Annotated in this window: 54 protein-coding genes and 8 pseudogenes (1 of these 62 cut by a window edge); 38 read left to right on the top strand and 24 right to left on the bottom strand. The window is 68.4% G+C overall.

Annotated elements, in window-relative coordinates:
- Window positions 1-442: 442 nt before the first annotated feature.
- Window positions 443-1,426 (bottom strand): NADPH:quinone reductase, encoded by a 984-nt coding sequence (locus QF032_RS39070; protein WP_307059852.1) that lies wholly within the window; start codon window positions 1,424-1,426, stop codon window positions 443-445.
- Window positions 1,427-1,446: 20 nt separating this feature from the next.
- Entirely contained in the window at window positions 1,447-2,034 is a 588-nt protein-coding gene (locus QF032_RS39065; protein WP_307059850.1) for a PadR family transcriptional regulator, read from the bottom strand.
- Between the two features lie 33 nt (window positions 2,035-2,067).
- Between QF032_RS39065 and QF032_RS39060 the strand changes: the two genes are divergently transcribed.
- Window positions 2,068-2,553 carry an ester cyclase gene (locus tag QF032_RS39060; RefSeq protein WP_307059848.1) on the top strand — a complete coding sequence of 162 codons (486 nt, stop codon included), beginning with the start codon at window positions 2,068-2,070 and terminating at the stop codon, window positions 2,551-2,553.
- A 972-nt stretch (window positions 2,554-3,525) separates the two neighbouring features.
- Here QF032_RS39060 and QF032_RS39055 read toward each other — a convergent pair.
- Entirely contained in the window at window positions 3,526-3,690 is a 165-nt protein-coding gene (locus tag QF032_RS39055; protein WP_307059846.1) for a hypothetical protein, read from the bottom strand.
- 484 nt (window positions 3,691-4,174) lie between these two features.
- Between QF032_RS39055 and QF032_RS39050 the strand changes: the two genes are divergently transcribed.
- From QF032_RS39050 to QF032_RS39035, 4 genes and pseudogenes are all read left to right on the top strand, one after another.
- Complete coding sequence (locus QF032_RS39050) at window positions 4,175-4,558, top strand: hypothetical protein (RefSeq protein WP_307059844.1); 384 nt, start codon at window positions 4,175-4,177, stop codon at window positions 4,556-4,558.
- A 22-nt stretch (window positions 4,559-4,580) separates the two neighbouring features.
- A pseudogene (locus QF032_RS39045) lies at window positions 4,581-4,796 on the top strand (LexA family protein); the annotation flags it as partial.
- A gap of 392 nt (window positions 4,797-5,188) precedes the next feature.
- Window positions 5,189-5,698, top strand: coding sequence for a hypothetical protein (locus QF032_RS39040; RefSeq protein WP_307059842.1), 510 nt, complete (start codon window positions 5,189-5,191; stop codon window positions 5,696-5,698).
- 133 nt (window positions 5,699-5,831) lie between these two features.
- On the top strand, window positions 5,832-6,299 hold the full coding sequence (locus QF032_RS39035) for a hypothetical protein (RefSeq protein ID WP_307059839.1): 468 nt from the start codon (window positions 5,832-5,834) through the stop codon (window positions 6,297-6,299).
- Window positions 6,300-6,517: 218 nt separating this feature from the next.
- On the opposite strand, the gene QF032_RS39030 is transcribed toward QF032_RS39035, so the two are convergent.
- On the bottom strand, window positions 6,518-6,658 hold the full coding sequence (locus QF032_RS39030; RefSeq protein WP_307059837.1) for a hypothetical protein: 141 nt from the start codon (window positions 6,656-6,658) through the stop codon (window positions 6,518-6,520).
- A 242-nt stretch (window positions 6,659-6,900) separates the two neighbouring features.
- On the opposite strand from QF032_RS39030, the gene QF032_RS39025 reads away from it, so the two are divergent.
- A complete protein-coding gene (locus QF032_RS39025; protein WP_307049455.1) occupies window positions 6,901-7,044 on the top strand; it encodes a hypothetical protein in 144 nt (47 codons plus the stop codon).
- Window positions 7,045-7,164: 120 nt separating this feature from the next.
- Here QF032_RS39025 and pdxR read toward each other — a convergent pair whose 3' ends face one another.
- Window positions 7,165-8,586: a MocR-like pyridoxine biosynthesis transcription factor PdxR gene (gene pdxR / locus QF032_RS39020; RefSeq protein ID WP_307059836.1), complete on the bottom strand. Its 1,422-nt coding sequence runs from the start codon at window positions 8,584-8,586 to the stop codon at window positions 7,165-7,167.
- A 98-nt stretch (window positions 8,587-8,684) separates the two neighbouring features.
- Here pdxR and QF032_RS39015 point away from each other — a divergent pair, with 98 nt between their 5' ends.
- The 3 genes from QF032_RS39015 to QF032_RS40805 all read left to right on the top strand — a co-directional run bounded on the left by QF032_RS39015 (window position 8,685) and on the right by QF032_RS40805 (window position 10,397).
- Window positions 8,685-8,993 carry a putative quinol monooxygenase gene (locus QF032_RS39015; RefSeq protein ID WP_307049451.1) on the top strand — a complete coding sequence of 103 codons (309 nt, stop codon included), beginning with the start codon at window positions 8,685-8,687 and terminating at the stop codon, window positions 8,991-8,993.
- Window positions 8,994-9,768: 775 nt separating this feature from the next.
- Window positions 9,769-10,074 carry a hypothetical protein gene (locus QF032_RS39010; RefSeq protein ID WP_307059834.1) on the top strand — a complete coding sequence of 102 codons (306 nt, stop codon included), beginning with the start codon at window positions 9,769-9,771 and terminating at the stop codon, window positions 10,072-10,074.
- Window positions 10,050-10,397 (top strand): cytochrome P450, encoded by a 348-nt coding sequence (locus QF032_RS40805; protein ID WP_373430444.1) that lies wholly within the window; start codon window positions 10,050-10,052, stop codon window positions 10,395-10,397. The genes QF032_RS39010 and QF032_RS40805 overlap by 25 nt, the downstream gene beginning before the upstream one ends.
- Window positions 10,398-10,781: 384 nt before the next feature.
- Here the strand turns inward: QF032_RS40805 and QF032_RS39005 are convergent, their stop codons facing one another.
- Entirely contained in the window at window positions 10,782-11,372 is a 591-nt protein-coding gene (locus QF032_RS39005) for a TetR/AcrR family transcriptional regulator (RefSeq protein ID WP_307049445.1), read from the bottom strand.
- 324 nt (window positions 11,373-11,696) lie between these two features.
- Between QF032_RS39005 and QF032_RS39000 the strand changes: the two genes are divergently transcribed.
- From QF032_RS39000 to QF032_RS38990, 3 genes are all read left to right on the top strand, one after another.
- Window positions 11,697-12,353: a CatB-related O-acetyltransferase gene (locus QF032_RS39000; RefSeq protein WP_307059831.1), complete on the top strand. Its 657-nt coding sequence runs from the start codon at window positions 11,697-11,699 to the stop codon at window positions 12,351-12,353.
- The gene (locus tag QF032_RS38995) at window positions 12,350-13,249 is read left to right on the top strand and encodes a Vgb family protein (protein WP_444875859.1); all 900 of its coding nucleotides are present in this window, start codon (window positions 12,350-12,352) and stop codon (window positions 13,247-13,249) included. Before QF032_RS39000 ends, QF032_RS38995 begins: the two co-directional genes overlap by 4 nt.
- A 67-nt stretch (window positions 13,250-13,316) precedes the next feature.
- Window positions 13,317-13,664: a YciI family protein gene (locus QF032_RS38990; RefSeq protein WP_307059827.1), complete on the top strand. Its 348-nt coding sequence runs from the start codon at window positions 13,317-13,319 to the stop codon at window positions 13,662-13,664.
- Window positions 13,665-14,041: 377 nt separating this feature from the next.
- Here the strand turns inward: QF032_RS38990 and QF032_RS38985 are convergent.
- Window positions 14,042-14,427: pseudogene (locus tag QF032_RS38985) on the bottom strand (transposase); the annotation flags it as partial.
- Between the two features lie 109 nt (window positions 14,428-14,536).
- Between QF032_RS38985 and QF032_RS38980 the strand changes: the two are divergent.
- The gene (locus QF032_RS38980) at window positions 14,537-14,941 is read left to right on the top strand and encodes a type II toxin-antitoxin system PemK/MazF family toxin (protein WP_283968348.1); all 405 of its coding nucleotides are present in this window, start codon (window positions 14,537-14,539) and stop codon (window positions 14,939-14,941) included.
- A 107-nt stretch (window positions 14,942-15,048) separates the two neighbouring features.
- Here the strand turns inward: QF032_RS38980 and QF032_RS38975 are convergent, their stop codons facing one another.
- On the bottom strand, window positions 15,049-15,204 hold the full coding sequence (locus QF032_RS38975) for a hypothetical protein (RefSeq protein WP_307059824.1): 156 nt from the start codon (window positions 15,202-15,204) through the stop codon (window positions 15,049-15,051).
- 241 nt (window positions 15,205-15,445) lie between these two features.
- Here QF032_RS38975 and QF032_RS38970 point away from each other — a divergent pair, with 241 nt between their 5' ends.
- Entirely contained in the window at window positions 15,446-15,580 is a 135-nt protein-coding gene (locus QF032_RS38970; RefSeq protein WP_307059822.1) for a hypothetical protein, read from the top strand.
- 324 nt (window positions 15,581-15,904) lie between these two features.
- Here the strand turns inward: QF032_RS38970 and QF032_RS38965 are convergent, their stop codons facing one another.
- A complete protein-coding gene (locus QF032_RS38965) occupies window positions 15,905-16,627 on the bottom strand; it encodes a Type 1 glutamine amidotransferase-like domain-containing protein (protein ID WP_307059820.1) in 723 nt (240 codons plus the stop codon).
- Window positions 16,628-16,807: 180 nt separating this feature from the next.
- Here QF032_RS38965 and QF032_RS38960 point away from each other — a divergent pair, with 180 nt between their 5' ends.
- Window positions 16,808-17,170 (top strand): hypothetical protein, encoded by a 363-nt coding sequence (locus QF032_RS38960; RefSeq protein ID WP_307059818.1) that lies wholly within the window; start codon window positions 16,808-16,810, stop codon window positions 17,168-17,170.
- A 49-nt stretch (window positions 17,171-17,219) separates the two neighbouring features.
- Here the strand turns inward: QF032_RS38960 and istB are convergent.
- A pseudogene (gene istB / locus QF032_RS38955) lies at window positions 17,220-18,003 on the bottom strand (IS21-like element helper ATPase IstB).
- On the opposite strand from istB, the gene QF032_RS40800 reads away from it, so the two are divergent.
- From QF032_RS40800 to QF032_RS38940, 3 genes and pseudogenes are all read left to right on the top strand, one after another.
- Entirely contained in the window at window positions 17,945-18,403 is a 459-nt protein-coding gene (locus QF032_RS40800; RefSeq protein WP_373430443.1) for a transposase, read from the top strand. The pseudogene istB and the gene QF032_RS40800 overlap by 59 nt on opposite strands.
- Window positions 18,354-19,772, top strand: coding sequence for an IS30 family transposase (locus tag QF032_RS38945; RefSeq protein WP_444875867.1), 1,419 nt, complete (start codon window positions 18,354-18,356; stop codon window positions 19,770-19,772). Before QF032_RS40800 ends, QF032_RS38945 begins: the two co-directional genes overlap by 50 nt.
- Window positions 19,773-19,851: 79 nt before the next feature.
- Window positions 19,852-20,109: pseudogene (locus QF032_RS38940) on the top strand (integrase core domain-containing protein); the annotation flags it as partial.
- 1,328 nt (window positions 20,110-21,437) lie between these two features.
- On the opposite strand, the gene QF032_RS38935 reads toward QF032_RS38940, so the two are convergent.
- The gene (locus QF032_RS38935; RefSeq protein ID WP_307059810.1) at window positions 21,438-21,755 is read right to left on the bottom strand and encodes a hypothetical protein; all 318 of its coding nucleotides are present in this window, start codon (window positions 21,753-21,755) and stop codon (window positions 21,438-21,440) included.
- Window positions 21,756-22,236: 481 nt separating this feature from the next.
- Here QF032_RS38935 and QF032_RS38930 point away from each other — a divergent pair, with 481 nt between their 5' ends.
- From QF032_RS38930 to QF032_RS38920, 3 genes are all read left to right on the top strand, one after another.
- Window positions 22,237-22,557, top strand: coding sequence for a hypothetical protein (locus QF032_RS38930; protein ID WP_307059809.1), 321 nt, complete (start codon window positions 22,237-22,239; stop codon window positions 22,555-22,557).
- Between the two features lie 90 nt (window positions 22,558-22,647).
- Window positions 22,648-23,370, top strand: coding sequence for a peptidoglycan recognition protein family protein (locus QF032_RS38925; RefSeq protein WP_307059807.1), 723 nt, complete (start codon window positions 22,648-22,650; stop codon window positions 23,368-23,370).
- 209 nt (window positions 23,371-23,579) lie between these two features.
- Window positions 23,580-24,388, top strand: a protein-coding gene (locus QF032_RS38920) for an IS5 family transposase (protein WP_307059806.1) whose coding sequence is annotated in 2 segments (ribosomal slippage) — window positions 23,580-23,927 and window positions 23,930-24,388 — 807 coding nt in all. Because the reading frame shifts where the segments join, the coding sequence is not laid out codon by codon here.
- A 36-nt stretch (window positions 24,389-24,424) separates the two neighbouring features.
- Here QF032_RS38920 and QF032_RS38915 read toward each other — a convergent pair.
- The gene (locus QF032_RS38915; protein ID WP_307049413.1) at window positions 24,425-24,913 is read right to left on the bottom strand and encodes a DUF3885 domain-containing protein; all 489 of its coding nucleotides are present in this window, start codon (window positions 24,911-24,913) and stop codon (window positions 24,425-24,427) included.
- Between QF032_RS38915 and QF032_RS38910 the strand changes: the two are divergent.
- A pseudogene (locus QF032_RS38910) lies at window positions 24,891-25,046 on the top strand (IS5 family transposase); the annotation flags it as partial. The gene QF032_RS38915 and the pseudogene QF032_RS38910 sit on opposite strands and share 23 nt — an antisense overlap.
- A gap of 87 nt (window positions 25,047-25,133) precedes the next feature.
- Here the strand turns inward: QF032_RS38910 and QF032_RS38905 are convergent.
- Both QF032_RS38905 and QF032_RS38900 read right to left on the bottom strand, forming a co-directional pair.
- Complete coding sequence (locus QF032_RS38905; protein WP_307049411.1) at window positions 25,134-25,352, bottom strand: hypothetical protein; 219 nt, start codon at window positions 25,350-25,352, stop codon at window positions 25,134-25,136.
- Window positions 25,353-25,753: 401 nt separating this feature from the next.
- Window positions 25,754-25,843, bottom strand: a pseudogene (locus QF032_RS38900) (IS5/IS1182 family transposase); the annotation flags it as partial.
- 283 nt (window positions 25,844-26,126) lie between these two features.
- Here QF032_RS38900 and QF032_RS38895 point away from each other — a divergent pair.
- Complete coding sequence (locus QF032_RS38895; protein ID WP_307059804.1) at window positions 26,127-29,297, top strand: NACHT domain-containing protein; 3,171 nt, start codon at window positions 26,127-26,129, stop codon at window positions 29,295-29,297.
- 566 nt (window positions 29,298-29,863) lie between these two features.
- Here the strand turns inward: QF032_RS38895 and QF032_RS38890 are convergent.
- From QF032_RS38890 to QF032_RS38875, 4 genes and pseudogenes are all read right to left on the bottom strand, one after another.
- A pseudogene (locus QF032_RS38890) lies at window positions 29,864-29,974 on the bottom strand (DUF6308 family protein); the annotation flags it as partial.
- A gap of 113 nt (window positions 29,975-30,087) precedes the next feature.
- Complete coding sequence (locus tag QF032_RS38885; RefSeq protein ID WP_307049407.1) at window positions 30,088-30,297, bottom strand: DUF6308 family protein; 210 nt, start codon at window positions 30,295-30,297, stop codon at window positions 30,088-30,090.
- 293 nt (window positions 30,298-30,590) lie between these two features.
- The gene (locus QF032_RS38880; protein ID WP_307059802.1) at window positions 30,591-30,860 is read right to left on the bottom strand and encodes a hypothetical protein; all 270 of its coding nucleotides are present in this window, start codon (window positions 30,858-30,860) and stop codon (window positions 30,591-30,593) included.
- A 70-nt stretch (window positions 30,861-30,930) separates the two neighbouring features.
- Window positions 30,931-31,407 (bottom strand): hypothetical protein, encoded by a 477-nt coding sequence (locus QF032_RS38875; RefSeq protein ID WP_373430442.1) that lies wholly within the window; start codon window positions 31,405-31,407, stop codon window positions 30,931-30,933.
- Window positions 31,408-32,213: 806 nt separating this feature from the next.
- Between QF032_RS38875 and QF032_RS38870 the strand changes: the two genes are divergently transcribed.
- The 9 genes and pseudogenes from QF032_RS38870 to QF032_RS38830 all read left to right on the top strand — a co-directional run bounded on the left by QF032_RS38870 (window position 32,214) and on the right by QF032_RS38830 (window position 42,107).
- Entirely contained in the window at window positions 32,214-32,576 is a 363-nt protein-coding gene (locus tag QF032_RS38870; protein ID WP_307059800.1) for a hypothetical protein, read from the top strand.
- A 416-nt stretch (window positions 32,577-32,992) separates the two neighbouring features.
- A complete protein-coding gene (locus QF032_RS38865; protein ID WP_307059798.1) occupies window positions 32,993-33,895 on the top strand; it encodes a trypsin-like serine peptidase in 903 nt (300 codons plus the stop codon).
- A gap of 882 nt (window positions 33,896-34,777) precedes the next feature.
- Window positions 34,778-37,102, top strand: coding sequence for a molybdopterin-dependent oxidoreductase (locus tag QF032_RS38860; RefSeq protein WP_307059796.1), 2,325 nt, complete (start codon window positions 34,778-34,780; stop codon window positions 37,100-37,102).
- Window positions 37,103-37,243: 141 nt separating this feature from the next.
- A complete protein-coding gene (locus QF032_RS38855) occupies window positions 37,244-37,795 on the top strand; it encodes an EF-hand domain-containing protein (RefSeq protein ID WP_307059794.1) in 552 nt (183 codons plus the stop codon).
- Window positions 37,796-38,280: 485 nt separating this feature from the next.
- Entirely contained in the window at window positions 38,281-38,880 is a 600-nt protein-coding gene (locus QF032_RS38850) for a tellurite resistance TerB family protein (RefSeq protein WP_307059793.1), read from the top strand.
- A 727-nt stretch (window positions 38,881-39,607) separates the two neighbouring features.
- Window positions 39,608-40,546, top strand: a complete 939-nt coding sequence (locus tag QF032_RS38845) for an aldo/keto reductase (protein ID WP_307059791.1) — start codon at window positions 39,608-39,610, stop codon at window positions 40,544-40,546.
- 19 nt (window positions 40,547-40,565) lie between these two features.
- On the top strand, window positions 40,566-40,913 hold the full coding sequence (locus QF032_RS38840) for a MerR family transcriptional regulator (RefSeq protein WP_307049388.1): 348 nt from the start codon (window positions 40,566-40,568) through the stop codon (window positions 40,911-40,913).
- 102 nt (window positions 40,914-41,015) lie between these two features.
- Window positions 41,016-41,322, top strand: a pseudogene (locus QF032_RS38835) (transposase family protein); the annotation flags it as partial.
- A gap of 146 nt (window positions 41,323-41,468) precedes the next feature.
- The gene (locus QF032_RS38830; RefSeq protein WP_307049386.1) at window positions 41,469-42,107 is read left to right on the top strand and encodes an MBL fold metallo-hydrolase; all 639 of its coding nucleotides are present in this window, start codon (window positions 41,469-41,471) and stop codon (window positions 42,105-42,107) included.
- Window positions 42,108-42,479: 372 nt separating this feature from the next.
- Here QF032_RS38830 and sigJ read toward each other — a convergent pair whose 3' ends face one another.
- A complete protein-coding gene (sigJ, locus tag QF032_RS38825) occupies window positions 42,480-43,427 on the bottom strand; it encodes an RNA polymerase sigma factor SigJ (protein WP_307059789.1) in 948 nt (315 codons plus the stop codon).
- A gap of 169 nt (window positions 43,428-43,596) precedes the next feature.
- Between sigJ and QF032_RS38820 the strand changes: the two genes are divergently transcribed.
- Window positions 43,597-44,586: an NAD(P)H-dependent oxidoreductase gene (locus QF032_RS38820; protein WP_307059787.1), complete on the top strand. Its 990-nt coding sequence runs from the start codon at window positions 43,597-43,599 to the stop codon at window positions 44,584-44,586.
- Window positions 44,587-45,148: 562 nt separating this feature from the next.
- Here QF032_RS38820 and QF032_RS38815 read toward each other — a convergent pair.
- Together QF032_RS38815 and QF032_RS38810 are read right to left on the bottom strand one after the other, a co-directional pair.
- On the bottom strand, window positions 45,149-45,478 hold the full coding sequence (locus QF032_RS38815; protein ID WP_307049382.1) for a hypothetical protein: 330 nt from the start codon (window positions 45,476-45,478) through the stop codon (window positions 45,149-45,151).
- 1,021 nt (window positions 45,479-46,499) lie between these two features.
- A complete protein-coding gene (locus QF032_RS38810; RefSeq protein ID WP_373430441.1) occupies window positions 46,500-46,760 on the bottom strand; it encodes a helix-turn-helix domain-containing protein in 261 nt (86 codons plus the stop codon).
- A gap of 88 nt (window positions 46,761-46,848) precedes the next feature.
- On the opposite strand from QF032_RS38810, the gene QF032_RS38805 reads away from it, so the two are divergent.
- Together QF032_RS38805 and QF032_RS38800 are read left to right on the top strand one after the other, a co-directional pair.
- The gene (locus QF032_RS38805; protein ID WP_307059785.1) at window positions 46,849-48,702 is read left to right on the top strand and encodes a peroxidase family protein; all 1,854 of its coding nucleotides are present in this window, start codon (window positions 46,849-46,851) and stop codon (window positions 48,700-48,702) included.
- A gap of 406 nt (window positions 48,703-49,108) precedes the next feature.
- Entirely contained in the window at window positions 49,109-49,933 is an 825-nt protein-coding gene (locus tag QF032_RS38800; protein ID WP_307059783.1) for a hypothetical protein, read from the top strand.
- Here the strand turns inward: QF032_RS38800 and QF032_RS38795 are convergent.
- Window positions 49,869-50,795 (bottom strand): hypothetical protein, encoded by a 927-nt coding sequence (locus QF032_RS38795; protein WP_307059782.1) that lies wholly within the window; start codon window positions 50,793-50,795, stop codon window positions 49,869-49,871. The genes QF032_RS38800 and QF032_RS38795 overlap by 65 nt on opposite strands.
- A gap of 116 nt (window positions 50,796-50,911) precedes the next feature.
- Between QF032_RS38795 and QF032_RS38790 the strand changes: the two genes are divergently transcribed.
- The 3 genes from QF032_RS38790 (at window position 50,912) to QF032_RS38780 (ending at window position 55,861) form a co-directional block, all read left to right on the top strand.
- The gene (locus QF032_RS38790) at window positions 50,912-52,330 is read left to right on the top strand and encodes an IS30 family transposase (RefSeq protein WP_444875865.1); all 1,419 of its coding nucleotides are present in this window, start codon (window positions 50,912-50,914) and stop codon (window positions 52,328-52,330) included.
- Entirely contained in the window at window positions 52,314-53,705 is a 1,392-nt protein-coding gene (locus QF032_RS38785; RefSeq protein WP_307059780.1) for a 2OG-Fe(II) oxygenase, read from the top strand. The genes QF032_RS38790 and QF032_RS38785 overlap by 17 nt, the downstream gene beginning before the upstream one ends.
- 74 nt (window positions 53,706-53,779) lie before the next feature.
- Window positions 53,780-55,861: a sulfotransferase gene (locus QF032_RS38780; RefSeq protein ID WP_307059778.1), complete on the top strand. Its 2,082-nt coding sequence runs from the start codon at window positions 53,780-53,782 to the stop codon at window positions 55,859-55,861.
- Between the two features lie 5 nt (window positions 55,862-55,866).
- Here the strand turns inward: QF032_RS38780 and QF032_RS38775 are convergent, their stop codons facing one another.
- A complete protein-coding gene (locus QF032_RS38775) occupies window positions 55,867-56,703 on the bottom strand; it encodes an aspartyl/asparaginyl beta-hydroxylase domain-containing protein (RefSeq protein ID WP_307049368.1) in 837 nt (278 codons plus the stop codon).
- On the bottom strand, window positions 56,700-57,108 hold the 3' portion of the coding sequence (locus QF032_RS38770) for a polysaccharide pyruvyl transferase family protein (protein WP_307049366.1). Its footprint extends 356 nt past the window's final position; 409 of the gene's 765 nt are visible here — the last part of the coding sequence; its start codon lies beyond the right edge, outside the window; its stop codon occupies window positions 56,700-56,702. The genes QF032_RS38775 and QF032_RS38770 overlap by 4 nt, the downstream gene beginning before the upstream one ends.

Genomic DNA, 57,108 nt, shown 5'->3' with positions numbered 1-57,108 from the left:
CCAGCGGGCAGCCGCCGCGTAGCGCCAGCCGCGTGCGACAGCGACCTCATGAAATCGCCGCAGAGAACCCCCGGCTTCCGGTAGCTGGTGACAGAAAGGCTGCTGAATGAGCGTCTGTGACAAGTCCGATGCCTCGCTTGTGACAGCCAGGCTGCTTCGACCGCTCCCATTCACCAGCTCAGCCGGTCCCGATGGTGACAACTCCTGAGCTTCGGCTCATCGCTTGAGCCAAAGATCGACGCCGTGATCGCCGGGCTCACATTTCCGTCCAGCAACGGCCCCACTGAGGGCGTCAACACCAAGGCCAAATGAATCGCGCGCCAGATGCACGGACGAGCAGGCTTCACCCTGCTCCGGCACCGCATCCTCCTCGGATAACAGCACGCTCCGTCACCACCGAATGCGAGACAGGGCCGCTCGTTTGACAGACCCCGAGTCTGCGCTATCGGGGGATGGTGAGCAGGATGCGGCCGTGGCCACCGCCGGCGTCGACGTGGTCGTGGGCCTTGGCGATGTCTTCCAGCGGGTGACGGTCGCCGACGGCGACGGTGAGGGCGCCGACGGCGGCTGCGGAGGTGAGGTCGCGGGCGGCCTGGCGCTTGGCCTCGGCTGGGAAGTCGTCGCTGCCGAGCAGCCGCAGGGTGACGTTGTTGAACAGCAGCGGCCAGAAGGGGATCTCGGTGCGGTCCGTGCGGGTGGCGTAGGCGGCGATGACGGCGTTGTTGGCGGCGACGGCATTGTCGAGATCGGCGTTGTCGGACAGCGCGACCTCGATGATCCGGTCGACACCCCGCGGCGCGTACGAGCGGATGGCCGCGGCGGGGTCGCCGGTGTCCAGGGCGACGGCGTGGGAGACGACGGCCGGGTCGACGCGGTCGAGGTCCGCGGTTCGGCGGACGGTGGCGATCACGGTGGCGCCGGCCCAGTGGGTGAGCTGGGCGGCCAGGGAGCCGACGCCGCCGAGAACTCCGTGGACCAGGACCAGTTGGCCGTCGACCGGGCCGTCGGCGAAGACGGTGCGGTGGGCGGTGATGCCGGGGATGCCGAGGCTCGCGCCCAGCTCATCACTCAGATGATCTGGCAGAGGTACGGCTTGGTGGTCAGGTACGACGGTGGACTGGGCGGCCGTGCCGAAGGGGCGGTAGGACTGGGCGCCGTATACCCAGACCCGCTGTCCGACGCGGCGGGCGTCGACTTGGGCGCCCACGGCGTCGATGACTCCGGCGCCGTCGCTGTGCGGGATCACCCGCGGGAAGGGCATGGACGAGCCGAGCCAGCCGCGCCGTTTCTTGGTGTCGCCGGGGTTGACGCCCGAGACGGTGACGCGGACGCGGACCTCGCCGGGGCCGGGGACGGGATCAGGGAGTTCACCGACGTGCAGGACATCGGCGGCGGGGCCCTGGTCGTCATACCAGGAAGCAAGCATGGGGGTACCTCCGTGGACAGTCAGCTCGCGGGAGCGGCGGGCGCGGCGGGCGCATGCGGATCGCTGTCGGTGCATGCGGCGTCGAATACGGGCAGTTCCTCCCCGAGGGCCTCGCGCAGCCAGGTCCGTTCGGCGCGGCTGGTGGCGCGGGCGGTGAGCAGCATGCCCCGCCGGTAGGGGTCGGCGACCTCCTCGGCACGCAGGGGCCGCTCATTGTCGTAGAAGAAACTCGCCGGTTCCTCCAGGAACTCCAGCCGTCTGCGCAGCACCGCGTGCCGTTCGGCCACGTCGGGCAGGTGGGAGAGGAATGCCAGGACAACGTAGAACCGGGTGAAGTCGGTGATCTCGTGGTCGGCGGGCTTGCGCAGGCGCTGAAGCATCTCGGCCCGCCCGGCCGCGGTCACGCTGAGCACGTACCGGGCCGCCCCCGCGGCCGGGTGGGCGCGCCGCTCGATCAAGCCCGCCCTGGTCAGACGATTGATCGCCGGATACAGGCTGCCGTCACTGACCGGCCGCGTATAGCCGGTCAGCTGTGAGATGCGGCGGCGCAGCTCGTGTCCAGGCAGGGGTCCCTCGGCGAGGAAGCCGAGTATCGCGAGTTCCAGCATGAGTCCATCTTCGCACGCGGACATCGATTCGATGTGAACATCGATTCGATGTTACGCTCGCAAGTACCCGCCCAAACGTCTCTGGAGAGGCACAGCAAGATGCCATCGCAGTCCACCGAGTCAGTGATGAACCGTTTCGTCGAGTTCATCAACACGGGCAACGAGGATCTCGCCCGCGAGGTCATTTCTCCGGACGCGGTGTTCCACGCGCCAAGCCACCCGGAACCCCTGCGGGGGCCCGATGGGTACTTGGAAGTCCTCGGGATGATGCGCAGTGCCTTCCCCGACGTCCAGTGGACGCTGGAGGAGAAGGTCACCGAAGGCGACACCGTGGCCGCGCGGTTCACCATGCGGGGAACCCACGACGGTGAGTTCTTCGGGGTCCCGGCGAGCGGCAACAAGATCTCGGTGCAGGCCATGAACTTCTACTACCTGGCCGAAGGCCGGATCGTCGGCGAACGGGGCCAGCCCGATCTCCTCGGGGTGATGCAGCAGATCGGTGCCGTACCGGCGCCGTGAACCTCGTAGCGCCGGGTGAGCATTTTGCCGCGCGGGATTGCCGCTGCCGGGAGGGGACCGTACGGCGCGGTGGCAGAGGGCGAAGGCCCGCACCGGAGCGCGGGCGTCCGTCGCGGGTTCACCGCAAGAGGCCGGTCTTCTTCTTGATCCGGCATTGTCGCGCAGACAGCGCCCGTTGGGGCGAGAGCTTTACACCTTGTCACCGCTGACGTGACCGAGCCGGTTACGGAACTGCTCGTTCTACGGCGAATACTGCAAGCCTCGAATACCGACAGTCCACCAGTGGGTCCGCAAGACGAGCGAGGCGATCGTCGGCGCCATCACCGGCTCTCTGGCCGTTCCCCGCACGCTGCTGCTCGGCAGGTACGACGACGGAGGACGCTTTTCAGTACGTCGGCCGCACCACCACCCTCGCCCGGGCGGCAGGTGCGGCCGCCGCCGGTCTGCTCGCTCGAGGGCGGCGCGGTCATCCGTGGACAGGCTGATCGTTCTCCGCCGGGTGGGGCAGCCGGGTGACGCTGAACGTCACGCCGGTGGAGCCCGAGCTGGTCGTGGAAGTCGACGTCGACGTCGCTCGCGACGCCTCCGGCCAGTGGCGACATCTCACACGCTGGCACTGTGCGCGCCCCGACCTCCCCCCTGTCGACGTTCCCCGCATGACGTCCCCGCGGCGCTGACGGCGGCTGGGCGCGATGGCCCCGCCGACGCGCAACCGGGTGAGCGCGCCCCGATCCCCGGCTGCGTCCGCGCCGCCCATCCCGTCCTCCCTCATCCTCAACTCCAGACAGGGCATGGTCGAAGGGGTCGCAACGGGGATGTCAGCGGCCCGACCACGCCGTACCCCCGCGGTGACCTGGGCGGACTCCAAGGCTCTGTGAGATACCGGCGCAACACCTACCGCAACACTTCACGCAACTTCTACCGCAACACGGACGGGGCCTTATGAGGTGAAGCGGCGGCCGGGCGGGCTGGTCACCGTGTCGCCCTGCGATCGGCGCCCACGATCTGGAGTTGGTCGCCGGTCGCGCGCACGACCAGGTCCAGGGCGAGCCGCAGTTCGCGTCCCTCCTCCGACACGGCACGGTCGGACCCGTGTTCGGGGCGATGGTCTGGCGTGGAGGGCTCTTGGGCGGTCACAGACCTCCGATCACCTTGGGGTTGGCATAGGCGCCCGGCCGATGCACGAGGAACAGGGTGTTGAGCGGCGACCTCCTGCTTCGTGGAGAGCGTGAGGCGACCGCCGTCGAGGCAGTCCTGGCACAGCGAGCGCGGCAGCACTCTGAATGCACCCAATCCGGCGAGCAGGCCGACACCAAGGCGCTGGTCATGCTACCGAGCGAGATCGTTGCTGAACGAATTTGAGCGCCGTTGCGGGCTACACCTCGAGGTAGGGGCATCCTGCCTGGCCCGTGACCGAATGGCTCCTGGATTTCGACCTCGATGGCGGCACCTGGGCACGTCGTGAGCGCGGTACTTGGCGAAACCCGCCAATTGAAGTGTTCAGTCACAGGTGCGCTTCCGCCGTGGATGGCATCGGGTCGATCGAACTGACACCGGCCTGCGCCTGCCGAAGGCGTCTGTGCCCTTACCCGGCCGCCGACCTGGCGGGCAGACTGCGCTCATGCAGCTGCCCGCCGGAGCCGTTACCGCCACCGTGCTGATCGAGGTCGTACGGATCTCCGCCCTTCCCGCCAGACGGGACGTCCCGTACCCCGGCACGGCGGTGGCCCACTGGGCCGGGAGCGAGGCCGACGTGGCCCTGGCCTTGATCGAAAGCCTGCCCGGCAGTGAACAGCACCGCTGTGGTTTCTCGCCGGGCTGGAGCGTCCGGGCCTACGACGACTCTCTCGATCTGGCGCTGTTCGAGGCGGCGTTCTGCTTCACCTGCCACGAGGTCCGCATGCAGGGAACGGCGGTGCCGCCCACTCTGGCCACTCAGTTCTTCGACCCTGGCGCCTTGCCGGCCCGGACCCTGCTGTCTCTCTTCCGCAAGGAAGCTTCGTAGCCGACCTACTGGATGAGCGCCACGACGGAAACCCAGGGCGCCGCCGACCAGCCCGCCGGCACCGCGGGCAAGCCCGCCAGCCGCGTCATACGTCCCGCTCGTCGGCCGGATCGCCGCCGAGGAATCGGTCGAGGACGTGTTCCCCCTCCCCCGCCAGCTCGTCGGCGACGGTGAGCTGTTTGTGCTGGAGGTCGTCGGTGACTTGATGATCGAGGCCGCGATAGGCGGTGACCTCTGGCCTTGTGCAGTCGGCCCGCGAACCCGGCCGTCCCGCCGCACACGAGCCACCCAGGCAGGGGCCGCAGGCTGGCTGTGGGGCGCGTGTGGGGCTGGCACTGAGCAGGAGCAGGAGCAGGCGACGGCATCGAGGGTGTGGCGTGGCAGCGGGGGTGTTGCGGACCGTGCCGCTGGCCGGGGAGCTGACCGCATCGTTGGTCAGCCGTGTGGCGGCCCGCTACGGCCTCCCGACCGGCGGTGTGCTGCGGCTGTGGACGTGCCGCAACTCCCCCGCCCGGCACGGCGGCGGTGCGTGGGCGGACGTGGCGGTCGTCCTCAACGGGGCCGGGCGGCGGGTGCTCGCCGAGCTGTGCTCTGGCCGCGCCTGCTGCGGCCGCCGTCTCCTCCGCACGGTTGATCTGCCCCAAGGACACCTGGGCCTTCCTCGTCGAACAGAGCCTGCGGCACGCCCACTTCCGGCTGCCTGACCGCATCACCGACACCGACGACGGACAGATCGACACCCGTCTGTCCAGCCGCTCCCTGCTGGTCACCACCCCGCACATCCTCGACCAGCCCGCCACAGACGACCTGGCCGCCTGGGCTCTGGCCCACGCCATCAACCAGCGCACCCGGGAAGCCGTCACCGCCGCCTCCAGCGCCCCAGAAGGCCGGTCCGGGGACACCCACCGACGTCACCACCATCGTCCTGGACGACCGCCCCTCCCCCAGCCAGGCCTGAACACCGCCGAACCCGGCGACCGGGAGGAGAGGACAGGGACAGGGACATTTCCCGGCTGCTCCTTCGAGTCACGGCTTGCCAGGGGTCGGTACCGGCCGGACCGGCGCTCGTTTGCCTTGCAGCGGCCTCACGCACTGCGGGCCGGCGCCGACCCGCAGGGACCTCGACGCCGCGGCCGGTGAACGGAAGGCAGTCGGGATGGAGGCAGTCCTGCCCGTGGTACCTGTTACGGGTGAGACGACGTGGTCGTTCCTGCAGCGGGTGGCGGCCGCCTACCGGCTGCAGGCCGGCGATCTGACGGCATGGTGACGCTGGATGAATCCGGTGCGGCACCGACACGGCGGGCGCCCGGACGGCGAGGTACTGCTCGACAGGGCGCCGCAGGAGCAGTTGGCCGGGTGGTGCCGCGTGCCGGCCGGCCGACTGGCGCGGGCGCTCCCGTCCTGGACGGCCGGGCCACTCCCCGCCCCTGCGACAGACGGGACGCGGGACAAGAAAGGCAAGACGGCTGCGAAGGATGCGCCGGATCTATCGGTGGACACCGGGTATCCGCACCGCATGTATCTCTCGAAACCGGTGAAGGCTCTCTTACTCGGCGTCGGCGTCTATGCGCTGCTCGTGTTGATGTTCCGATACGGGCGCGGCGGCATGGCCTGGGACAAGTCGCTACTGGTTGCCCTGGTCGCAGCGCCGGTGGCGCTGTTTTGGGGATGGGTGCGGGACCACTGGAACGACCGGGCCCGAGAGGCCGGCGCGAGGTGGCGGCGAAAGAGGCAGAACTGATCCGCACACGGCCGACCCGGATTCGGGTGTCGGGGCAGTCTGCGGGACGCCAGGCGGAGCACCGCCACGGCGTCCGGTGCCAGCAGGTATCGATCAGCTGCATGGCAGCGTCGATGGCGGCGAGCCGAGCCTCCAGCCCGAGCGTCACGGGCCACCGCCGGGGCGGCGGGTACGGCGGACTGCGGCGGTGCGGGTGGAGGCGGTCATCGGGGCTCCGGTCAGGCCGTGGCGATCAGGTCCGCCAGGACGTCCCTGAGGCGGGTGACGGCGGGGCCGAGGTCAGTGGAGGCGAGGGTGAAGCCGAACACGGTGCAGGCCGGGGCGGGGGCGGTGGTGGCCGTGCCGCGCCAGACACTCACCACACCCACCCAGGAAAAACAGCCCTGACCAGCACAACCACACACCGGGCCTTTTCGCGCTACCGATGCCTCCAACGAGCCCAGCCCCTCTCCACACACGACACATAACTCCAGCTCACACGCACTGGCCTCACCACCCAAACCGCTGCCCCAGCCTCTCAGCGAACCAACAACACACCAGGCCAGCCGCCGTCCCGTACACCAACAAGCCCCCCTCCAAGCGTCAGGTCGGCGCCCGGGACATGGAACGGTCATCTCGGGACTCTGCGCCGGTTGGGTGGGCGCTCCCGGATCCGGCCGCGCACGTCATCAGCGACTCGCTCACCCTCGCGGCCTTCGTCACGCACTACATCGGCATCTCGACGGCGGCGTACCAGCACGGGTGATCCCCGACCTACCGCCCGAGGTCGCCACGTCGGTCGGTCGCGGACGGGCTACCCGCCAACAGCCGCGAAGACTGAGCCAGTGCGCTGGCGCGGGACTTCTGCTCACGGCGGGCCTTCTGCTCAGGGTCGAAGGTCGAGGAGGACCTCCGCGAGCTGCTCGGCCGCCCACTGCGCGCGGGTCGGGGTGAGGCGGCCGTAACCGATGACCAGGGCCGGCGCGTGGCGCCGGGTGGCATATCCGGAAAGGGCCATGGCGGCGATGCCGCGGCCTGCGAGGTGTTCGGCGACCATGTGGTCGTGGAGTCCGGGGGGCAGCGGAACCAGCAGATGCAGACCCGCGGCGATGCCGTGGACCGGGCCGCAGTCGCGGATGACGGCGTGACTGCCCAGCGCAGTCACGAGGGCGTCGCGGCGGGCCCGGTAAACCTTGCGCACACGGCGTAGGTGCCTGTCGTAGCCGCCGGTGTCAGCGAGCCTGGCGAAGGTGAGCTGATCCAGGGTGCTGGGGCCGGCGCCTGCGGAATCGAGAGCGTCAAGCAGCGGTTGGCGCAACGCCGGTGGCGGGACCATCCAGCCCAGCCGCAGTCCTGGATGCAGGGTCTTGCTGACCGAGCCCAGGTAGACCACACGGCTACGGTCGAGGCCGGCCAGGGCGCCAATGGGTCTGCGGTCGTAGCGGAACTCGGCGTCGTAATCGTCTTCGATGATCACGGAGGTGCGCTGCGTGGCCCAGGCGAGCAGAGCCAATCGGCGTGTGGGCGACAGGGCCGTGCCTGTGGGGAACTGATGGGCCGGCGCGCACAGCACCGCCTGGGCGCCTGTTCGACGCAGCGCCTCGACGTCGAGGCCCTCGGCGTCCACGGCGACCGGCTCGGTGGGCAGGCCGGCGGCGACCGCGACCTGGTGCAGACGAGGCCAGCCGGGATCCTCGACGGCCAGGTGCGGCACTCCTCGCGCGGCCAGGACCCGCGCCACGAGGGAGACCCCATGGGAGGTACCGCACGTGATGAGTACCTCGTCAGCCTCGACGGTCAGTCCGCGCACCCGGCTCAGATAGGCGGCGACGACCTCCCGCAACCGCCACGCTCCTGCCGGCGGCGGGAAGAGCGACGGTTCCCATTCGACGGTGGTGAGGACGTGCTGCAGGGACCGGGTCCACGCGGGTGCGGGGAAAGCCGCCACATCCGGGGCGCCCGGCCGAAGGTCGGCCACCACCGGCGGCGCGGCAGGAGCTCGCCCGGTCTCTGGTGTCCGGTCCGGGTCGCGCGTGGCGGGATGGGTCGTGACGCGCGTGCCGGAGCCCTGCCGCGTCTGCAGTTGCCCCTCGGCGGCGAGCTGGGTGTACGCCTCGTTGACGACCCACCGGGAGCAGCCGAGTTCGGCGGCCAGCACGCGGCTCGGGGGCAACAGGTGGCCCGGTGCCAGGCGGCCCGCCACGATCGCGGCCCTGATCCCACTCGTCAGGCGCTCGTACAGCGACCCGCCGTCCTCGGACAGTTCGATGAGGAGGCCGCTGGCTCGATTGGTCCGGTGAATACCCACAAAAGAGGACTGTATAGCCGGACCATTCTTCTTTACCGTCGTCCTACGGAGTTGGTGGCAACAGGCCGCCGCGCCACGAACAGGAACACCCATCCCTGATGACGAACATCGAATCCGCCGCATTGACAGTCGTCGCCCAGTTGCGAGCCAAGCCCGGCAAGGAGCAGGTTCTGAGCCAGGCGCTCACTGCGCTCGTGGCGCCCACGTCGCGTGAGCCGGGCTGCGTCACCTACGACCTGCACGTCGGTGTGGACGACCCCGCCTCGTTCTGTCTCTACGAGATCTGGCGCAGCCGCGACGAGCACGCCGCCAACCTCCAGACCGCCCACCTGCAGGACTTCGTGGCCCGGCTGGACGATCTCCTCGACGGCGAGCTTCGGGTCACCCTTCTACGCCACATCGCCTGAATCCGTTCGCTCGACAAGCCTCGCCCTGCCCTGGAGGCAGGCCGGGCAGAAGCTCAAAACGCGGTATGTCCGCCTACGCGACGCCCTCATCCAGTCTGACGTAGTGCGATGCCGGGCGGCGGCGACCTCCGACTCGCTGCCGCTCGGCACGGTTTCCTCGGCGACCGCCCTCGGCCGGGCCTGCGTGATCCCGACCGCCGTGCCGGCCGTGGCGGCCGCGGTGCCTCCGGTGAAGAGGGCCGCCCCTGTCGCCATCACGGGGGGATTCCGATAGGGGCGCCGATGATCGTGAGGGTCAGAAGCAGTCCGAAGACCATCATGGCGATGCGCCAGCACGCCCCGAAGGCCGACGCCGCCCACCGTTGCACCGGCCACTACGCCGGTCACGCCCACACTCACGCCCACGCCCACGGCCGTCGCGCCGTCGGCGCGTTAAAAACCGGGCTGCCATCGCCGTCGCAGCACAGCGCATGGCGAATGCCTGCCCTGTGGGAAGGTTGTTCCGCCTACTCCCCTTTCTGGACACAGCCGTCGCCGAAGCCAACGTCAAAGCGTGCCTCAGTGTCGATGATCCTCGCCTTCTGAACACCTGGGTCAAGCCCGTCGCTCGGCTCCGCCAGACCACCGTCCGCCCTGCGGTGATGGCCTCCGCAGTGGGCAGGCTGCCCTGGTGGCCTGCGGGACACAGGGCTTGGACTGCCTGCCTTCATCTGGTGCGCGAGGAAATTGCCGGCGACGCCGCACTGGCACGATTCACAACGATGTCCTGGGCATATTGCTGGCTTCCGACAGCGAACTACTGACCGACGCGGTGCTGTGCGACCAGATCGCCTTTTACCTGCTGGCTGCCCAGGCTCCCGCCCTGGTAGCGGCCTGGGTCATCGAGCGCGCCACGCGCACACCGCACGTGTGGCAACGGCTGGTCGATGAGGCATCCGGACGGGATGACAGCGCTCCCTATACAGACGCAGTCATCCGGGAAGCACTGCGTTTGCGACCGCCGGTCACAGCCATCCCCTGGCTGCTGCGCAGCCAGGCGACATCGGCGGATACCACGTGCCGGCCGGGACATCCGCCGTAGCGAGCCCATGGGATCTGCACCGAAACCCCGATCTGTACCCAGATCCGGAGGAGTTCCGTCCCGAACGGTTCCTGGGGAACCGGCCTCCTCGCGGCGCCTGGCTGCCTTTCGGTACTGGCACGCACGCCTGCATCGGCGGTCAACTGGCCTTCCTGCAAGTCACCGTGCTGGTGTACAGACTCATCCGACGTGGGCAACTCCTGCCGGCGACGCGACAGGACGAGGGAATCGGCCACCGCGCCAGCACGGAGCCCTACCCCTCCCAGGGCTGCCGGGTCGCCCTGCGCCCTGTTCGAGGGCGCCATCCGCAGGGCGCTCGATGAATCTGGCTTCGGTCACGTGAAATGGTTCTGGCTCAGCTGTGACGCCGCCACGCTGAGTGACGGCTCGTCGTCTCCGGGCGGTACGCCAAGCCGCCTGTAAATGACCTGTGGACAAGGTCGTTGGGCCGACAGTTCGGGGCCGTGGAAGAGGTCGTGCTCCGGCTGAAGGAGCTCTTGTTCCCGTCGATCGCAGACGTCGCGGTGCTGTCGGTGGACGTGGATATCGAGATAGTGCGCGTCGCCACGCACCGCACCGCACTACGGACGGTGCCCCGTGCCCGGTTTGTGGGGTCTGGTCGAACCTGGCCGTAGTGACCTGATCCCGGAATCGCTCGGTTCCCGCCCTGCCCTGTCCGCTCACGTGACCACTGGCGCGCGGCCGCCTCACCGCGTCGATTGCGGCGGATCGAACGCGCGCAGGGCGTGGTCGATGAGCGTCTCGAGTTGCTGGGGGTCGGGCATGCCGAGGTGGAAGACGAGTCGGTGGTACACAGGGCCGTAGATCAGGTCCAAGGCGACGTCCAGGTCGGCGTCGGGGGCCAGTTGCCCTTCGAGCTGGGCTTTGCGCAGGCGGGATTTAAATGTGGTGATACGGGGACGGATGAGGCGTTCCCGCAGATCGTGGGCCAGTTCGCGGTCCTGTAGGGCTTCGGCGATGAGCCCGGTGACGGCAGAGTTCTCCGGCGAGGTGAGCAGGTCGATGACGGCGGTGAGCTGGGTGTGCAGGTCGGCGGCGAGGCTGCCGGTGTCCGGATAGTCGGCGACCGCGGCCATGTCGTCGATGGCGTCCAGGACGACAGCTCCCTTGGAGGACCACCACCGGTAGATCGTTTTCTTGCTGACGCCGGCACGGGCGGCGACGGCCTCGATCGTCAGCCGTCCGTAGCCGTGTTCGGCACTCAGTTGCAGCGCCGCGTCCAGGATGGCGCGGCGGCTGGCCTCGTTGCGACGTAGCGGGTTCGGCGATGCAGGCACGTCCCCGACCCTAACAGGAAACGGAACGTGTCGTGTTGACAGTCCACTGTGCCGATCCGTAGCGTTGCCGACGCCGCTACACGATACGTGTCGTGTAGCGGCGGCAAACTTCATCGAAAGACATGAACCTCGCGCTGCGCTGGCGGCGGGCTGGCTGGGTCTGCCGGCCGGGTTGACTGTGTCGCTGGGCACTCAGCGCTGTCAGCCTCTGCGCGTGGGCTCTCGTGACTTCGTCGGCGGGACCGTCTTCTCCGTCGCCACGGTGGCTGCCTTGGTCGTAATCCTGGGCTTCCACAAATAACCAGAAATCGAGGCATCCTCACCTTGGCACCTGATCCGACCACCGTTCACCCGCTGCGGGCGCACGACCGGGTGGTGTTCCTCAAACCGCTGATCACCTCACCGAAAATTGTCGTTGGCGAGTACACCTACTACGACGACCCCGGCGGCGCGACGGAGTTCGAGCACCGCAACGTCCTCTACGCCTACGGGCCGGAACGCCTGATCATCGGCAGGTACTGTGCGATCGCCACGGGAACCCGCTTCCTGATGGCCGGCGCCGAGCACCCGATGGTGGGTGTGTCCACCTTCCCGTTCACCATGTTCGGCGGCTGCTGGGCCGAGCAGACCCTGGACATCGTCACGGCCATGCCCAGCCGCGGGGACACCGTCATCGGCAATGACGTCTGGTTCGGCCACCAGGCGACCGTCATGCCGGGCGTGCGCATCGGCGATGGCGCCATCATCGCGGCCGGCGCCCTGGTCATCTCCGACGTCCCTGCTTACACCATCGTCGGCGGCAACCCGGCCAGGCCGATTCGGCAGCGGTTCACTGACGACGACGTTGAGCGACTGCTCCGCGCAGCATGGTGGGACTGGCCTACCGAGCTGGTCACCGAACACGTTCGCGCCATCATGGCCGGAACTCCCGCGGACGTCGCACGCATCGCCGCCGAGCACGATCTGGAGAAACCGCTGTGACCCAGGCGTCCATCGACGAGCACGCTGTGACTGACAGCGAGGCCGGACCGTACGCCATCACCACCGGGCCGGACGGTGCGTTGTGGTTCACCCTGGTCCACAGCGGCCGGATAGGCCGGCTGGTCCCCGGCGCAGAACCGACGAGTCACCAGCTCGACCCGGCGTGCGGGCCGACCATCATCGTCCATGGTCCCGACGACGCCCTCTGGTTCACTCAATACCAGGCACACCGGATTGGGCGGATCACCACCGGCGGCGTCATCGACAACTTCGCGATACCCACCCCCGGCTGCGGGCCCTTCGGTATCGCAGCCGGGCCGGACGGTGCTTTGTGGTTCACCGAGACCGCCGCCGATCGCATCGGCCGCATCACCGTCGACGGCCGGGTCACCGAGTTTCCGCTCCCCGTCACAGGCGCGTTTCCCTCCGCGATCACAGCCGGCGACGACGGCGGCATGTGGTTCACGCTCAACCAGGCAAACGCCATCGGGCGGATCGGCATGGACGGCGCAGTGACCCTCCACTCACTGCCCACCAAGGACGCCGCGCCGGTGGGCATCTCCGCGGGACGCGACGGGGCCCTGTGGTTTGTCGAGATCGCCGCCGGTCAGATCGGGCGGATCACCCCCGACGGGCAAGTCATCGAATTTCCCCTGCCCGACCGCGCAGCCCGACCCCACGCCATCACCGTCGCCGACGACGGCACTGCGTGGTTCACCGAGTGGGGCGGCAACCGCGTCGGCTCGATCACTCCGGACGGCACCATCACCGTGCACGACCTGCCCACCCCTGGCTCCGAGCCGCACGGCATCACCGTCGGTCCCGACGGCGCGCTGTGGACAGCTCTGGAGATCGGTGTGCTGGCCCGCATCGTCACTGTGGACAGCGCCACCTGACAAGGACACCCTCACACCCGCCACCAGCAACAGCGGCCGCCCGCACAGCGGCCGGAGAGGAACATCAGTGAAGTACGCACTCGTGATCTTTGAGACGGATGAGTCACGCCGCCGGATCCAGGCCGACCGGGACGCCTACCGCGCGGACTACCAGACGTGGATCGGCAGCCTTGCGACGGCCGGAAAGCTTGTCGGCGGCGACGCCCTGGAAACCGAGCACAACAGCCCGGCGACCGTGCGCAAGACGACCGACGGGGCGTCATCAGTGACCGACGGGCCCGCGCACACCGGTGAGGAGACCCTCGGCGGCTGGTTCGTGCTGGAGGTGGCCGACCGTGCGGAGGCCGTCGAACTGGCCAAGGCCCTGCCTACCCCGGAGACGATCGAGATCCGCCAGATCCTCGAATCAGCCTGAGCCCAATCACCGTCCCATCGGAGCGGTTCGAACGGCAGCGCCGCGAGCTGCCGTCCGCTTCGTTGACTCCGTACCGCACGCCTGGCCGGAGTTCGCTGAAATCCGGGATTGCGGACGCCGGGCAGGGCCGCGAGTGAATCAGCCTGGGTGACGCGGACGCCCCGGGCAGAAGTCTCGGGGCCAGCGCCGAGAGTGCGGCGGGTGGTCACGGCGCTCATCGTACGGGCGCCCCTGGGATCCGGTTTCGGCCGGTTGCCTCGGTGACGGAACGAGAGGAGAAGAACAGTGTGGCCATCGCCTCGAACGCAACGCGGCCTGACAGACACGGGGTCATATCTCAGACTCCCACCAACACCCCTCTGCCGAGCACTTATTGAAATACGAGCCCCGGCGGTGCCGGTGTACTGGCGCTGGACACCGACAGTGTCGGTGCCTTTCTTCACGTCGCCGGTCTCGTCGACCACCAGCACCGCCTCGGCGTCGTGCAGATGCTCCACCACGTAGTCACCCACGTCGTCCCGAGCCTGGTCGGCGTCCCACCTGGCCCGCCCGAGCAGGTGCTGCATGCTGTCCGGGGTCCTGTCCCCGGCCCACTCGGCGATGGTCCAGCAGGTCCTGCGCGACAGGTCCGACAGCAGGCCCAGTACCGACTTCCGGGCTCGGCACCGGGATTCGACCCGCGTGAACCCTCCCGCTGTCCGGCTCGCAGGCCCTCGAACGCCTCCTGCCAGTGGGCAGGGTTTACGCTGTGACCTGCGGCCACCGCGTGATCTTCAGTCTTCACACACCGATGATCCACGGTGGCCCCACCCGTCTCCACAACGCGTCAGGCTCGCGCAGCGTCTGTCTGTCGTCCCGTGTCTGGAGGACTTGTGCAACGTGGCGAAGTCTGGTGGGTCCAGTTCGACGAGCGGAGGTTGGTCGTGCTGCTGTCGGGAGACGACGCGTCCGGGATCCGGGTGATGCAGGTCGTCGCTCCGGCGGGCGTCGACATCAGCGGTCTGGGCATCGAAGTGATGGTGGGCGCCGGTGAAGGAGTGCCGTTCGAAGGCGTGCTGCGGCTTGCGTTCCCGCGTCCAGGCTTCACCCCTTGCACGTGGCTGACCACTGTGTCACGGGACGACCTGATAGAGCGGGCGGCCGTCCTGTCCTCGGCGAAGCTCAGCGAGATTGACGATGCGCTCCGACTCGCTGAACAAGCGCAGGAGCAGACCCCGGCGACGACCGCGAAGCTCAGCGAGATAAGGGACGCCCTCCGTCTCGGTGAACTCGGGTAGAGGGAGAAGTAGCCGACGGCGTGGGCGGTCTCGGCCAGATGGTCGACGCTGTCCGACTGTCGCCTCAGCGCCTCTCACCATCGGAATCACGATCTACGGCTGGAGCATCAGGCCAGGCTGCGGCGAAATTGCCGGGTGGCCAGGCGCGGCTGTCGTCCTCGGTCCGCGGGGATCCCGTCCGGCCCGTCATGGGCCAGGCAGTAGGCGTTGATCCAGGTGATCAGTGCCGTCATGTCCTTGATGGTGGTGCTGCTGCCCGGCACGTGGTGTTGGTCCTGGCCTTACCGGAGGGTGGGCGAGCTGGACGGTTTGGCGACCAGGTAGGGCTCCTCGTCTGGCTGAAGCCGCTCCAGGACTGCGACGGCGCGGGCTACCGGGGCAGTGACGATCCAGGTCGCCCACGCGGTGGGCCTCCGCACCCTTGAATGCGAGACTGTGCAGCCGGTACCGGTAGACGTGGCCGTCCAGGTCACGCTGCACAGGTGGCGCCAGCACCGTCACCCTGTGACGATCTCCCTGTTCATGGCGTATCTGCGTGATCCCCGCTACGGGTGGATCGAGGCTTGCCCAGAGCGGTTCGGTGAGGCGCCGCAAGTGGTGTTCCATGAGGGCAACTCGGTGCTACAAACGGTTGAGTAGGAGGGTGACCCACGGCGCCGACCGCTGACGTATGACGAGGTCCAGGCACTGTTCGACGCGGCGGACGCCCGGCCCGGGAAGATCCGGGGGCCAGGGCGCAAGGGGACGATCACCGCGCTGCGCGATGCTGCGGTGTTGAAACGGTCTACGCCTTCGGGCTTCGAAAGTGGACCTGGTGGACCTGCGTCGTAACCGCAAGACCCCGCGGTTCGGCCCCTTCGGCATCAGCCCAGTCACGGCCCACCGCTGGGCCCGGCTCGCGGGCGACAGCTGGTCCGACTGCCTGGCCACCCGCCAGCCAGCCCAAGGACTATGACCTATGCATCACTCTCGTTCATTGAGCAATCGGCATGACAGTGGTCGCTCGATGACCTCGTGATCTTCATCTGCCTGCACCAAGTACAGGCGGGCCTCCGGAGTCCGGGCGACGGCTTCCTCAAGGCGCCCGTCCGTGAAGAGGGCCCCCACCCCGTCCTCAACCGCCCAGCCGGCGGACAGCATGCCAGTAACTACAGCTTCCTGGTAGGAGGTGCGGCGCCCTGGTTCACTGTCGTAGTGCGGACACACCGAGCCCGGCAGGAGGCCCAGACCGTCCTGCAGGCACGTCAGCGGCCCGAAGGAATCCGTGTGCGAGCCCTCCGCCCAGCAATTGGCGCCAGCACTGATTCCGCACAGCAGCGTCCCGCTGCTGTATGCGTCGCGCAGCAGCCGGTCGACCCCATGCGCACGCCAGACCGCCAGCAGGTTCGCAGTATTGCCACCGCCGACGTACACGACGTCTTGGCTGAGCAGAAACGTCCGCAGCGCCTCGTCGTCCAGCTCTCGCCGGAACAACGACAAGACAGACGGTTCGCAGTTACGTGGCTTGAACGCGCTCAAGAACTGATCGATGTATGCGGGCGCGTCGCCACTGGCAGTTGGAACGAAGCACACCCTGGGTCGGGGGCTCCTCGCATGGTTAAGCAGCCAGTCGTCGAGCAGGCCGTCCTCATCTGTTGAAAAGCCTCCCCCCAGAAGGGCGACACGACGAGCTGAAACGACCACCACGAGAGTGCCTCCTGAGCTGCGGGTCAAACCTGCGCGCACACTGCCGTGCCACGGGACCCATCTGCAACCCAATAGACGGCAGTCCACCATCGCTGCGTCCCCATGTGGACGTTCACGTAATTCCCCAGGCGTAAGTTCACGTAATTCCCCACCTTGTGGACGCGTGTCGCGGGGGGTGTCATGATCACGCTGGTGTGCGGCGTGGGTCCGGCGCCCGGGAGTGAGACCGTGAAGCTTTTCCTCGCTATACCTCTTGTGCTGCTGGCTTTGCTCTTCGCAGCCTCCGGCATGGCAGCGGTGGCCCGTGGCTGGGTGCTTCCCGTGAACCGGCGTCATGTCCGTAACCCCCGCCTCTATGGCTGGGGCCAGTTGATAGGTGCGTTCGCGCTGTGCTGGCAGGTCGTCTTCGGGCTGATCATCAGTGACCCCGGCACCCGGGCATGGGGCACGCTGACCGGCGGCGTGGTCCTCGTGGTCGGCCTCATCGTGATGATGGTGGGCCAGCTCGCGGGTGATAGCCGTCAGGCCAACGGCGTGTCTTGAGCTTCCCCGACGATGGCCTGTGAGACGACGCTGCCGGCCCGAAGGCGTCTCACTTGATGGTGGTCTTGCCGGTCTTGTCGGTCTTGTCGGTGGGGTTCTTGGGCCGCTTGTTCGGCCGGTAGCTGGGGCCGTTCATGATGACCTGGTGGCTGGTGTTGATGAGCCGGTCCAGGAGTGACTCGGCGACGACGGGGTTGGGGAAGAGGGGATACCAGTCGCTCGGTGCCCGGTTGCTGGTGATGATCAGAGACCGTCCCTGTCGCTCACTGACGAGTTCGTAGAGGTCGTCGGCCTGGGACGCGCTGAGCTGGCACCTTGCGAAGTCGTCGAGGATGAGCACGTCGGGACGTACCAGCTCGCGGATCCCCTTGTCCCAGGTGCGGTCCGCGTGTCCGCGGGTCAGGTCGGCGAGGATCCGGCTGGTCTTGGCGAATCGGACGTTCGCGCCTTGCCGGATGGCGAGGTGTCCCAGGGCCTGGGCGATGTGTGTCTTGCCGACCCCGACCGGGCCGAAGAGGATGACCGACTCGCCCGAGTGCAGCCAGCGCAAGGCGCCGAAATCGCGGATCTGGGCGGCCGGCAGCTTGGACGACGCCGCGAAGTCGAACTCCTCCAGTGTGACCAGCTGCTCGAACTTCGCCCGGTGCAAGCGCCGTTGGAAGGCGACGGTCTCGCGCCGGGTGATCTCGTCCTGGCAGAGGACCTGGAGGAAGTCGAGGTGTTCCGAACTCGCCGCCGTGGGCCTGGACCATGCGGGCATCGAGAGTTTCGAGCATGCCCGAGAGCCGCAGCGACTTCAGCGACTCTCGCAGGGCGGTGTCCATCACGCTCATCAGATGCTTCCCTCAGCTTCGCCGTGGACCGGTCCTCCGCAAATTCCAGCCCGATCCTGCCGGCCTGGATGCCCGCTGGTGCGGCGACATCGCCTACATCGCCACGGACGAGGGCTGGCTCTATCTGGCCACCGTCATCGACATCGCCTCCCGTCGCGTGGTCGGCTGGGCGACGGCCGACCACCTGCGCACCGATCTGGTCGCCGATACCCTCATGGCCGCCTGCCGAAAGCGCCGCCCCATCGGTCCGGTGATCTTTCACTCGGATCGCGGCTGCCAAGGTGGATTCAACTGGTCGTCGCAACACCCTGATCTCGGAGGTGTGCGACGTGGCTACGGCGGACTGGAGTTTGAAGACCAGCGATGTCCCGGAGGGGCGGCGTCGGCAGTGGCGCGCTGACCGTGCGTTGCGGCCGGCGATGCGTTCGCCGGGGCGGCCTGATCCGTCTCGGGTCGTGCAGCGCCAGTTCTGGCGACTGATCGCCACGGGGGTCACGACGGTGGAGGCGTCGTTGGCGGTCGGCGTGTCGTGGCCGGTGGGTGCGAGGTGGTTTCGTCACGCTGGCGGCATGCCTCCGATCTCGTTGGCCGAGCCCACGGGCCGGTACCTCACGTTCGAAGAGCGCGAGGAGATCGCGATCCTCAGGGCGATGAGCAAGGGCGTGCGCGAGATCGCCCGCGCCCTGGGGCGTGACCCCGGAACGATCTCTCGCGAACTGCGCCGCAACGCCGCCACGCGCAGCGGCAAGCAGGAGTACCGCGCGACGGTCGCCCAGTGGAAAGCACAGCAGGCCGCCAAGCGGCCGAAGACCGCGAAGCTCGCAGGCAACGACAGGTTGCGTGAGTACGTGCAGGACCGGCTCGCCGACAGCATCCGCCGCCCCGACAGCACGATCGTCCCCGGACCCAGGACGCCCGCATGGAAGGGGCTGAACAAGCCGCACCGGCAGGACAGACGATGGGCGACGGCATGGAGCCCGGAGCAGATCTCGCACCGTCTCCATGCCGACTTCCCCGATGATGAGTCCATGCGCATCAGCCACGAAGCGATCTACCAGGCGCTGTTCATCGAGGGCCGTGGCGCGCTCAAGCGGGAGCTGGTCACGTGTCTGCGTACCGGCCGGGCGCTGCGGACTCCCCGTGCACGGTCGCAGAACAAACCGCATGGTCATGTCACCGCGGACGTCGTCCTCAGCGAACGCCCCGCCGAGGCCACGGACCGCGCGGTCCCCGGACACTGGGAAGGCGATTTGATCATCGGGACGGGCCGCTCCGCGATCGGCACGCTCGTCGAGCGCAGCAGCCGCTCCACGCTCCTGGTGCACCTGCCCCGGCTCGAGGGCTGGGGCGAGAAGCCGCCCGTGAAGAACGGCCCCTCGCTCGGGGGCTATGGCGCGATCGCGATGAACACAGCGCTCACCACGTCGATGACGCAATTGCCTGAGCAGCTACGCAAAACCCTCACCTGGGACCGCGGGAAGGAACTCTCCGCTCATGCCCAGTTCGCCCTCGATACCGGGACGAAGGTGTTCTTCGCCGATCCGCACTCGCCCTGGCAACGACCGACGAACGAGAACACGAACGGGCTGCTGCGCCAGTACTTCCCGAAGGGCACCGATCTCTCCCGCTGGTCGTTCACGGACCTCGAAGCCGTCGCCATGGCGATCAACAACCGGCCCCGCAAAGTCCTGGGTTGGCGGACGCCGACCGAGGTCTTCGAAGAACAGCTACGCTCGCTGCAACAGCCCGGTGTTGCAACGACTGGTTGAACTCGCCCAATACACCAGTCATCAACTCGCCACGCTGGCAGACCGGTGGGGAGTGCGTCTATCGGTCGGCCGCACCGTCCAGTGCTGGGACAACGCACTCGCCGAGTCGTTCTTCGCCACCATCAAGAGGGAGCTGCTCGACACGAGCTGCTGGCCCAGCCGGGCCGCCGCCCGGACCGCGATCTTCGATTTCATCGAGGGCTGGTACAACTTGCACCGTCTGCACAGCAGCCTCGGCTACCTCAGTCCCGCCGAATACGAGACCGCACCCGCAGCCTGGCCACCACACCGATGGTGTCCGTCAAAGCGGAACAAGCCCAGCAGGGATCAGGTCTGACATGGCATCCCCCAAACAGAGCAGCACACTGCGCCAGGCGGGACCCAAGCGTCCCTCCCCCGCCGTACCCAGCCCGTGCACCCGTTGAGGGACGGAACAACCTGCATCCCAGGAATATCGGGCAGATCAACCATCGGCGGACGGGCCGCCCATGGCTTGTGACCGTGCGAGCCGCCAGGGCCACCTCGATCCGCGACAGAGAAGGAAGCAGCCATGGCTACTCCGGGCCCGTCGGCCAGGTGGGCACTCAGGCGCTCTGTCAGTGGTGCCTGCTTATGTGTTGTCCTGTCAGGTACGTCGTGGGTCACGCCGGATCGCCAGGAACTGCGATTCATGCCCTTCACCGCGCTGCACCCCGATCTGGGCCGGGTCGATGCCACTCTTCCCGACCTCGGTGGCGGTCTGGCCTGGAGCCAAATCCACAAGGTCCGTCCACGCATCCCGCTGGCCTGCCCCGAGTGTTCCTGGAGCCTGCATCCCAAGGTCTCGCGGTACGGCGTGCGGTTCTTCTGCCACGACCCAGGGCGGCCGCCGTCGTGCGAGCTGTCGAATGAGTCCTGGGAACACCACATGCTCAAGCTGGAGATGGCGGCCGCGATCCGGGCGGCCGGGTGGTACGCCGCGCTGGAAGCGCCGGCCGAGGACGGCTCCTGGCGCGCAGATGTACTGGCATCGTCCGTGGACGGTAAGCAGCGCATGGCCTGGGAGGCCCAGCTGTCGCCGATCTCAACAATCCGGGTGAGCGTCCCCTTGCCCGGCATGCCGCGAAGGATCACGACCCGTCGTCCTACAAAGCCGGTCAGACTCGCTGCCGCCGCGGACAGTTTCGGAGATCTCCGATCTACGGGAGGAGAACCGGAAACGGCGACACCATCCAGACTTCCTCACCATTCGGGAATGGGAGTAAAACCGGTGGCACAACCCGGCACTGATGGCGCAGCCCACCCCGTCACGTCCCCCGTCATGGACGATCACCCGAAGGCGCCCCACGGGAAGGACAACGGCCAGTCCCCGCAAAGCCACGCTGAGGAAACCGCGGCGGTGACGGACCGGGGCAGTGAATCTCCCACCGCTCGCCCCGGACCGGCGCCGCCTGACGGCGACGGCCTAAAGTGGCGAGATGCTTGGCACCTGCCGACCGGGCGGCCCTGGACCTGCTGGACGCCCATCTGGAGGCACTGTGGGATGCGACGGACGCCTCGCTCCCGCCGGAGCCGCTCGACCTCGCAGCGGAAGAAGGAGACGAGCTCCTCCGTTGGACCCTGGACCGACTCCGGCGCATCCCGCGCGAGCCGAAGGACGCTTTCTCTCGGGAAATCGGCGGCTTACTAACGGAGTTCCGCTCCCGCCGCAGCCCCCGGAACGCAGCGGCGCTGCGGCTGCTGGACGACACGTACACAATGCTTCGCGGACCGTTTGTCGTGCCTGCCGGCCGACGCCTGCGCAGCGCCGTCCGGGTCGGTCCACAGCAGACCGTAGTACTGCATCACGCTCGTCATGGAGATCATCACTTCCCCTGCTCCGACGACCGTAAGCACGCCGCAAGCCGCCCATGGACGATCAAACGGCCACCCGCTCGGCAGGTTCGCCTTTTTCCGCGTCATGACGCCGTTCACCGCGCTGGTGGCCGTACGGGCCTTGGCCATGAGGTGAGACTGGGGTATACCGGCTGGCGGCCTGGATACCGAGGCCGAACAGGTCGCAGATCATCAGCGAGGACAGGCGTGCCCCTCCGCCCGGTGCCCCCTCCCCACCACCACGTCGCATACCCGCAGCACACTCACCATCTCCGGAACCCCTACGAGTGACACCGCTCCCGGTCGTGCTGCCCACGACCGAGCAGCACACGTCTCACCGGCGCCGCGGCGTGCCATGGGGTGGGGCCTCACGTCGCAGCGGGGGCCAACACCTCGCCGAGATGGCCAGGGCGGCTGCCATCGGACTCTGTGAAGTGGGTGGTGTGAGGCCGGAGGCGCTGCCCAGTGCGGACGCGCGCGCCGACCGAAATTGACAGGGTTTGCACACGGGGCGAACCTGGAATCAGACGCCCTGAACGGCATCTCAGAAATTGGTATTGCAACCAGACTTGCGTTCGTCGACTCCGGCCGCGCCCGAGAGGAGACTCGCGTGCACGGGCATGTGCGAACCATCACCGGGGACAAGCCGATCTCCATGATCAAGGTCAGCGTCTACCGCCCCGACCTCGCGCTCATCGCCTGCGCCAGCGCCAGCGCCGACGGTTCGTACAGCGTCGACGTGCCCGCCGGCGAGAGGGTCATGGTCCGGTTCGACACCCATCACTCGCTCGACCCCGCGGACAGCCGGCAGCCGTCGTTGGTCACCGAGGTGGTCGTCGACGGCACCGTCCCGCTCGACCACCATCTGGTCCCGTGGGCCCAGTTCGCGGATACGGCGCGCGCGGGCCGACGCCTGATGGGCCGTACCTGACCCGGCTCATGGCCATCGGGCCGCATCTCCTCCTCGTCCGGCCCCCGGATCATCTGTGACGCGAAGTTGCGCAACTGAAAGGACGGCGTCATGCCCGAGAAGAACGTCGGCGACGAGGACGTGAAGGCGGCCATCGAGAGGACCGACACCGGCGACGGACCCGGCACCGACAACCTTGACGACCTTCCGGAGAGCGACTTCGTCGGCTGCGCCGAGGACGACGCGGGAGCCGGCCCGCAAGCGACCGCCACCATCCCTTACGACTGTCCCGTCGCGAACTTCATCGACGAGCTCAGCGCGACGGGCCACGTCACCCACACGTCGTACAAGAAGACGTCGGTCACGCTGCACCACAACGCCGGCCGGCTTTCGCACCAGGATGTGCTCGATGTCTGGACGGTACGTCCGGCTTCGGCCCACTTCGACGTGGACGCCGCTGGCGCCGTCGCTCAGTACGTCAAGGTGAACGAGTACGCCTGGGCCGTGGGCAACACGGCCGGCAACCAGAGCTCGATCAGCATCGAAATGGCGAACGCGACGCTCGCGCCCAACTGGACGGTCGGCGAGGCCACCTGGAAGAACGCGGCACGTCTCGCCGGCTGGCTTTTCGCCGAGGTGATCGGCGAGCGCCCCAGCAGGAGCAACCTCTTCTACCACCACCACTGGTCCTCGACCGTCTGCGCCGGCCCGTACATGGACCGGATCTACGACGAGGTCCTGGCCGCGGCACAGGTGGCGTACGACCACTTCAAGGACGCACACCCCACCCCCCGGCCGGATGCCGAGCCGGTAGCAGTCGAGCGCCGACGCTGACAAGTCGGGACGAGTCCAAGGTCCGCCGAGTCGATCTCGGTGTCAGTTGCAGCACCAACCTTTTCCGCAAAGCTGGTCAGCGCATCCGTACGGAGACGGTGTGATCGACGTCGGCGACGGTCTCCGCTCCGGAAACTCGTGGGCAGGCTGCCCCAAGAGCGGCCCATAAGGCATCGGTTCTTTTGGCGACATGGTTCGTTGAACCGTGCATGACGGATCTGGTTGAGCGGTTGGTGCCGGACGAGTTGTGGGTGCTGTTCCGGCGGGTGGTGCCGCCGACTGAGGTGAAGCGTCCGCAGGGTGGGGGTCGGCGCCGGGCCGGTGACCGTGAGGCTCTGGCCGCGATCATCTTCGTGGCGACGTCGGGCTGTACCTGGCGTCAGCTCCCGCCGGTGTTCGGACCGGCCGGGCCCACGGTCTACCGGCGCTTCGCCCAGTGGAACCGGGAACGGGTCTGGGCGCGGTTGCATCGGGTCGTGCTCGACGAACTCGGTGCCCGGGGTGAGCTTGACTGGTCGCGGTGTGCGATCGACTCGGTCAGTGTCCGGGCTGCAAAAGGGGGCCTTTGACGGGACCGAATCCGACCGATCGTGGCAAGCCGGGATCGAAGATCCACCTGATTACGGACCGCAACGGACTGCCGCTGTCTCTGGGCATTTCCGGTGCGAACATGCACGACAGCCTCGGCCTGGAGCCGCTCGTGCGCGGAATCCCGCCCATCCGCTCCCGTCGCGGCCCACGCCGCCGGCGCCCGGCGAAGCTGCACGCCGACAAGGGGTACGACTACGACCATCTGCGTCGGTGGCTTCTCAGCCGTGGCATCCGCCACCGCATCACCCGCAAAGGCGTCGAGCCCTCACAGCGGCTCGGCCACCACCGATGGGTGGTAGAGAGGACAGTGTCCTGGCTGGCCGGCTGCCGACGGCTCCACCGACGCTACGAGCGCAAGGCCGAACACTTTCTCGCCTTCGTCGGCATAGCGGCACTCCGCATCTGCTTCCGTCGGCTGACTACCTGAATCCGGCTACGCGGGCGCGGTGGTGAGCCCGTCCCGTCAGAGACCCGAAGGGTGGCTGGAAAGCCAGTCGGCATGCCGATCGCGCATTCGATCCCGTTCCCCGGGCGTAGGGAGGAAGACATCGGCGCCGCCGTCGTAGGGGTGGTAGATGCGTCGCATCTGGGTGTCGGTGATGAGGATTCCCGCCACCTTGTCGTCGGCGATGTCACGGAGCAGCTCGTCGAGGCAGCCGTATCGCCAGGACCGGCGGGCGGCGAAGAGATGGCAGTAGGTGCGGAACTCCGGGTCTGGATCGTCCTCGACCAGCAGGGTTTGCCAGTAGCCATCGTCTGGCTGGGATGGCGGAACCTCGGCTTCTGTCGCCCAAACTGGGGTGATCACGTAGACCCCCTCACCGGCGAACAACTCGTCGAGGACAGTGTTATACCGCTCCAGGACGACGGCGTATTCGCTCTCGTCCTCTGCGTATCGCTTCGACTCCGGCAGGCTGTGGAAGCGCACCCAGAGATCCTTCGGTTGGATCATGATGCACCGTCGCCTCGCCCGGGACTACGAGACCAAACCCGCTCACTCGGAGAGCATGATCCGCCTCGCGATGATCTCCAACCTCGCGAAACGAGCGACCGGAGAAACGCCCATAACTTGGCACAACCCATGAACTATCCCGTCTTCAACCGGAAGGTCCTCTCAGCCGGCAACTGCGGCGGCACCGTCGGGCCATCGGCTCACGCTGGCGCCGGAAGTGTCACTTGTAGGGCGGCATGTTGTTGGTCGGGTCTCCAGGAGTCCAGTCCATGTGGGCCACGAGGACGGTCAGGAGGAGTACCACCACGATCAGGACGAGCACCCCCACCCAGAAACTGTCCGCAGGTCCCGGACGGTGCGGATCCGGTGAGCTGTCCGGCCGGTCACCGCCGCCCTCACCAGCACGGTCCCCGGCGTCACCGTACCCATCGGGTGCCACGGCCCCTCCTTCGACAAGGCCATGGCACCGCACCGCAGGGCAGGCGTCAAGACCACCCGCAGCCTCTGATTTCCTGGGGCCGACCGGGGCGTGACCACCAGCGGGTCGGGCCGGTTCAACGCGGTTGACCACCAGTGCTGCAACCACTGGTAGTCGACCTCGAGCCGATCAGCCATCGCCGCATCGAATATGATCAACCAGGACGCTCAGTTGCCGCACAGATGCCTTTCAACTTGCCGCAGCAGCTGCGTGGTTGACCTCACAACGTGGTGAAGCCCCTGGTAGATGGGTTTTCGACCAAGAGACCGCGTCCGGCCGCCAAGCCTGCTCACACTCACCCATTTTCGGGTGGGTCATGCGTATGCCCAGCTTGCAGAAGGATTCAGCGTGGGCACACGACGGCCTACCGCTACGTCGGCCAGCATGTCGATGACGGCTGCCACGTAGGCGCGCGCGGTGCCGACGGAGATGCCGAACCCGGTAGCGATCTGGGGGCTCACCCAGCGCGGGTTCGGGCCGTGGCAAGGATCTACCGCACGTTCACGCCGACCGGGGAATGGCCGACGGGTCCGGCCTGATACCAGATGCAGACCGTCGCCTACATCACCAGGCGCAGGTACGCCTCCAGCGGAGCGACGTGGTAGCCGAGCTCCTGGGTGATGCTGAGCACTCCGCTTCGCGGTTCTTCGCTTTCTTCGCGATCATACCGACGGGACGACGGGCGGGCGGTAGCGTCGGCCTCGGCCGAGCCTGTACAGATGCGGAAGTGGGGGCATGGTGGCACGCAGACTCCTGGCGTTCGCCGACGCGTTGATGCTTTTGGGTGCCGAGCCGCCGCGGCTGGCGGCGTTGGATCGGGCGCTCGGTGGGGCGTTGAATCTGGCGACCGGCGGGGTCAGCGGCACGGTGATCGGCATGGCCGACGCCAACGGACGCCTCCTCGGCCTCGGACGCGACGCGATCCGCGGCGTCGGCGCCCGTCTGGACCGTACCCAGGGGCGTGCGGAGCGGACCGATGTGCTGCGCGCGGCGCACACGGTCATCGTCGTGGTGGCCTTCTTCGAGGCGGTGGAGGAGTTGGAGCTTCCGTTCACCCTCTCCGAGGTGCAATTGACCCGGGACGAGCAACTCGGCCTCGCCCGAACCGAATCGGGCTCGGCCCCCCAGGCATCGGACCTGGTGTCGCTGCTGCTCGCCACGGACCTGCCATGCCCGGCACCGCACATACCGGCTCCGGCGCTCACCGCGATGCTGCTCGCGGGTTACGCGGACTACGCCCGCAGGTTCCACGGTTTCCTGGAAGGCCTTGCTCTTTGGGAGCACATGGACGCGTTGCGACGCCTTCGGGCCCATGCGGCTCTCATGGATGACCTGCCGAGCGCGGCTCTTGAGCGATACCAGGGTCTGTACGTCGAACTCGCGAAGGAGGCACCCGAATTCGGCTTCTGGGTCACACATGTGGCGCAGCAGGCGATCCACACAGACGTCGGCCGTGCCCTGTCCGGGATCGAGACTCTCCTCACCCGAACCAGCGAGGCGCTGCGCCCGCCGGTCGACGTGGCCTCCGCGCTGGCGCGCGCTCACCGGGCGGCGTTCGCCCACCCGGTGCTGGACGCCACATCGGCGCCGGACGGCATCCGGATCCCTACCCTTCAGGACCTCTACCTCGACCCGGACTTCCGCGTCAGTGCCGTGTCCGGGCAGGCCGCTCCGGCCGACCACGAGTGGTGGGATCGACTGCTCGTCCGCCGAGACCTCACCCGCTACCTGGCCGGAGCCCTCACCTCTCCTCAGCTCGCCGAGGCGCCCCTGCTGATCCTGGGGCAGCCCGGTGCCGGTAAATCCGTCCTCACCCGGGTTCTCGCCGCACGGCTCCCCTCCGTCGGTTTCCTCCCTGTGCGCGTGCCGCTGCGGGACGTCCGGGTGGAGGACGAACTGCAGGACCAGATCGAACAGGCGATCCGCGCCTCCACCGGCGAACGGGTCAGCTGGCCGGAACTGGTGCGCGCGGCGGGCGGCAGTACCCCTGTTCTGCTCCTGGACGGCTTCGACGAGTTGCTGCAGACGACCGGCGTCCACCAAACCAACTTCCTGGAGCGCGTGTCCCAGTTCCAGCGGCGTGAGGCGGATCAAGGGCGGCCCGTGCTGGCGTTGGTGACGAGCCGGACCTCCGTGGCCGACCGGGCCCGATACCCCACCGGCATGGTCGTCCTGCGCCTGGAGCCCTTCCGCGCCGAGCAGATCACGACCTGGCTGACGGTGTGGAACGAGGCCAACACGGCCGGATTCTCGGCGCAAGGCCGCGGCCCGCTCACCTGGCAGCACCTCGAACGGCACGCGGAACTCGCCGCCCAGCCACTGCTGTTGACGATGCTCGCGCTGTACGACGCCGCCGAGGGTGCTCTGCGGCGCGCCGACGACTTCGACGTCACCGAGTTGTACGAGCAGCTGCTGTCCTCCTTCGCCCGACGCGAGGTCGGCAAGACGACACTCCATGCCCTCCCCGGTGAGGACACGGCAGCCCTCGTCGAGCAGGAACTGCAACGCCTGTCGCTCGTGGCCTTCGCCCAGCTGAACCGGGGCCGCCAGTGGGTGTCGGCCGACGAACTCGAGCAGGACCTGACCGCCGTACTGGGCAGGCAGACGGTGCGGCCACCGGGATTCCGCACCCCGCTCACCGCCGCCGAAACAGCGCTCGGCCGCTTCTTCTTCGTCCAGCGAGCCCAGTCAGTACGCGACGGCCAGGTACTCGCCACCTACGAGTTCCTGCACGCGACCTTCGGCGAGTATCTGGCCGTGCGCCTCACCCTGCATCTGCTCACCGACCTGCTCGCACCCCGCCCCGCGCTTTCCCTCGGGGACACCCGCATCGACGACGACCTCGCCTACGCGCTGCTCTCCTACACCTCCCTGGCGTCGCGGCAGATGCTGCGCTTCGCGCGGTCGCTGACCGGCAGGCTGTCCGCGGCGGAACGGCGCCGGCTGACCCGGACCCTCATCCAGGTCTTGACCCAGCACACGACGCGCACCGGCGACCAGCACCCGGCCTACCGGCCCGCCCTGCTGCGCACCACGACACGCCACGGCCTGTACGGCTCCAACCTCGTGCTCTTGACGGTGCTGTTCGCCGAGCGCTGCTCCGCCGCCGAGCTGTTCCCAGGCTCCGCGGACCCGCCGGGTGCCTGGCACCGGCACTGCCTGCTGTGGCGCTCGGCGATGAACGAGAGCCAGTGGACGGACTTCGCTCTGTCTCTCGACGTGCATCACACGTGGGACGACGAGGGCCGGGCCCTGGAGATATCGCTTCGCTCCGAGCCGGGCACCCCACCGCAGCCGCTCGACATGAACTGGCACTTCCGCTATCCGCGAGGTAGCGCAGGCCCAGGCTGGTCACGGTCGTACTGGGATGAGCTGTGGCACAAGACGGCCGTGTCCGGCGGAACCAACGACTCGGTGATGCGGCATGTCCTGGACCCGGTGTTCCGGTGGCTCGGCCAGGCTGTGACCGTGTTCAGTCCGGTCGACGGTGCTCCGGCCTCGTCGCTCGCCCACGACCTGCTCGAACTACTGCTGGCCGATCGCACGACCATGAGCGACACGGAGCTCGGCGATCTGTACGAGCGGGCGCTCCAGGGCACGCGGCTGCTGATGGACATGCGCCACCCCCAGCTGGTGTCGGCCGTGCACGCCCTTCTCACGGCCTTCGGCCAGGACAGGGGGCGCGTCCCCGGCGACGCACACGACGACGTCCTGCTGTTTCTCGCACAGCTCATTCAGCTCATGTTCAGTGACAGCGAGAGGGTGCAGCCATTGCCGGTCTCCGTCTTCGATGCACTGTCCCATGCGCTGGCGTCCCACCGACCCTTGGTGCACGCCCTCGTATCGGCGGAAGACCGCGCCCTGATCGCGCGCCACCACGATCCGGCCACAGGCCCGCCGGAGTGAGCAGACGGGGCCGGCCAGGCTGGAGACACAACCGCCAGCGTTCAAGCCGAGGAAACCCGGCGAGCGAAACGAGAGGCCGTATCTCACCAGCTGCGAGCAGGAACATGCCTAGCGGGGGAGGCGCAGGGATGCACGTGTCGAGGGCGGAAGACGGGGCGCCCGCTTCTGCCCCGGGGTTCGGCTGGTACTTGCCGGCTCCCGCCCTCGCCGCCTTCGGCGCGTACGGCGGCACAGTGTGGACCGTTCGGTCGTGGGCGAGTTGTCCCCTCGGGAACGACGCCAGCGGCAACGTAGGGCTGCTGATGACGCTGCCTGTCGTGTGGCTCTGCATGACTCTGTTGCTGCTTCTTCTCCAACTCGCACAGCGAAGGTGGCTCCTTCGGGGTGGTCGGGCAGCCATGTGGCTCGCACCGCTCGCGGCTGTCATCGCCCTGACATTGCTGTACCGGTTCGGGATGGGCTGGCCGTACCACCCGCCCGGAGGCCAATGCACGGAGGGCTATCCGCTCTTCCCGTTCACAGGCAAGGCGGGCCCGCACTCCGCCGAGTAGCCGCTGCCGGGTCGATCATGTGCGGAGCCAGACGGCGCAGCGGGCGACGCGGTCGTAGACCGGGAGCAGGCGCGGGCGCTTGCGGGCCAGGAGCTTGCCCGCGATCACCCATCCGACCTCGGGCTGGTTACGAAGGAGCTATGCCTGGCCTGGTCCGCCGGCGAGTCGTCGCCCAGGACGGACACATCGGCATCAGTCATTTCGATGTCCTTGGCAATGGCGTGTAGCAGCGCGGACGGTCACGTGCCGAGGCGGCCTTCCAGAATGTCCAGCGCGACCGGCACCGCGAGGGTGACCGACAAGGTCTGCACCGTGATCAGGTCCTCCGCCGTGAACCGGTCGGCAACCTCCGGCCGGTCTCCCCCACCAGCCAGATGTTCGAACCGGCTGCCGGTGAACGGCGTCCCGCCGGGCGGTATGCCTATGGCCGAAGTATCGCCGCAGGTCACCGACAACGCGCTCGGAACTCAGCGAGACACGCAACCGTTGCTCCAACGGCGACAATGCCCCCTCAGAAACGCCGAAAGCTGGGGTGGAAACGGCCAGGAGAACTCCGTCCTTCGTAACCTTCCAGCTTGGTCCCCTCACCAGGAGCACCACAGCGGCTCCCCGACAAGCCGACGATCGAGGTAAGCGGCGCGCAAGGCCGCATTCCCGGCCGCGTTCACCGTAGAGACGATGTGGGCGAGAGCCTGACCGGGTGGTTTCACGGGCAGCGGCATCCAGGAGATGGAGGCGTCCGTCATGGCTGCTCTCCTGCGCATCGGGCCTTGCTGACGTCTTCACCGCACCAGGCGTCTACGGCCGGGGCGCGGTCGTCGACGGCGAAGCCGCGGACGGTATGGAACTCCTCCGGGAGGCGGGCCGGCAGCCCGAACCGGGCCAGCTGGTCGGTCAGGGCCGCGGGGACGAGGACGCCGGGGGTGTCCCGCGCCCGCCAGCAGGATGTGCACGCCGCGGCGGGCGCGTCGTTTTCGCCCGACGGGCCTTCGGCGGGCAGCACCTGCGACACCCGCAGATACCCGGCGATGACAACGCCCCATGACAGGACAGTTCGGCCGGGCGCCGCCGCCTGCGGGCTGTCAGCTGAGGTGCAGGACGCTCAGGGCGGTGGTCCAGTCGGTGACGATCGCCTGCTGCGCCTGCGCGAGCGTGATCCTGCCCGAGCAGACCGCCGTATGCAGCTTCGTCTCCACCGGATCCTTCAGGTTGTTGACCCCGGAGCCCGCCCGGTGGCCGGGGTCGGCGGGCTCGACCCACAGGTTGCGGTGGTCGTTGGGGTCGCCGCCGAGCTGCAGGCTGATCAGGTGGTCGTACTCGGCGTCCCCCATACGACCGGTGTAGCCGTAGGAGGCCGCGTCCAGCCTCTTCTCCTTGCCGGTGACGTAGGCGGAGGGCCGGACACCGGAGGTGTAGCCGCCCTTGCGGCAGATCGTCGACTTCAGGTTCGCCTGCGTCACCGCCGGAGAGATCGCACCCGGGGTGCACTCTGCGTCCGGCAGGGGCTCCCCCTTCTCATACCGGTAGCGGCAACTGCCCGCTGCAGGCTGCTGCTGCACCGTGTACTTCCTCTGCGGGCCGGCGCCGACCGCGATCGAACGCCCCGACCCTGCGGCACCTGGCGCGGAGGCTGTCGGCGTCGAAGCGTGTGATGCGGACGGGTCCGATGCGTCCAGCGGCGAACAGCCCGCCAGGAACAGGCAGGTGAGCAGCATGGGCACAGCAAGGCGGTGGGTGGAGCGCATGACGTCCCCTCACGGGAAGGCGATAGCTGAGCACATGCTGCACCACCGGGAATGGGCCACACCGTTCGGGGTGGCCGGACAGGGGGACACAGGCCGTCGGTCGGGGTCCGGCCGCCGGCGCACGGTCTGTGTCCTGCCTGTCGGCGTCACCCAGGAAGTCACGCGGCGCTCGTTCCGCGTTACCAGGGATGACGACGGGGCAGCGATGTCAGCGGTCCGACGCTCGGTGGTTGGGGGGTCGAGCGTGCTCAGGGCTCCCATGTCCGCAGCGGACAAGTGGTTCCCCTCGGCGGTGCGGCGAGAGTCCTGAACGTCAGATCGAGCGATTGCCGGACGCGAGCCAGGCCTGGCGGGCGGCGGCCCCGGCCACCGGTCCAGCACGCTCCCTCCGGCGGGCCGGGCCTCCCCGGCACGGTCGGTCATCGACCATCCCGCCGCCCCCATCCCGGCCACCGTCTGCATCATCCCGGGGGCCCGCGCCTCTCACGCACCCCACGTACCCACATCCCGCGATCAGGACGTTTGACCAGCAACAGCCCGGCCTGCACCTCCCACGCCCGGCACCGTTGCACCAGTGACGGGACACCAGCACAGGCGCCCGCACGACCAGGAGGAGACGCATGCGGGCAAAGACGGCTCTCATCTCCGGCGCAGTGGCGCTCACCCTCGCCGCCGGAGCCGGGTGGGGCCGCCCTGGCAGCCCCCGAGCACACCCCCTCCACCAAGCCCGCACACACACCCGTGTCGTCGACGGCCACCAGATCGTCACGCTGCCCAACGACAACGTCCCGAACTTCCAGCGCCGTACCGTCTACTGCCCGCCCGGCAAGCACGTCGTCGGCGGCGGGGCCGAAGCTCAGGGCAACGACGCGATCCTCGTCGGCAGCTTCCCCACTCCCGACGGAACCGGCTGGATCGCCCTGGGCAGGCAGAGCGCCTCCAGCACCGTCGGCATCAGCGTCTACGCCATCCGCGGCAACTGACGACCCGACCCCAGCCACTCCAGCGCCCCGCCCCGGACACCCGGCGGCGGGGCCTTGCGCACCCGCCCTCTGCCGCCTACGGCAGTCCCTGCGACCGAGAAGGCGCTGCCGCGGCCGGACCGTCTGCCACGGTCAGGTGCCGTGCCGTGCCCGCCCGGTCAGCGCACGACGTGAGCTCACGCCTCGCGGATGTGCGCCGCGCGCCCGAGCAGGGTCGGTCGGGGGCGTCTGGTGCAGGTCGACGGTGCCCAGGTCGTCCGGGGGCTGATCGACCACGGCCGCGGCGCTGGCCCGGTCGCCCCTGCCACTCCGGACGAGATGGCCGTGACAACAAAGATCAAACAGCGGATGCACGCCACTCGCCGGAATCGCGTCCTTCCGGGTGAAGACCCGATCCCGATCATCCGAGGACACTCATGTCGCCCAGCTCGTCCCGAGGCGCCCGCCGCACCGTCTCCGGTCTCGCCACCGGACTGCTGGCCCTGGCCAGCCCCCTGGCGGCCCCGGCCTTGCCCGCAGCCGCCGCAACCGGTCAGGTCAGTACGGTCACCTACTCGGCGGCGGATCAAACCGGAGCCCTCTCGTACTGGACGCCCGCGCGCATGAAGCAGGTCAGCCGCGCCGTCGACCTGGGGCCGACCGGTCCGCTCAGCAAGCCCTGGACCGGCAAGGCCATCCCCAGCATCGGCCGGCTCTTCTTCGTCGATTCGAGCGGGCAGGACACTTGGTGCACGGCCAGCGTCGTCACCAGCGGCAACCACTCAGTGATCATGACCGCCGCTCACTGTGCGCGCCTCGGCTCCTCGCCGGTCAATACTTACAGCGACATCGTCTTCGTCCCCGGCTATGTCAAGGGCAAGACTCCATATGGCCGCTACGCCGTCAAGGCGACCATGACACCGCGCTCCTGGGCCGAGGACACCGTCAATGACGTAGCGGCGATGGTCGTCGCCACCCCGGCGTACGGGAAGCGGCTCACCGACGCGGTGGGGGCGCAGAACGTCGCCTTCGGCCGTTCGGCCGGTGAGCGGGTCACCGCCTTCGGCTATCCGGCGACCACTCCCCAGCGAGGCGAGGAGCTGCTGTACTGCGCCGGTACCTCTCAGCGTGCCCCCGAGGGCGAGGACCGCGTCCCGTGCGACCTCGGCGGCGGTGCGAGCGGCGGTCCCTGGCTCGCCGGCTTCGATTCCGCCACCGGCAAGGGCACCGTGGTGTCGGTCAACAGCCACGGCGAGGGCCACGGCGGTGGCACCCCGATGTACGGGCCGACGTTCGACAGCACCGCGCGGGCCGTCTACGACGCCGCCCAGCGCGGCTGAACGGTCCGTCCCCGGGCCCGGAGGCTGGTCGGCAACTCACCTGGCGGAGCTGAGAACGGGCAGATGGGGCCGCCGGCGGGTCTGGTCCGCTGTCGGTCTGCCCTGGACCAGGTAGCCGAGGGCGGTCCGCGCACGGATCCTGGTGCAGTTCCGCTCCAGCTCGTCAGTGTCCGTTGGCGTGCCGGCATCGGGCCAGGACCTTGAAGGAGTACAGGAACAGGGGGTTGGAGTTCCGCATCACCGCGCACGCCACCCGGCTCCGGGTGCACCACCGTGCGCCTCCCCTTGCGCAAGAAGGCGGATGTCCCGTCAGTGCCCTTGCGGTGGCGTCCTGGAGCGGAACCCTCGCCGGGGCCGTTGTCGGTGGCCATCTGTACCCTCGCCTTGGAGCAAGTACGGTTCTGAACCGGAGGCATCATGGACAGGGATTCCGCCGTGTGAAGACCGCGGTGCTCGACAACGTCGGCTCCGAAGAACCAGTCCGAACTTCCCACTGATGCGCTCGGCCTCGAGTTGTTTCGCCGGACCCACGTGGGGCGCACCTTCTGGTGCGGGGTGTGGCTGGGCGGCTGCGGAGGCTGGCTGACGAATAGATGCTGCACGGACAAGATCTGTCACTTCGCGTCTATTGCGAACCCGGATGCCCGCTCCGCCGGAAACCCCCGGACTGCAAACGGGTTCATTGGACGCGTCGACCGCCTGTCGGCAAACGAATCGTTTGCCGACGGAGATGCCTTGATGCGAGTCGAGTCGGTCGGGGCTCTGTGCGGCCGATGGCGATCGCGCCCACCGGCGGGATTGCGCAGCGGGCCATAGGGGAAGTCTCTGTCCCGCGGACCGTCGACCGACATCCGTTCTCCGAGGGCAGCGGAAACTTCAGGGATGGAGTTGATGCACGTGGAACGACGCATGTCGGTTGCCACGCACTGGGGCAGCTTTATCGCGGTGGTCGATTCCGGCCGGCTGGTACGAATTGAGCCGAGGGGTGATGACACGGCGCCGTCACCTATCGGCCCCGGAATGGTGACAGCCGCCGACGACAACGCTCGCGTGCTGCGCCCCGCGGTACGCAAAGGCTGGCTGAACGGCCTGCCCCGTGTCCACGACACGGCCAGAGGCGCGGACGCCTTCGTGGAGGTGAGCTGGGACGACGCGATCACGCTGGTGAGCGATGAACTGCGTCGAGTTCGTTCACAGCACGGAGACAGCGCGGTGTTCGGCGGATCTTACGGCTGGGCGAGTGCGGGCGGCTTCCACAACGCACAAGGTCAACTCCAACGGTTTCTGGCATTGGGCGGGGGATACACCGACTCTCGCAACACGTACAGCACCGCAGCTTTGGAGGTCGTCCTCCCCCATGTGATCGGCGGGCACCCGTGGAGCTACCAGTCCCGGATGCCGATGTGGCACGAGATCGCCGAGAACTGCGAGCTCGTCGTGGCCTTCGGAGGGCTGGCCCTCAAGAACAGCCAGATCAACCCCGGGGGGCTGGCCAGGCATCAGACGCAGAACCTGCAGCGCCGGTGCCGTGAGTCCGGGGTGCGGTTCGTCAACGTCAGTCCCATCCGCAGCGACGTCGCCGGCTTCCTCGACGCCGAGTGGCTGCCCGTCGTCCCCAACACCGACACCGCCGCGATGCTCGGCATCGCCCACACGATGTTGGTCAACGGGTGGCACGACGAGGACTTCCTCCGCCGGTGCTGCGTCGGCTTCGACCGCTTCGCCTCCTACCTCGGCGGTGAGTTCGACGGCATCCCCAAGGACGCCGCCTGGGCAGCGGAGATCACGGGCATCAGCCGCGGCGCGATCACCGACCTCGCCCGCCGCCTGGCCACCCAGCCTTCCCTCATCATGGTCAACTACGCGGTGCAACGGGCGGACCACGGCGAACAACCGATCTGGATGTCTGTCGTGCTGGCCGCCATGGCGGGCTCCATGGGCCGGCCCGGCTGCGGCTGGGGCGCAGGCTACGCGACGATGGACGCGACCGGCGTCGCCCCGGGCCGCCCTTTCGTGGCGGCAGTGCCCAAGGTCTCCAACCCCGTTGCGGACTTCATCCCGGTCGCGAGGATCGCCGACACCCTGCTGCACCCGGGGAAGACCATCGACTACGACGGCCTGCGCCTCACGTTGCCCGAGCTCCGCCTGATCTACTGGTGCGGAGGCAACCCGTTCCACCACCATCAGGACCTGCATCGATTGACCCGCGCCTGGCAGACCCCTGACACGGTGGTGGTCCACGAAGCCTGGTGGAACACCACGGCCAAGTTCGCTGACATCGTCCTGCCCGTCGCCACCACCTTGGAGCGCGACGACTTCGCCGCTGGATTCTGCGACCCCCACCTCGTTGCGATGCCGAAGGTCCGCGAGCCGGAGGGCGAGTCGCGCACTGACCACCAGATCTTCGCCGCCCTCGCCTCCCGGCTCGGATACGAGCAGGAGTTCACCCAGTCGCGTTCCGAGCTCGAATGGGTCCGGCACCTTTACGAGCAGACGAGGTCCGAGCTCGGCGGCGATGCCGCCTTGCCGGATTTCGACGACTTCTGGCGGAACTCCACCGCTGCCCTACCGGCGTTGACCGGACCGTTCCCCGGCAGCTTCGAGGCGCTCCGCTCAGATCCACAGCGTTTCCCCCTGCCGACTCCGTCGGGCCGGATCGAGATCTTCTCCGAGGAGATCGACTCGTTCGGCTACGACGACTGCGCCGGGCATCCGACGTGGTACGAGCCAGTGGAGTGGCTTCATGCTGACCTGTCGGCCCGGTTCCCGCTGCACCTGATCTCGAATCAGCCCGCCTCACGCCTGCACAGCCAGTACGACAACGGTGGCCACAGCCTCAGTTCGAAGATCCACGGCCGTGAGCCCGTGACGATCAACCCGTCGGACGCCGCGTCGCGGGGCATCGAGAGCGGCATGATCGTACGCGTCTACAACGATCGGGGCAGCTGTCTGGCGGGCGCGGTCCTGTCGGACGACGTCATGGCAGGCGTCGTGCAACTGTCCACGGGAGCGTGGTGGGATCCGGTCCGGCCGGGCCTGAGCGGAACACTGGACCGCCACGGCAATCCGAACGTTCTCACGGCGGATCGACCGTGCTCGCGCCTGTCCCAGGGGCCGAGTGCGCTCAGTGCGCTGGTCGATGTGGAGCGCTACGACGATCCGCTTCCCGAGGTGCAGGCGTTCTCACCGCCAGACCTCGAGCATTGACACGAAACCCTCTTCCCTCTGCGTGCACGCCTTGTGGTCCGCCACCGTCACGTGCGCGGCAGGCCGGCCCGGGCCGCCGAGAGACAGGCTCTCCACGAGCCCGTTTGTGTCTGAGTGATGGAGTGAATACCGTACGTGTTCGTGACTGCACTTCAAGACCTCAAGTACGCCCAGTGGTTCAGGGGCGCCGACGTCGACGGCGACGGGTTTATCACCCATCGGGATGTTCGCATGATGAGCGAGCGCTACATCGGTGCCCGTAGCGTCGCGCCGGACTCGACGACCGCCCGTCTGCTCACCGACGGGATGGACGGGTTCTGGACCAACGTCATCGCCCCCATGGACCAGGACGGCGACGGGAAGGTCGACCTGCGAGAGATGACCGAAGGATTCAGACGGGTCCTGACCGACCCAGCCCTGTATCCGGAACAGATCGAGCCGGTGACCAACTGCTTCTTCGACCTGGTCGATCTCAACGCGGACGGCAAGATCGATCAAGCCGAGTTCAAGCAGATGTTCGGCGCGGTCGCCGATGTTCCCGGCGAGGACTGCGCCGCGGTCTTCGCCGCTCTGGACCAGGACGGCTCCGGTGCGCTGGACCGCGCCGAGTTCCACCAGGCGGTCACGGAGTTCTTCTACGGCAACGACCCCAACGCTCCTGCCAACCACCTGTTCGGCAGGATCCCCGCCTGACGGCCCCACCACGCCGGCGGAGAAGGCCGGCAAGAAGAGGTACGTCCGGGAACTGGCCGGCAGCCCGGTCTGCATTTACCTGGTAAGCATTGCGGCCGGCCGGGCGCCCCCTCTGCGGCGAGGGCGGCGCACGCCTCCAACACCGCACAGTGGACGCTGAGCGGCGCGGTGACCCGCACCGTGAAGCCCTTCCCGACCGAAGGGCCGCGCGGGTCTGCGATGGGTACACGGCAGCGGTGAGCTGACGCCGACTCAGTGGAGGACGCACGTACCGAAAGGTGCACGCGGCTGAGGGTCGTTTGACTGATGTCCTGATCAGAGGGGCTATTGATCAATCCCCTCGGCCGTCGGCCTCGATCGGGCCGTGGCGCGGGCAACCCCCTCCGCCGGCGTCTCAATCCTCCGCGCCTTTGCGGAACCTTTGCCCGGGGGTGGACGTTGATCAAATGAGCATGCATGACCCGACGAATACCGAGGTGACGTCAATGGCACTGTTCGACCGGCTCAAGGACCAGGCCAAGCAGCTGCAACAGCAGGTCCAGGGCGGCGGCCACGGCGCGGCCGGAGGCCATGGCGGTCACGGCAGCCAGGGGGGCCATGGCGCCTCGGCGGCCGGCGGTTCGCACGGCAGCTCGCGGGGCGGTTCGAAGGCCCAGCTTGTGGGCCTGCTGAAGACACAGCTCGGCTCCCTGAAGACGGAGCTGAAGAGCGGTGCGTACCGGGACGCCAGCATGGCGATGTGCGCCCTGGTCGCGGCGGCGGACGGGCATGTGGACGCCGCCGAGCGCCAGCAGATGGAGTCGATGATCCTCAGCAACGACGTGCTGCAGAACTTTCCGCCGGACCAGCTGCGCCAGCGCTTCAACCGGCATGTGGACCAGCTCACCCGCAACTTCCCGCAGGGCAGGGCCGAGGCCCTGCAGGAGATCGCCAAGGCCGCGAAGAAGCCTACCGAGGCCCGCGCGGTCGTCCAGACCGGGATCGTCATCGCCGGTGCCGACGGCCACTTCTCCCAGGCGGAACAGGCGATTCTCCGGGAGGCCTGTGGTGTGCTGGGCGTGTCGCCGGCGGAGTTCCAGCTCTGACCACGGCCCGACAACCGCAGCCACAGCCGTGGCCCAGCCACAACCAGACCGCCGGCACAGCCCCGGAGTTCTCCGGACTCGTCCGGGTTCGGTCAAGGGATACCGGGGATGACGCGGATGCTTCCGGGCCGGTTTGAGCGCGTCGACCACTGGCCGTGTTGGTCCGGCCAGCGAACCACACGACGCCGCGGACGCCATCGCGTAGGGCCGTCGCGACCACCGGAGCGTTGTGCCGCCGGGCCTGGGCCGCGTCCTCGCCGAAGGTGCGTCCTTGGTCCAGCGGGGGTTGTCGTGGCGGCGGAGGTGTTCCAGGGCAGCCAGGATGACCGTTGGCCCTGGCTTTGCGAGTGTGTGGCCGCGATGCGCAACGTGGCGTCCGAGACGGTGTGTTCGCCTTGGTGGAAGTAGAGGCCGCTGGGTGTCCTGTGGCGGCGCAGTTTTAACGCGTCGATGACGGAGCGGAGTTCAGAGGCGCTGTGGCCCGTTCCACCACACCCTCAGCTGTCGGCTCTCCGCTCCGCCTGAGTCCTCGTCGGCGCGCAGGCCGGGAGCGTCCGAGGCACGCAGCTCAGCGCGCGACCAGACCTGCCCAAGGGGATCGTCGTCCAGGGGGCATCGTCACGCGCGTCTGTCACACGCTGCACCGGCCCCCCGGAGACAAGGCCCCGGCCCTTCCGCCACAACCGCTCTTGACCTGGAGCGCGCTCCAGATACGAGCATGGGCGGCATGAACACCACCGACCCCCAAATCATCCTCGGAACAATGGACTTCGGCACCCGCGTCGATCCCGACCGGGCCTTCGCGATCCTCGACTCCTTCGTCGCCGGCGGCGGTATCTGGCTCGACACCGCGAACTGTTACTCCTTCTGGACCGACCCCAGTGGCGTCGGCGGCGCCAGTGAGCGTCTGATCGGCGCGTGGCTCCGGGCACGGCCGGGTGCTCGCGACGTGGTACGGATCGCGACGAAGGTCCGGCAGAACCCGCTCGTCCCGCACTCCTGGCCCAAGAGCGCCGAAGGGCTTTCCGCCCGCGCCGTCCATGCCGGCGTGGAGGAGAGCCTGGGACGTCTGGGAGTCGACCACATCGATCTGCTGTGGGCCCACGCCGAGGACCGCACCGTGCCGCTGGAAGAGACGGTCGGCGCCTTCGGTGAACTGGTCGCAAAGGGGGCGGCCCGGCGGGTGGGGGCGGCCAACCATGCCGCCTGGCGCGTCGAGCGCGCCCGGTCACTCGCGCGGGAGCAGCGCGTGGAACCGTGGACGGCCCTGCAACTGCGCCACTCACTCGTCCAGCCGCGCCCGCTCACCTCCCTCGCGGAGGCCGGCCATCGCCTGCTCGGCGCCGAGGACCTGGACCTCGCGCGGTCGGAGGGGCTCGCCGTGTGGTCCTACAGCTCGCTGATGTGGGGTTCCTACGTGCGCGCGGACAAGCAGCTTCCGCAGACATATGATCATCCTGGGACCGTTCAGGTGCTCGCGGTCCTGAATGACGTCGCCGACGAGCTCTCGGCCACGAGGAACCAGGTCGTCCTGGCATGGCTGATGCGGCAGGGGATCGATCCCATCGTCGGCGCGAGCCGGGTGGAGCAGATCGAGGAGGCACTCGCTGCACGCCGGGTGCGGCTCAGCGACGAACACGTCGCGCGCTTCGACGAAGCCCGGTAGCAGCTGCCAAAGGAGCCTCATGACCACCATCACCCCGGCAACAGCCGTCGAGCGCACTGGCGTCTCCATCGACACACTGCGCTATTACGAGCGCGAAGGGCTCATCGGCCCGATCCGGCGCTCCGCCGGCGGGCGCAGAGAGTACACCGAGGACGACCTTTTCTGGATCGGCCTGGTCACGTGCTTCCGCGAGGCCGGCCTCGGCATCGCGGACCTGCGGGGGTTCATCGCCATTCTGCGCGCTGAGCATCCTCCGGAGCACCGGGTCGCCTTCCTTCGCGAGCGCCGTGCCGCCCTGGAGCAACGGGTGTCGGCTCTGCGCCGGGCCATGGAAGTTCTCGACGAGAAGATCGCTTACTACAGCTGAGCACCGGGCGCATCCGCACTCTTTCAAGGCTGGTATCTCCCATAGCGGGCGACTGAGCGGGAGCAAATCCAGCAGCTCGGCCAGTGAGCTTCAGCCGGACAACTGAGGGCCGGACGACGCGAGACCAGGACGCGTTGGCGGCGACTCTCCGCCGCACGCCAGGCCCTGCTCGCCCCGGCCCCCCTGCGGTGACGCAACACATACGCCCAAACTCGCCGCAGAATTCGGCATCGGGGTCGCGACTGTTTGCCGTTACATACGTGAAGCCGTCGCGGCTCTGTCCACCCTCGCTCCGCCCTTGGAGGAGGCGATGAGGACGATCCGGGGAAGGCGTTCGTCATCAGAAGAGAGGGCAGTGGTTGTCGAATGTGAGGTCACACTCCTTGCCGACTCCCCCTCATACTCCGGCTGTGGGTCTTGATCCTGTTGGCGAAAGTCGGTGCGAGGACGGGTGCGGCCACCGTCGATCTCGTGGGTGCCGCGGGCTGACCCGGGGATCGGTGGCCCCATCCCATATCGCTGATGCTGACCGGCTCCTGACGGTAGGTTGATCAGATGCGTTTAACAAAGTATGGCCATGCCTGTGTGCGCATCGAGGACGGCAATCGGGTGCTCGTGATCGACCCGGGCACCTTTTCCGAAACGGAAGCCCTGTCCGGCGCCACCGCCGTGCTCATCACCCACGAGCACGAGGACCACATCGACGTGGGCAAGCTCGCCGCAGCCCGCAAGAGCCATCCCGCGCTGACCGTCCACACCCACGCCGCCCTTGCCGCAGCCCTCGGCAACGGCGCGACCGCCGTCGCAGCGGGAGACACCTTCACCGCGGCCGGGTTCACCGTGCGCGCCGTCGGCGGCGAGCACGCCGAGATCATCGACGGCCTGCCCGGCTGCCCCAACATCGGCTTCATCGTCGACGGCGTCTACCACCCCGGGGACTCCCTGTTCGTCCCCGTCGAACCGGTTGACACACTGCTCGTCCCGGCATCCGGTCCATGGCTGAAGCTCCGCGAAGCCATCGAGTTCGTCCGCGCCGTACGGCCGACCCGGGCGTTCCCCATCCACGACGCCAACCTCAGCGACATCGGGATGCAGAACTTCGACGCATGGCTGACGGAGGAACACCCAACTGACTACGCCCGCATCCCACTGGGCGAGTCAGTCGACCTCAACAAGCCCGACTCCCGGCGATGACTCCCGCCCTCCGCATTCGCCGGAGCGGCCGTTCGGGGGTGAAGCCGGTCAGCCGTGGAGGGGTCGGGGGGCGGCCACGACCACGTTGAACCAGGGGGTGCTGAGCGACCGCAGCGGCGAGTCGAGCTTCTGCATGTTCAGCCGGTAGGTCCCGGCCGGGAGAACTCCGCTGCCGGGCAGGGGGGCCAGCGGCAGGTACCGGCCGTTGAAGACACCGCTGCGGTCGTACGTCCACAGACCCGCGCTGGTATGCAGGACGGTGTAGGGGCCGCGGGCGAGCGAGGGGTTGACCGCGGACTTCTGCGTACGGTTGAGGACGAAGGACGCGCCCGCGTACGACGGGACGCGGGCCGGCTGTCGTGGTCCAGCCGGTCAGCCAGCCGTCCACGGGCGGAGTTTGTCGGGGTTGCGCACCGCCCAGATGCGCGCGATCCGGTCGTCCGCGACGTCGAACGCGTACACGGCCACGGTGACGCCTTCGTGCTCGATCACCAGACCGGCCCGGCCGTTGACCGTGCGCTCCAGGACCGTCAGGCTTCCGGACGCCCGGACGGCGAGGTCGGTAAGGTAGCGCGCGATCCCTTCGCCGCCCTCAATCGGGTGGAGCGCGGCGGCGACCACGCCGCCGCCGTCCGCCGTGAACGTCGCGCCGGGGGCGAGGAGTCTGACGAGGGCGTTGATGTCCTGCGCGTCCCACGCCTGCTTGAAGTCCCTGACGAGGCGCGCCTGGTGGGCTGCCGGGGCCGCAGGGGGCAGGGAGGCGCGGGCGCGGCGCCGGGCGGAGGAGGCCAGTTCGCGGCAAGCCGCCGGGGTGCGGCCGGTGATCCCGGCGATCTCGGCGAACGGGTAGCCGAAGACGTCATGCAGGATGAGTGCGACGCGCTGAGCCGGGCTCATCGATTCGAGGGCGACGAGAAACGCCATGCTCACCGACTCGTCGAGTGTGACCCGGTCGGCCGGGTCCGCGGGGTCGGTCGCGGCGGCGCCTGGGCGCCCGCTGATCCAGTCGGTCCGCTCGGGCAGCGGCTCCGGGATCCATTCGCCCATGTAACGCTCGCGCCGGACCCGCGCCGAGCCGAGGAGGTCCAGGCACACGCGGGTGGCGACCGTCGTCAGCCAGGCGCCGGGAGACTCGATGGCGTCCTGCTGCTGTCGGGACATGGCGTACCAGCGGGTGTAGGTCTCCTGGACCGCGTCTTCGGCCTCGGCCAGAGAACCGAGGAGCCGGTAGGCGAGACCGATCAGCCGCCGCCGCTCGCTGATGATCGCGTCCAAGCCCGCGTCGGACTCGTCGTGCCGTGACTTCACGTGATCGGTCATGGTTCCGGTGGCTCCCTGATCTCGGATCGTCCCTCGGCGGTCCGACGAGACAGCACGTCCGATTGTCAGGTCTTCGACTCTCCCTGACGTTCCGCGGGGTTGTGTCGTCGTACCGCTCACAGACACCACCGGCCCGGGGAACCCGGGTGGGACACCTCAGGAGACAGCGATGACCAGGATCGGAATACTCATCGGCAGCACCCGCCCCGGCCGCAAGGGCGACCAGGTCGCCCGGTGGGTCCACGAGCGGGCGGCCCGCCGCGGCGACGCCGCATTCGAGGTGATCGACCTGCTCGACCACCCGCTGCCGCATCTGGACGAGCCGCTGCCCGCCCTCGCTGGACGGTACCAGCACGGGCACACCCGTACATGGGCTGACACCATCGGCCGCTTCGACGGATTCGTCATGGTCACCCCCGAGTACAACGCCTCCATCCCCGGCGTGCTCAAGAACGCGATCGACTACCTGTACGCGGAGTGGACCCACAAGGCCGTTGGGTTCGTCTCCTACGGCGCTGGCGGCGGCGCCCATGCGGCCCGTCACTTGCGGGCACTGTGTGAGCTCCTCCAGATGGGTGCAGTGACCCCGCAGGTCTCGCTGTCCCTGCACACCGACTTCGAGGACCACGCGATACTCAAGCCGGGCGCCCACCACGTCAGCGCCCTCGACACACTGCTGGATCACGTCGTCGCCCAGAGCACGGAAGGACAGACAGCCACCCCCACACAGCGCGAGACGGACGAAGCCGCGATCCGCCGCCACATCGACGGGATCATCGACGCGATCGAGGCCAAGGACCTCGAGGGTCTGAGGCGGCTCTACTCGACGGACGTGGTGTCATTCGACATCGATCCGCCGCTCCAGCACGTGGGGATCGACGCGAAACTCAAGAACTGGGCGAACGTGTTCACGTTCTTCCAGGAGGTGACCTACGAGGTGCGCGACCTGATGCCCACCGTGGGCGAAGACGTGGCGTACACACACGGCTTCGGCCGCCTCAGCGGCACGCTGCCCGACGGGACGGCGGCGGGCGGCATGTGGGTCCGGGTCACCTTCTGCTTCCGGAAGATCGACGGCGAATGGCTGATCACGCACGACCAGATCTCCGTACCGCTGGACATCCTGGGCGGCAAGGGGGTCGTCGACCTCGAACCGTGACGTCAACGGGCCCTGCCCCGCCCCGCCCGGCGGGGCGGCGCGGGGCGGCGCGGCACAGGTCGCTGTCCATGACCCGTGTGTACGAGCGGATCGCCGACCGGGCCGTCGCGGACGAGTACTTCGCTGTCTCGGGGAAGGTCGCGGCACTCTACAACGCCCCTCGTCAGCTGCCGGCCGACGCCGAGGGAACGGAGATGGCCAAGCTCCGCCGTGCTGGGCAACGGCCCCAACGAAGGCTTGTTCGCCGCCATCCGCCGCTCCATCCTCATCGACCCCCTCGGTAACAGCCCCCACCGTCACCAGTCCGATCACCGTGCCCGGCGGCTGGAAGCGGCCTTGGACCAACTGTCCGTCCCAGCTGCGGAGCAGGAGGCAGCTGCACTGTCACTCCCCCAGGCAGCCGGCCGTGGTGGTCCGGTCTGCTTGCGTGTTCCGCCTGGGCGGAGATTACCGCCGAACGTACAAGAAGCTTTCAGCGTGGCTACTGATCGTTGATGCGAGTCACGACCAGGTCGGCCGGGCAGCCCGACCGGCGCTGGGTGGCAACCAGGTGCTGCAGAGGTCAGGCGTATGCGTAGTCGGACGACGAGTACTCCGAATAGCAGCCGGCCATCGGGCGTGGAACGTCGTTGCCGCATTGCGCGCAGCTCACCGGGCGACCACCGTCCCGGCCGCGAATGGTGATCCACTCACCACTCTTGCCGGTCAGCACTTGACGTAGGCCTTCCTTCCCGTGTGCTCCTGATTCGACCGCTGTTTTGGCGAAGTCGAGGAAGGACAGGTGGTGTGTGCAGTAGGAGCACCGAACGTCAACGACCTTCAAGGGTCCCCTGAGGTCCTTGGCGGGTACGTCCAGATAGTCGGCCAGCTGCGAAGTCTCGGCCTCGTCCATCTCTCGCATACCCGCTGCCTCGTCGCATGCAAGCCTGGAGATGGACCCCCTCGGCACCTGGTACGTCCGGGTCACGTCAGGTCTGTCTTTGAGGTATCCGAGCACCTCGTCGAATGTGAGTTGTGCTTGCACTTCCGAATCCCTTCCGTTTGAGGCCTCGGCCGATTCAGCTGCGGGCCGATCCCCTCGTGTCGAGACACAGCCGGAGGCGATCGCCCCGTCATCGACAAGCAAGCCCCTCGGACGGCGGTGGACGTGACAACGCTCGAACGGCCGACACTCACTGCCCCGCTTCTCCGGGCCGATAACGGAGGTCAGCGGAAACGGAACGCCCACCACCCCCGTGAAGCCCGAAATCCCCCGTCGGGGATTTCTCGATGGCACAGATTTGTTCTTTCAGGATTTACCGACCGCGACTTGCAGCACATGTACGGGACATTGAGTGGGCGACGGCACCTCGACGCCCCTTTCCGCATACCACCGTAACCGCCGCCTCCGGGATCCGCACTGCGTAGTGGATACCTCCCATGGCCTCAAGAAGGTCATGAACGGCGACTATTCAAGCCGTCAACAATTGCTGATTCCGAGCGGACCGGCCTACCACTGAGGTGGACCGGCACACCGCGCCCTACGTTCGCCTACCACCCTTCCCTTCCGGGCTGTCCGGAGTTCACCCACAGCCTCACGGCGCTGTTCCGACATGCAGGCGATCGGAACGTCTCCTAGTGTGAATGCCAGACCGATTCAGATGTGATGTCGAGACGCATGTGCGCCATCGCGGCAGAGGTCAGCGCAATGGTCAACGCAATCCGAGATCCGAGGAGCCACCGTGGCCAAGCAACGCGCCTTCCGGCCGCTCACCTCGGGCATCTGCCAGTCGGCGCCCGGCTCGTCAACAGGATCGCTGGCCTGCCGGCGCCCACCCTGCTCATCCGGCGCCTCGACCCGGACCGCGCCCCGGTGACGGCGGAGTCCGGTATTCCGCGAGCCCGGCACGGGATCCGACCACATCGCGCCGCTATCACGCGGCGCGGTGGCGGCGTCGGCGGCGTGCAGCGGCACGAAGGAGCACCACCCTGGAGGAGGGGAAGAAGCGGTCCACGGCGATCACTGACGTGGCGCTGTAGTTGACCCGTTCCTGCCGCGCCCACGCCTCGGCCAGGGCGGCCAGAGCCAGGTTGCAGACCGTCCGCACGCAGCCGAACATGCGCGACGGCGCGGCCGCCCGCGCATCGGTCGGATGGAAGTACGCCCGCTTCGCATGGTCCGCGGTCGCGCGCACAAACCAGCCAGACCGCAGGTGAACATCAAACCTGCGGGGCTTCGTCTCCTCCCCCGGCTGAAGCCGGCGGTGCCACGAAAGGACCCCGATGAGCACACTACGTTCCCTCTTCCGCCGCTCCCGCTCCTCATCCGCCTCTCTTCCGTGGAAGATCGCCGGCGATCTGGCCGAGTATGTCGACCGGCGCATCGGCTGGGACAAGCTGGCCGTGATTCCTGGCCTGGCGGTCCTCTTCGGACTGCGCGTGAGGCTCCGTCAGGAAAATCTCCACGACACCACGCACCTACCCTCGGTCAACCTTCCCGATCCCGGGCCGAAGTTGGAGAAACACAAGGTCAACCGAAGTGCCGACGGCAGCTACAACGACCTCGACGAGCCTCGGATGGGCATGGCGGGCACCCGCTTCAACCGCAATATCCCGCTGGACAAGATCGCGCCGGCCACGCGTGAGGACGTCCTATCCCGGCCGAACCCGCGCGACGTCAGCCGAGCCCTGCTCACCCGTCACGAGTTGATCCCGGCCGAGTCCGTGAACTCCCTCGTCTCCACCTGGCTGCAGTTCATGATCCGCGACTGGTTCAGCCACGGTACGAATCCTGAGGACCGGCCCTGGGAAGTGCCCCTCATGGACGACGATCCCTGGCCGGAGCGTCCGATGCGGATCATGCGGACACCCGAGGACCCGACCCGGGATCCGCAGGCGGATGCCGAGATGCCCGACACGCGCGTCAACGTCTCCTCCCACTGGTGGGACGCTTCGCAGATCTACGGGTCGAGTGACGCGGAGCAACGCCAACTGCGCACCGGTGAGCTGGGCAGACTGCGGCTGTGGGACGACGAGCAGACCCCGTTCCCCGACCCCTCTCGTGACCCGTCGCGGGTGCCCGGCTTCTGGCTGGGCCTGGTGATCATGCAGAACCTGTTCGCCCGGGAGCACAACGCCGTCTGCGACCACTTGCATGCCGCGTACCCGTCCTGGGACGACGAGGAGCTGTTCCAGCGGGCGCGGCTCGTCAACTCCGCGCTCATCGCCAAAATCCACACCGTGGAGTGGACGCCGGCTGTGATCAGCCATCCCACGACCGTCAAGGCCCTGCAGACCAACTGGTGGGGCCTCGCGGGGGAACGCATCCACAACCTCCTTGGCCGAATCAGCGACAGCGAGATCGTCAGCGGCATCCCCGGCGCGAAAACGGATCACTACGGCGCCCCGTTCGCCCTCACCGAGGAGTTCGTGGCCATCTACCGCATGCATCCGCTGATCCGCGACGATTGGGACCTGCGCTCCGCCGTCGACAACGAGACCCTGCGCCACTGCTCTTTGCGCGACATCTCCGGACCCGAGGCGCTGAAGGTCCTCCAGACCACGAACATGGGCGATCTGCTCTACAGCTTCGGCACACTCCACCCGGGACTGGTCACCCTGCACAACTTCCCGAAGTTTCTCCAGGAGTACCAGCGCCCCGACGGGCACCTCCAGGACCTCGCCGCCACCGACATCCTGCGCAGCCGGGAGCTGGGCATCCCCCGCTACAACGAGTTCCGCCGGCTTCTGCGGATGAAGCCCGCGGCGAACTTCGAGGATCTTACGGACAACGCGGCGTGGGCCAAGGAGATCAAGCGGCTGTACGAGAACGATATCGAGAAGGTCGACCTGACGATCGGAATGTACGCCGAGAGGCTTCCGGCCGGGTTCACCTTCAGCAACACCGCGTTCCGCATCTTCATCCTGATGGCTTCGGTCAGGCTGAGCAGTGACCGCTTCTTCACCTCGTACTACACCCCGGAGGTGTACTCCAAGGCCGGCATGGCCTGGATCGACGACAACTCCATGGCCACGGTGATCCTGCGGCACCACCCGGAGCTGCGCCCGGCCCTCGCGGGGCTGACAAATGCATTCGTGCCATGGCACAAGGCGCAGTCCGGCACGGGTGATTCCTGACAGCTGAGAGCCCTCTGGCCTTGGCCGCCGTCCACAACCCTGACCTGACCTGGTCGAGCGCGTGACCCACGCCGTCGGTACCGGCACGCTGCCGGTACCGACGTCCGCCAGGACCTCTCCCCCCTCCTGCACGTCGTACGCGACCATCTCTGACGCGGCGTCGGGGAGCCCCTCCGGCGAGGAGCCGTCTCCTCGTCGCCACCGGCCCCGTTCACGTCCGCTACGTACGCGACCTGAAGAGCGCCGTCCAGGTCGGTGTCGAACGACACCGACCAACCTGCCGCAGCACCCCTCGAGGCCTGATTCCGAGGGAGCCGGGACCGGCGTCTGAGCCGAACGGGTGCTCGCGCCTCGTGCCTCGCCTGTCGGCCGGTTGTCGGACGAGCCGGTGACTACGGTGCGACCCGTGGTCCCAATCATCCGGAACGGGGAGACGTTCCCCTCAGGTGTCCTGCACGGATCCACGGCACGTGACATCGCGCGGCTGACGGACCCCGGGCTGACCGCGGTCATCGTCCCCCCGGAGGCACATGCCGACTGGTTGGACGAGTTGGCCGAGCTGGTGGTCACGCGGCGGCTCGTCATCGCCCGTACGACCCTGCCCGCGGCCTCCCTCGACGACTTCGCCCACTGGTCCCGCACCGCCCTCGCCGATACGGCCAAGGCGGTGTCGGGTCCACTCCTGGACGACATGACGGGGATCGTGGAGCAGGTCATGGCCACGGCCTATGTCGGGCGCGTGATGGTGCGGGTGTTCACCGAGGCCCCCACCCGCCGCTGCGGGTTCCACGTCGACACGGTCCCACCTCAGGCGCCGACGATCGGTGCCGTACGGGTCTACAACGGTCCGACGACCGAGTACGTGGCCTGCGACGACGTGCTGAGCATGGCGGCTTTCTACACCTACCTGTCTCGCAGGGAGCGGCTGTCACGGATGGCGGGTGCCGGGACCTGCAGCGTGCGAGCCGCCAGTTCGGCGCCCGGCCGGCTGATCGCCATGGACGAGGCACCCTCGTTCCTGCGGCCCCGCGCCCCCGTTCACCGGGTGCCACGGGATGCGACCGTCTACTTCAAGCACATCGACGTACGACAGCACTGGTCGCCGCATCCCGTGACGGACGTGTGGATCCACCGATCGCCCATGCAGGGCGTTCCGAGGCTGGTTCTCAACGTGTCCCCGGCACAGCCTGTTCCCGCTCGCCGCGGTCGGAGGCCAGAAGCACGTGGGTGAGGGCCGGCAGCGAGGAGTCGAGGGTACGCAGCAGGCGAAGCAGGCGCGCGCCCGCGCGCGCCGGCCCGTGGTGGGCCATGAACCAGGCCCTCGGCCGGCTCTCGGCGGCGACCACCTCGAGGACTGCGGGCACCACGTCGTCCGTGCCGTCGAAGAAGATCCCGGTGAACGGGTTGACGTATTGCCAGCCGCCGAGGATCGCCTGATTGACGACGACGGGCACATCGAGGCAGAGCGCCTCGGCGAGCACCCTCGGCGACGCGTCGAGAACCGCCGGTACGAACAGGCAGCGCGCAGCGGAGATCGCGGCGAGCAGCAGCGGCCATTCCAGCGGTCCTGTCAGCCTGACGCCGGGCGGCGGTTCCGCGTCGTCAGGGGCGTCGACAACCAGGATCCGCAGGCCCGTCTCCTCGGCCAGCCGACGCAGGCAGCGCGCGGCGAGCGGCCAGTTCTTGGCCCGCTGCCGCCAGGGTTCCGAACCGGATACGTGGACCACGTCCGCGACCAGTTCCGGGGGCAGGGTTCGTGTCGCCATACGCGGGGCGACGCGGAGCGGGTCGGTGAAGTCGGACTCGCTCACGCGGGCCCGCGACCCGTTCGGCGGCAGGAAGCGGTCCGGGTCCCGGAAGCAGTGCAGCCACGCCTCGCAGAGCAGCCCGTAGTCGCGTTCGTCACGGAAGCCCGCCCCCGGGAAGCCCAGATAACTGGTGGCGCCGATGAAGCGGCAGCCCTCGGCGGCCAGCTGATCCAGGCGTACGTGTTGGGCGCGTGTGACGACGGGCGCCCGGACCACCAGCCACGGCAGTACCTGGCCGCAGGGACGGGTCACCCGCAGAAAAGGTGCGCCGGCGGCGAGGTCCACCCGTTGTCCTCCAGACCCGGATCACCACAGCGACATGACAGGAGAGGGTGGATTCAACTGGTCGTCGCAACACCCTGATCTCGGAGGTGTGCGACGTGGCTACGGCGGACTGGAGTTTGAAGACCAGCGATGTCCCGGAGGGGCGGCGTCGGCAGTGGCGCGCTGACCGTGCGTTGCGGCCGGCGATGCGTTCGCCGGGGCGGCCTGATCCGTCTCGGGTCGTGCAGCGCCAGTTCTGGCGACTGATCGCCACGGGGGTCACGACGGTGGAGGCGTCGTTGGCGGTCGGCGTGTCGTGGCCGGTGGGTGCGAGGTGGTTTCGTCACGCTGGCGGCATGCCTCCGATCTCGTTGGCCGAGCCCACGGGCCGGTACCTCACGTTCGAAGAGCGCGAGGAGATCGCGATCCTCAGGGCGATGAGCAAGGGCGTGCGCGAGATCGCCCGCGCCCTGGGGCGTGACCCCGGAACGATCTCTCGCGAACTGCGCCGCAACGCCGCCACGCGCAGCGGCAAGCAGGAGTACCGCGCGACGGTCGCCCAGTGGAAAGCACAGCAGGCCGCCAAGCGGCCGAAGACCGCGAAGCTCGCAGGCAACGACAGGTTGCGTGAGTACGTGCAGGACCGGCTCGCCGACAGCATCCGCCGCCCCGACAGCACGATCGTCCCCGGACCCAGGACGCCCGCATGGAAGGGGCTGAACAAGCCGCACCGGCAGGACAGACGATGGGCGACGGCATGGAGCCCGGAGCAGATCTCGCACCGTCTCCATGCCGACTTCCCCGATGATGAGTCCATGCGCATCAGCCACGAAGCGATCTACCAGGCGCTGTTCATCGAGGGCCGTGGCGCGCTCAAGCGGGAGCTGGTCACGTGTCTGCGTACCGGCCGGGCGCTGCGGACTCCCCGTGCACGGTCGCAGAACAAACCGCAGGGGCATGTCACCGCGGACGTCGTCCTCAGCGAACGCCCCGCCGAGGCCACGGACCGCGCGGTCCCCGGACACTGGGAAGGCGATTTGATCATCGGGACGGGCCGCTCCGCGATCGGCACGCTCGTCGAGCGCAGCAGCCGCTCCACGCTCCTGGTGCACCTGCCCCGGCTCGAGGGCTGGGGCGAGAAGCCGCCCGTGAAGAACGGCCCCTCGCTCGGGGGCTATGGCGCGATCGCGATGAACACAGCGCTCACCACGTCGATGACGCAATTGCCTGAGCAGCTACGCAAAACCCTCACCTGGGACCGCGGGAAGGAACTCTCCGCTCATGCCCAGTTCGCCCTCGATACCGGGACGAAGGTGTTCTTCGCCGATCCGCACTCGCCCTGGCAACGACCGACGAACGAGAACACGAACGGGCTGCTGCGCCAGTACTTCCCGAAGGGCACCGATCTCTCCCGCTGGTCGTTCACGGACCTCGAAGCCGTCGCCATGGCGATCAACAACCGGCCCCGCAAAGTCCTGGGTTGGCGGACGCCGACCGAGGTCTTCGAAGAACAGCTACGCTCGCTGCAACAGCCCGGTGTTGCAACGACTGGTTGAACTCGCCGAGGCCATGACCCAGCTCATCAGACGCGACTTCTTCACGGATCGCAACGGCGGCACGCGGATCGAGATCTTCGACGAGCTCAGTGACACCGCGAAGGCGGCCCTGTACGAGTTCTTCCGACGGACGGGCGCACCGCATCTGATGGACGAGGTGGTGCTGCCCATGTTCTATGACGGCGATTCGCAGATCTTCGCCGCGGTCCGCGACCGGCCGTGGCCGCCGTGGGGTCTGGGTGCGCGCAACATCGTCGCCGTCTTGCAGACGCACCTGGTCTCCGACGGCTGTTGGGGGCTGAGCCCGGTGCACGTCGGCGATGAGAGTCTGACGAATACCGGGCTGTGCGCCGCGCTGTACAAGGAGGCGCTGGAGACTCTGGCCGTCGACCCCGGCGCCGAGGTGCACTACCTCATCGCCGAGGACTCGAGGCTTGCAGACCTGACCCTGCGCCGGGTCGGCTTCCAGCGCACGGAGGATGTCTTCCTCACCGAGGCGGCGCGCTATCTCACCTACCGCGCGCCGGCCGGTGAGCTGCTGGAGAGCCTCGGTCTGGCCGGGACCGACTCCGTCGACGTGCTCGCGGGCGCGGTCGAGGATGACGTGTACGAGCGCAACGCCGCCTTTCACGGGACCGTGTATCTGGGATCGCGCGCGGAATGGACGGCTGACCGGGTGAGCGTCCCGTCCGAGATCGCCCGCCTGGTGCGGGGCGGCCACTACAGCAAGCCGGCGGGAGTGCCGACGGGGACAGGCCGGTTCGAGAGGGACGTGATCGCCGAGGTCGCCCAGGGGGTGCGCGAGTTCCTCACCGAAGCGGAGCAGCACGAGCTTCTCCAGTACGTGCTGGGCAGGGAATCCGAGTTTTCGGCGGCGACCGTCCAGCCGCGCGGGACTCGCTCTGCGGTGGTGGATGAGCGGATCCGCAGCAGCCTGGTCCTCGACGGGCTCGGTCGTTTCGAAGCGTTGCTCACGGAGCGCATCAAGGAGCAACTCGAGGCGGTACGGTCCCGCCTGGGCCACCCGGCTTTCCCGCTGGGCCGTATCGAACTGCAGGTGACGGCAAACGGCGACCGGGACTACTTCGGCATGCACCGTGACAGCGATGGCGGGGACACACGCGAGCTCACGTTCGTCTACTTCTTCTCTGCCGAGCCCCGCCGGTTCTCCGGTGGGGAACTGCGCGTCTTCGAGACGATCGTGGAGGACGGGCAGGTCGTCCCCACGGATCGCAGCCAGACGATCGTGCCGCGCTCGAACCTGGCGATGTTCTTCCCGAGCCGGCACGACCACGAGGTCCTGCCCATCCGGGTGCCGAGCAAGGCGTTCGCCGACAGCCGGTTCAGCGTGACCGGTTGGATCCACCGGAAGTGAGCGGCCGGCAGGACGCTCGGGAAGACAGCGGGCGGAACGGACTGAAGGAACGACGGGAGTTCACGGCCTGGTCCGTGACGGGCCATGTGGAGCTCCCCTCCGGCCGCGCGCGGCGGGAGGCGCGCACGACGCACCACGGGCCCTTCCCTGATGTGCCGGGGCTACTGGCCCGCAGTGTGCGGGCCGACGCCCGTGGAGTGCGCGCACGCTTCCTCTTCGCCTCGGCCGCGGCGGCCTCGGGGTTCTCCGCGGCACGGGACCCCGCAATGACCGGTCTGGGAACACCGGTCACCGGGCCGGTACGCGCCGTCCCGGCGGCCGCGCTCGGGGCGCCCGTGATCATCGTCTCCCCGCCTCGTTCGGGCAGCACCGCGCTGTTCGATGCCCTGGCCCGCAACCCTGCCCTGTGGACGGTCGGCGGGGAGAGCGAGGGGGTGATCGAGGGGGTGCCCGGACTCCATCCGGCGGCCTGCGGCTACGCCTCGCACGCGCTGGGTGCCCGGGATGCCGAAGCATGGGCTGGGCCGGTGCGCGCGGGCTTCCTCGCCGATCTGCTCGATGCACGAGGGCGAAGCCGGCTCGAGAACGGCGGCCCGCGGTCCGCGCCTCTCAGGCTGCTGGAGAAAACCCCGGAGAACAGCCTGCGGCTCCCCTTCCTGCTGCACCTGTTTCCGGATGCCACGGTCGTCCACCTGCACCGCGAGGCCCGCGACACGGTGGCCAGCATGGTGCGGGCATGGGCCCACCCGGGATTCGTCAACATCCCGGACCTGCCCGGCTGGCCCCGGCGGGCCTGGCACTTCCTGCTGCCGACAGGCTGGCGGGCGTGGGCCGGCGAGGACCTCACCCGGATCGCGGCCCGACAGTGGGCCGCTGCCGTGGAGGCGATCCTGGATGCCCGGGCCCTTCGTCCGGACGTCCCATGGGTGGACGTCGACTACGCCGAACTGCGCAGTGCACCGGCTCGAACGCTGCGGTGGTTGGAGGCGGTGCTCGGACTGCCCGCAACACCGCGGGGCTGGGACCTGCCGCTGTCGGCCACGACGATCAGCCCCCCACGCTCCGGCAAATGGCGCCACACCCCCGGCTTCGACCCGTCGGCGCTCGATGCCGTGCAGGAGACCTTGCAGCGCCTCACGAACGGACGCACCACGATGCCCAAGTCCACCCCGGCCTCCCCGGCAGCCCAGGGCGCGCCGGCCACGCGTGCGGCCACCCGTGATCTCCCCTCCTTCGCCTGCTGGCTACACGACGTGGACCCCGATGCGCCGGCCACCGTCGAGACGATGAGCCATCGCGATGGCATGGTGCTCGATCCGGCCGTGGTGCTCCAGGCAGGGGTCACCATCCCCCTGGGGCTGGCGCGCCGCGCGCGCTTCCGGGACCGGTTCTTGCCCGGCCACCCCATCCTGTGGACCGACGAACCCGCCACCGGGGCACTCGTTCCGTACTGGATCCGTTTCGAGGAGTTCTGGGCGCTGCGCGAACTCACCCCCGGACGCCCCCTTCCTCCAGGGTTCCCCGCACGGCTGCGCGCCTCGCTCGCCGGAGCCGGTGCGCTCGGGGCTGCGGAGGTGCGCGCCCGGCGGACGGCTCGGGCCGAAGACACCGTGGCCGCCGCCTCCGAGGAGTTCGCCCGCACCGATGTCTGCGGTATGGGCCGCCTGCTGCACCCCCGCCATCGCGAGGCGCTGCTCGACTATTACGAACGGCTCATCGCGACCGGCTCCTGGCCGCTCGGAGACGCCCAGGTGAAAGGCCGTTACGGCTGGTACAACGAGTCGCTGTCGCGCTTCTTCCACCATCAGTTCCGCGCTTTGGTGGGCCGCCTGGCCGGACGGCCGGTACGACCCTCGTACTCCTACGTCTCCGCGTACCGCGGCGGCGCCGTCCTGGACCGGCACGTTGACCGCGAGCAGTGCGAGTACACGGTCTCCCTGCTGCTCGGGGAGTCGGGATCGGGAATTGCAGGCGGCTGGCCGCTGCACCTCGACACGGGCCGGGGGTCCGTCTCCCTACTCCAGTGTCCCGGCGAGGCCGTGCTCTTCAGGGGCACCCGGGTAGCGCACTGGCGCCCGCCGCTGCCGGACGGGAGCACTCACACCTCTTTGCTGTTCCACTACGTCCCGGCCGAGTTCTCCAGGACCCTGTACTGAAGCGGCTACTGCGGCTCGAGGAAGCCGACGTGCCGGGCCTCGGCCTCCGTGACCTGCGGCGCGATCCGTTCCCACCGGGTCACCGTCCGCCGACCCGCGGGGCGTACGGCGCGTACCCGCGTACGGGTGAATCCCTCGGGCGCCGCTGCCGTCCCGAACATCACCTCGGCGGCGGTGGCGGTGAGCAGCATGTCCCACACGAGGTGGATCCGGTCCGCGGCCCCGGCGTTCGCGGCCGCATGCACACAGCCGTGATTGACCAGGTAGACGTTGCCGGCCTCCAAGTGGTGGATATCGCCCTCGAGTTGCAGGGACGCCTGCGGGTTGGTGACCAGCGGCAGGTGGAATCGGGCTCGTACGCCTACGGTGCCGGTCCGCGTCCGCACGACACTGTGCTCCTCGTGCGGCGCGAGCGCGGCACCTGGGCCGAGCACGTTGATCCGGAAGTTGACCAAGTGCGGCAGAGCTTCGACCAGCGCGGCCAACGCGGGATAGTGCGCGCGATGGTGAAAGCCCTTGCCGAAACACGACAGATCGTGATCCCGGGAGAAGTCGTCACAGCGCCCGGAGGCGTTGAGCAGACTGAACTGCTCCACCCGGCCCCGCGGACCGGCCCATGCCGTCACATGGCCCGTGGCGCTCGCCAGCGAGGGAGTGTGCCGGGCGCGCAACCGCTCCACCTCCGCGGCAAGTCTCTTCGCGGTCGGGGCGTCCGCGGAGAACAGCCGCAGACAGCGGATGCCGGCGCGGTGGTAGTTGGCGTCGCGGATGCCGTCCAGGAGCAGTCGCGGATCCGGAGGATGGTCCTGATCGTGGTGCTGGTCTCGATCTTCACCGGTCAACGGAAGGGGCACCTCTCGAGGAGCAGGTCCAGGTCAGGGAAATGTGTGGGGAGCGTCGCGAAATCACTCAGCGCGACCGCGTCCAAACCGGCGCCGACCGGACCGACGGACACCGGGGGCGGTACCGGCACCCCGACAGAGAGGAAGTAGTCGTGAAACTTGCTGCCGTCGCCGCTGGGCAGGTCCCGGAAGCTGATCCAGACAGCGGGAATCCCGTAGGCGTGGCTGAGGACGATGCCGTGCAGGCTGGACGAGGCGACCAGACAGGCACCCATGAGCTGCTCGACGACGTCCTCGACGCTGTTCTGCACGTCGATGATTCGCCAGCCCTGCGGAACGCCGCGCCGGGCCCGGGCCTTGTCGGCGAAGTGCGGTACGACAGCGGGCCTTGCGCCCGCCCGGGCG

Origin of the sequence: Streptomyces achromogenes (genome assembly GCF_030816715.1) — a bacterium.
Lineage (GTDB): Bacteria > Actinomycetota > Actinomycetes > Streptomycetales > Streptomycetaceae > Streptomyces > Streptomyces achromogenes_A.
Note: the sequence above shows the minus strand (reverse complement) of the source record. Positions and strands in the feature narration are given on the sequence as shown.

What these genes read in the sequence shown, in the direction of transcription:
- QF032_RS38830 (WP_307049386.1), top strand. Translation starts at nt 41,469, where the DNA reads ATGCGTTTAACAAAGTATGGCCATGCCTGTGTGCGCATCGAGGACGGC.
- QF032_RS38960 (WP_307059818.1), top strand. Translation starts at nt 16,808, where the DNA reads ATGATCACGCTGGTGTGCGGCGTGGGTCCGGCGCCCGGGAGTGAGACC.
- QF032_RS38865 (WP_307059798.1), top strand. Translation starts at nt 32,993, where the DNA reads ATGTCGCCCAGCTCGTCCCGAGGCGCCCGCCGCACCGTCTCCGGTCTC.
- QF032_RS38895 (WP_307059804.1), top strand. Translation starts at nt 26,127, where the DNA reads ATGGTGGCACGCAGACTCCTGGCGTTCGCCGACGCGTTGATGCTTTTG.
- QF032_RS38925 (WP_307059807.1), top strand. Translation starts at nt 22,648, where the DNA reads ATGCCCGAGAAGAACGTCGGCGACGAGGACGTGAAGGCGGCCATCGAG.
- QF032_RS38860 (WP_307059796.1), top strand. Translation starts at nt 34,778, where the DNA reads ATGGAGTTGATGCACGTGGAACGACGCATGTCGGTTGCCACGCACTGG.
- QF032_RS38845 (WP_307059791.1), top strand. Translation starts at nt 39,608, where the DNA reads ATGAACACCACCGACCCCCAAATCATCCTCGGAACAATGGACTTCGGC.
- QF032_RS39070 (WP_307059852.1), bottom strand. Translation starts at nt 1,426, where the DNA reads ATGCTTGCTTCCTGGTATGACGACCAGGGCCCCGCCGCCGATGTCCTG.
- QF032_RS38915 (WP_307049413.1), bottom strand. Translation starts at nt 24,913, where the DNA reads ATGATCCAACCGAAGGATCTCTGGGTGCGCTTCCACAGCCTGCCGGAG.
- QF032_RS38815 (WP_307049382.1), bottom strand. Translation starts at nt 45,478, where the DNA reads ATGGACGAGGCCGAGACTTCGCAGCTGGCCGACTATCTGGACGTACCC.
- QF032_RS39035 (WP_307059839.1), top strand. Translation starts at nt 5,832, where the DNA reads ATGAATCCGGTGCGGCACCGACACGGCGGGCGCCCGGACGGCGAGGTA.
- sigJ (WP_307059789.1), bottom strand. Translation starts at nt 43,427, where the DNA reads ATGACCGATCACGTGAAGTCACGGCACGACGAGTCCGACGCGGGCTTG.
- QF032_RS39015 (WP_307049451.1), top strand. Translation starts at nt 8,685, where the DNA reads ATGACGAACATCGAATCCGCCGCATTGACAGTCGTCGCCCAGTTGCGA.
- QF032_RS38840 (WP_307049388.1), top strand. Translation starts at nt 40,566, where the DNA reads ATGACCACCATCACCCCGGCAACAGCCGTCGAGCGCACTGGCGTCTCC.
- QF032_RS38870 (WP_307059800.1), top strand. Translation starts at nt 32,214, where the DNA reads ATGCGGGCAAAGACGGCTCTCATCTCCGGCGCAGTGGCGCTCACCCTC.
- QF032_RS38805 (WP_307059785.1), top strand. Translation starts at nt 46,849, where the DNA reads ATGAGCACACTACGTTCCCTCTTCCGCCGCTCCCGCTCCTCATCCGCC.
- QF032_RS38820 (WP_307059787.1), top strand. Translation starts at nt 43,597, where the DNA reads ATGACCAGGATCGGAATACTCATCGGCAGCACCCGCCCCGGCCGCAAG.
- QF032_RS38850 (WP_307059793.1), top strand. Translation starts at nt 38,281, where the DNA reads ATGGCACTGTTCGACCGGCTCAAGGACCAGGCCAAGCAGCTGCAACAG.
- QF032_RS40800 (WP_373430443.1), top strand. Translation starts at nt 17,945, where the DNA reads ATGCCCGAGAGCCGCAGCGACTTCAGCGACTCTCGCAGGGCGGTGTCC.
- QF032_RS39025 (WP_307049455.1), top strand. Translation starts at nt 6,901, where the DNA reads ATGGAACGGTCATCTCGGGACTCTGCGCCGGTTGGGTGGGCGCTCCCG.
- QF032_RS39065 (WP_307059850.1), bottom strand. Translation starts at nt 2,034, where the DNA reads ATGCTGGAACTCGCGATACTCGGCTTCCTCGCCGAGGGACCCCTGCCT.
- QF032_RS39050 (WP_307059844.1), top strand. Translation starts at nt 4,175, where the DNA reads ATGCAGCTGCCCGCCGGAGCCGTTACCGCCACCGTGCTGATCGAGGTC.
- QF032_RS38935 (WP_307059810.1), bottom strand. Translation starts at nt 21,755, where the DNA reads ATGGCCAAGGCCCGTACGGCCACCAGCGCGGTGAACGGCGTCATGACG.